The organism is Photobacterium sp. HL06, from assembly GCF_059552575.1.
The window spans coordinates 515,702-573,372 of record NZ_CM183914.1; the positions used below are offsets into that span (position 1 = coordinate 515,702).

Below are 57,671 nucleotides of genomic sequence, written 5' to 3' on the forward strand. Positions count from 1 at the left end.
ATCAAAGCCCATGTCTGAGTGCACATAGCCGATTTCACGTACGGTTTGACGGGTAATTTCTTCGATATCAACCCAGGCAGAAGTGGTGATTTCACCGCCTACCATCACCATACCGGTTTTTACGTAAGTCTCACACGCAACACGTGCTTTTGGGTCTTGTTCCAGGATCGCATCCAAGACTGCGTCAGAAATCTGATCGGCAATTTTATCTGGATGACCTTCTGATACTGACTCAGAAGTAAACAGGTGCTTTGACATGCGTACACTCACTCTTATATGGATATAGGTTAATAACAAGGAGCTCTGAGATAAAGGTTTACATAAACAAAACGCATATGGATATACGTTTGAATGTATAGAGCTACCTCCGTCTAGACGTCTATAATACCCGCAACAGGTTTAAAATCAACACCGTGAATTATAAGGTGATAGATGAACCGCAAAAGCAATCGTTTACCTTTCAGGGTGTTAACATCGATTTGTGACGTTTTCGATTGGCCAGCTTATTGAAATAGGACTCATTTTCTTCAGGAAAACGTTTGCAGTCCGGGGCCAGACTTTGCGACAATACCCGCCCGCCGATTCCTGGTTAATTTACCGTACTTATAGATTGGTAAATAACCACAATACAACAGTCTACGAATTTCTGGAGCAGACATGTCTTCACGTAAAGAACTTGCCAATGCAATCCGTGCCCTGAGCATGGACGGTGTTCAACAAGCTAACTCTGGCCACCCTGGTGCACCTATGGGGATGGCAGATATCGCTGAAGTGCTGTGGCGTGGCCACATGAACCACAACCCACAAAACCCGCAGTGGGCTGATCGCGACCGTTTTATCCTGTCTAACGGCCACGGTTCAATGCTTATTTATTCTCTGCTTCACCTTACAGGTTATGACCTGTCTATTGACGATCTGAAGAATTTCCGTCAGCTACATTCAAAAACACCGGGCCACCCAGAGTATGGCTATGCGCCGGGCGTGGAAACAACAACCGGTCCACTAGGCCAGGGCATCACTAACGGTGTGGGCATGGCGATGGCTGAAAAAGCGCTTGCTGCCCAGTTCAACCGTGAAGGCCACGACATCGTTGACCACAACACTTATGTGTTTATGGGCGACGGCTGTCTGATGGAAGGTATCTCTCACGAAGCTTGTTCACTGGCTGGCACATTGGGCCTGGGCAAGCTAATTGCGTTCTGGGATGACAACGGTATTTCTATCGACGGTGAAGTTGAAGGCTGGTTCTCTGACGATACGCCTAAGCGTTTTGAATCATACGGCTGGCATGTTATTCCTGCTGTTGATGGCCACGATGCTGACGCTATCAACGCAGCAATCGAAGCGGCAAAAGCAGAAACAGGCAAACCAACCCTGATTTGTACTAAGACTGTTATCGGCTTTGGCTCTCCAAACAAAGCGGGTACGCATGACTGTCACGGTGCGCCATTGGGTGCTGAAGAGATTGCTGCAACTAAGGCTGCACTTGGCTGGGAACACGGTCCTTTCGACATCCCTGCGGATATCGCGGCGGAGTGGGATGCAAAAGAAGCGGGTGTAGCAAAAGAATCTGCATGGGATGAGAAATTCGCAGCATACGCAGCGGCTTACCCAGAACTTGCGGCAGAATTCAAGCGTCGTGTAAATGGCGAACTGCCTGCACAGTGGGAAGAGAAAGCAAACGCAATCATTGCTGATCTTCAAGCAAACCCTGCCAACATCGCATCACGTAAAGCATCACAAAACGCCCTAGAAGCGTTTGGTGCAATGCTTCCTGAGATCATGGGCGGCTCTGCTGACCTTGCGCCTTCTAACCTGACCATGTGGTCTGGTTCTAAGTCGCTAACCGCTGAAGACTTCGCGGGTAACTACATCCATTACGGTGTACGTGAATTCGGTATGACGGCGATCATGAACGGTATCGCCCTTCATGGTGGTTTTGTTCCTTACGGCGCGACATTCCTAATGTTCATGGAATACGCACGTAACGCAATGCGTATGGCGGCACTGATGAAAGTGCAGAACATCCAGGTCTATACCCACGACTCAATCGGCCTGGGCGAAGATGGTCCTACCCACCAGCCAGTAGAGCAAATCGCTTCACTACGTCTGACACCAAACATGAGCACATGGCGCCCATGTGACCAGGTTGAATCAGCAGTGGCTTGGAAATTCGCGATCGAGCGTAAAGACGGCCCGACATCGCTAATCTTCTCTCGCCAGAACTTAGCTCAGCAAGCGCGTAGCGAAGCACAGGTTGCTGATATCGCCAAGGGTGGTTACATCCTGAAAGATTGCGAAGGCAAGCCAGAGCTTATCCTTATCGCAACAGGTTCTGAAGTTGAACTGGCTACAGAAGCTCACGCGCAGCTAACGGCTGACGGCCGTAAGGTTCGCGTTGTTTCTATGCCTGCGACAGACGTATTCGACAAGCAAGATGCTGCCTACCGTGAAGCGGTACTGCCATCAGACGTTACTGCACGTATTGCTGTTGAAGCAGGTATTGCCGATTTCTGGTACAAGTACGTTGGCTTCGGCGGCCGTATCATCGGCATGACCACCTTCGGTGAATCTGCTCCGGCAGGCGAGCTATTCAAGATGTTCGGCTTCACTGTTGAAAATGTGGTTGAGACGGCAAAAGAGCTATTAGCTTAATTCTCGGAGTGAGTGTCTTAAGACGCATTTATCGCGGACTTAAGTGATTTATTTCGAAGAATGAAAAAAAGGCCTCCTTGGAGGCCTTTTTTGTGTCAAAAACGAGCAAAAAGTTCTTCATAAAAACCTTTTTTAGTGGTTTTTTGACGGTGATTTTGCTTTTATCGCTATGATATTGTTGCGTTTTTCACTGTTGTGGTGATAGGTGTCACAATTAGGGTGATTCTGAGCTTAGCTTGGTATACACTAACGCGGCTTAATAAATATGTAGCACGGATATGACACTTAAAGTCGCAATTAATGGATTTGGCCGCATCGGACGTAGTGTGCTTCGCGCACTGTATGAAAGCGGCAAACATCACCAGATCAAAGTCGTGGCAGTCAATGAACTGGCTGAGCCTGAAGCAATGGCTCACCTGTTGCAGTATGACACTAGCCATGGACGCTTTCATAAGCCTGTCACCCATGACCAGGAGCACCTGTTTATTGCCCATGAAAATGGGGAACAGGACAGCATCCGAATTTTGCATCAACCCGAAATACACCTGTTACCGTGGCAAGATCTCGATGTCGATATTGTGCTTGACTGTACCGGTTTCTATGGCTCTCGGGCTGACGGCGAGGCACACATTAAAGCGGGTGCCCGCAAAGTGTTATTTTCCCATCCGGCCGATAATGATATCGACAATACCATCATCTATGGTGTGAACCATGACACGCTCAAGCCAGAGCACCGCATTGTGTCCAATGGTTCCTGTACCACCAACTGTATTGTCCCGGTCATTAAGGTATTGGATGATACCTTCGGCATTGAATCCGGCACCATCACCACGATTCACTCAGCCATGAATGACCAGCAGGTCATCGATGCCTACCACTCTGATTTACGCCGTACCCGCGCAGCCAGTCAGTCAATTATTCCGGTCGATACTAAACTTCATCTTGGTATTGGTCGTATTTTTCCGAAATTTTCTGACAAATTTGAAGCGATCTCTGTGCGCGTGCCGACAATTAACGTCACTGCGATGGATTTAAGTGTCACAGTTAAAACAAATGTGAAAGTTAATGACGTAAATCAATCACTGGCAGAGGCATCTCGTTGTACATTAACTAACATAGTTGATTACACCGAAGCACCACTTGTATCGATTGACTTCAATCACGATCCCCATAGCGCGATTGTCGATGGCACCCAGACCCGTGTCAGTAACCAACACTTAATCAAGCTGTTGGTGTGGTGTGATAACGAATGGGGATTTGCTAACCGGATGCTAGACACCGCGTTGGCCATGCACACAATCAGTGCAGAAAAAGAGTAGGAATTATAGGGCTTGGCAGTGACGCCGGGCCGACAAAAACTTTGATTTTAAATTAATTAATGTTGAGAGGACAAACCATGTCTGTAATCAAGATGACTGACCTGGAACTAGCAGGTAAACGCGTATTTATCCGTGCTGACCTAAACGTACCAGTAAAAGACGGTAAAGTAACATCAGATGCACGTATCCTTGCATCTCTTCCTACTATCAAGCTTTGCCTAGAAGCTGGCGCGAAAGTAATGGTTACTTCTCACCTGGGTCGTCCGACTGAAGGCGAATATGCAGAAGAGTTCTCTCTAGCTCCTGTAGTTAACTACCTAAACGACGCACTAGATTGCGACGTTAAGCTAGCGAAAGATTACCTAGATGGCCTAGAGCTAAACGCAGGTGAGCTAGTTGTTCTTGAAAACGTTCGCTTCAACAAAGGTGAGAAGAAGAACGAAGAAGCACTTTCTAAGCAATACGCAGCACTATGTGACATTTTCGTGATGGACGCATTCGGTACTGCTCACCGTGCTCAGGCTTCAACTCACGGTGTAGGTACTCATGCTCCTGTAGCATGTGCTGGTCCTCTTCTTGCTGCTGAACTAGAAGCACTAGGCAAAGCAATGGACAACCCAGCTCGTCCTCTAGTGGCTATCGTTGGTGGTTCTAAAGTTTCGACTAAACTGACTGTTCTTGAGTCTCTATCTAAAATCGCTGACCAACTTGTTGTTGGTGGTGGTATCGCTAATACTTTCATTGCAGCTGAAGGCCACAATGTAGGTAAGTCTCTATACGAAGCAGACTTAGTTGAAACTGCTCAGAAGCTAATGAAAGAGTGTTCAATCCCAGTTGCTACTGATGTTGCATGTGCTAAAGCATTCGACGAAAACGCAGAAGCTGAAATCAAGAATGTTGCTGACGTTCAAGATGATGACATGATCTTCGACCTTGGCCCAGATTCAACTGCTGCTCTTGCTGAAATCATCGGCAACGCAAAAACAATTCTTTGGAATGGTCCAGTTGGCGTATTTGAATTCAAGAACTTTGAAGCAGGTACAGCAGGCATTTCTAAAGCAATTGCAGAATCTGAAGGTTTCTCTGTTGCTGGTGGCGGTGACACGCTAGCAGCTATCGACAAGTTCGGTATCAAAGCTGACGTTTCTTACATCTCTACTGGTGGCGGCGCGTTCCTTGAGTTCGTTGAAGGTAAAGTACTACCTGCCGTTGCTATGCTTGAAGAGCGTGCAAAAGCATAATTAATTTGGGGCGGGAGCGCTGCTCTCGCCGATAAATGTTTGTGAATTAGATCAAGTTTTTATAGAATGCTTGTCCAGTAGCAAACGTTTGCAAAGATTTATATTTAATACAGACAACAAGGTAAATAGGACTATTGTTATGTCTAAGATCTTCGATTTTGTAAAACCTGGTGTTATTTCTGGCGATGACGTACAGAAAGTATTTGAAGTAGCAAAAGAAAACAACTTTGCTCTTCCTGCGGTAAACGTAGTAAACACTGACTCAATCAACGGTGTTCTTGAAGCAGCAGCTAAAGTTAAAGCTCCAGTTGTTGTTCAGTTCTCTAACGGTGGTGCTGGTTTCTTCGCTGGTAAAGGCGTTAAACTTGAAGGTCAAGGTGCACAAATCCTTGGTGCTGTAGCTGGTGCGAAATACGTTCACGCTGTTGCTGAATCTTACGGTGTTCCAGTTATTCTTCACACTGACCACGCTGCTAAGAAACTGCTTCCTTGGATCGACGGTCTACTAGACGCTGGTGAAGCATTCTTCGCTGAAACTGGTAAGCCTCTATTCTCTTCTCACATGATCGACCTTTCTGAAGAGTCTCTAGAAGAGAACATCGAAATCTCTGGCAAGTACCTAGAGCGTATGGCTAAGATGGGTATGACGCTAGAAATCGAACTAGGTTGTACTGGTGGTGAAGAAGACGGCGTTGATAACTCTGATATGGACGCATCTGAGCTTTACACTTCTCCTGAAGATGTTGCTTACGCATACGAGAAACTAATGGCTATTAGCCCACGTTTCACTATCGCTGCGTCTTTCGGTAACGTACACGGTGTTTACCAAGCAGGTAACGTTGTACTGACTCCAACTATCCTACGTGACTCTCAGGCATACTGTGCAGAGAAGTTCGGTATCGCACCTAACGCTCTAAACTTCGTATTCCACGGCGGTTCAGGTTCTTCAGAAGCTGAAATCCAAGAGTCTATCGGCTACGGTGTTATCAAAATGAACATCGATACTGATACACAGTGGGCAACTTGGGACGGTATCCGTACTTACGAAGCTGCAAACCGCGAATTCCTACAAGGTCAAATCGGTAACCCAACTGGCGAAGCTGCGCCAAACAAGAAGTACTACGATCCACGCGTATGGCTACGTGCAGGTCAAGCTTCTATGGTTACTCGTCTTGAGAAGGCATTTGCTGACCTTAACGCAATCGACGTACTGTAATTATTACGTTTATCGCTTAAGCAACAATGAATTTAAGAAGCCCGCATTAGCGGGCTTTTTTTCGTTCTGATAAACGAATATTTACTATTTTCGAGTTCTGGCTGCCATTTTATAATTTCCTTATTCGCACAATTTACTGATAATAGGCGCCGTCAAAATGTCGCCGCTATTGGGCGGGTGCATATCATGCATCTTGGCCTTGATCCGGTTGCGAGTAATACCAGCTAGTGAATGAGAGAGATAAAATGAGCGAAAGCGTAGCAGAGACAGTGGTTGAAACCATTACTGATAATGAACTGACCAATAGCGTGCTCAGTGCGGGAACCTGGGTCGCTGATAATCAAGAGTTATTGATTCAATATGGGGTGAATGTTTTTTCTGCCCTGATGATCCTGTTTATCGGTAATCTTATCGTTAAGGGCATCGCCAATGGCGTGGCAAAAGTTCTGCGCAAGAAAGATATGGATGCCGCCGTGGTGGAGTTTCTGCATTCGTTGGTGCGCTACCTGCTATTTGTTATCGTACTGATTGCGGCGTTAGGACGTATCGGTGTTCAAACGGCCTCTGTGGTTGCGGTGATCGGTGCCGCCGGCCTTGCTGTCGGTCTCGCCCTGCAAGGCTCACTGTCGAACTTTGCTGCTGGTGTATTGATTGTTGCTTTCCGTCCGTTCAAATCGGGCGATTATGTCGAGATCGGCGGGGTTGCCGGCTCGGTTGAATCAATTCAGGTGTTCTCAACGGTGCTGTGTACGCCGGATAATAAGATGGTTGTGGTGCCTAATGCCTCGGTGATCGGTGGCCCAATTACTAACTATTCCCGTCACGCGACCCGCCGGATCGACTATGTGATTGGCGTGTCTTATGATGCAGATTTGAAGAAAACCAAAGAAGTGCTAACCCGGGTGGTCAATGCCGACTTACGGGTGCTGAAAGATCCTGAGCCAACCATTGGTGTGGTTGCACTGGCAGACTCTTCTGTAAACTTTGTGGTTCGTCCATGGGTGAATACGGAAGACTACTGGGGCGTATACTTTGATCTGCTGCAGGCAATTAAAGAAGAGCTGGATAAAGAAAATATCGGTATTCCATACCCGCAAATGGACGTGCATTTGAATAAGCTGGAAGGCTAATTCCTGCGAGCCGATCATTCTTAATGAAAATAAAAATGGAGCCTGAGGGCTCCATCTTTATGGCTTAATTAGGAAAGTAAATAGCACGTGGGTGATAGTCCTTCCCGTTACCCCTATCTGTTTTTAGGCGATGTGCGCTTGCTGTTGCTGCACTGAAGGCAGCTTAATCTGCAGATTTGGCAGTAACGCTAACAGTGTATCCAGTTTGTTGCTGGCAAAGGCAAACGTCATGGTTGGTTTGCCAGGGGTGTACATCAACTCGTCAAACGAATAGAGCACGGGGTCGATCAGCATAGTCACTTCTTCTGGTAAACCAAACGGACAGACTGCGCCAGGCTCACAGCCGATGGCAGCCATCATTTCATCATTACTGCAAATTGATACGCGTTTACCGACCAAGGATTTCACTAACTTGCTGTCGAGTCGGCTGTCGCGATGGGTCAATAACAAACAATGACCGCCTCCTTTGAGTTTCATGAATAAACTCTTGGTTGGTGCTGCTGTTATACCGAGTTCGCTACTGATGCGCTGATCGGTTTCGAAATCCAGTATAGGCTCATGCTGCCATTGTTGATAACCGACACCGGCCTCGTTGAATAGGGCAAGGTTTTTGAGGTAAATAGCTTCTACTTGATCAGGCAACATATTGAGTCCATAGTCCTTTTGCGAGATGGCTAGCGATGAAGAACATCATAGCGGCAACGACAAGATCAATACCGCGTTTCACCTTAGGTTTTGATAATGTCGGCCCCAACTTAGCCGCACCTATGGATAGGGTATAGAACCAAACGAATGACGCCATAATAGTGCCGATGGCAAAAGCAATCCGGTCATGGCCTTCGAACTGGCCGCCGATGGATCCCAGAATCACCACCGTATCTAAATACATATGGGGGTTGAGCACGGTAACGGCCATGGCACCGAGGATCACGGCCCGGCGGCCGCGAGCGAGTACCTGCTTAGACTTTTCTTCTTGTTTAGTGGCACGCAGGGCACTGCTCAGCGATAAAGAGCCATAGAAAAGCAAAAACAGTACCCCACCGACGGTGACGCTAGTCAGCAAGGCCTCATTGCTTGAAAGCAAGGCCCCACCACCGAAGATCCCAAGGCTAATAAATAGGGTATCGAGCATACTACAGATAGTCGCGGTGGTTAGGTGGTGATTACGTTTAATGCCTTGATTCAGCACATAGGCGTTTTGCGCACCGATTGGAATTATCATGCTAGCCCCTAAGCCAAACCCTTGTAATAGCGCCCAAATACTCATTGTTACAGCTTTCCTTGTTCGTTTTGAATTATCAGTGGTTAAGTAATGGCGCAAGCTTACTCTTGGGAGTAGGATTAAGTACAACTAATAAAATTTATCCATTATAAGTTTCTCTTATGATATTAAGGAGCGGTTATGCGGGGGCTGGATTATCGTTGGATAGAAGCATTGGATGCGGTGATTTCACAGCGTGGTTTTGAGCGGGCTGCTGAGCACTTGTGTATTACCCAGTCGGCGGTTTCACAGCGGATCAAGCAGTTAGAAAAGTTGATGGCCCAGCCAATGCTGGTTCGTGAACAGCCGCCCAGGCCGACGCCAGCAGGGCAGAAAATGCTTGGGCTCTATCGCCGGGTTCGTTTGTTAGAACAAGAGCTGTTACCGGAGATCACCCCGGATGACTTTAGCCAGCCGTTATCAGTGTCATTGGCGACTAATGCCGACAGCTTGGCAACCTGGTTATTGCCGGCTCTGAGCCCGCTACTAAAGTCCCGCCGGATTGAGCTGAATCTATTGGTAGAGGATGAGGCTCGTACGCTGGACAAACTACGAAGTGGCGAAGTCGTGGGAGCGATCAGTATGGACGCAAATCCTATGCCTGGGTGCGTAGCGGATTATCTCGGCCGGGTCGATTTTCTTTGTGTGGCCAGCCCGGACTTTGCCAATAAATATTTTGCGGCTGGGGTAACGCGTGACAGTTTGCTAGCGGCACCGGGAGTAGCATTTGACCAACATGATGATATGCATGAGCTCTTTGTCCAGCAGCACTTTAATTTGCCCCTAGGTAGTGTGATGAAGCACACCGTTCGATCGTCCGAGGCCTTTGTTCGGATCGCCGTGGAGGGGATTGCTTACTGCCTGATCCCTCGGGTGCAAATTCAAGATGAGTTGGCTAGTGGCCAGTTGGTCAATGTGACGCCGGAGATTTTTCTGACCCGTCGAATGTATTGGCATCACTGGGCATTGGAAAGTGGCGTGCTGACAGAGCTATCGCAACAGTTAACCTCATATGCCCGTAATCTGCTGCCGCAATAGTGAAAGGGGAAAGCGCCTTGTTTACGAGTGCTGATAAAAAACAAAATAAAACAATGTACAAAATATTTTGTTTTTAGGGATAATTTGCCAAACCTTGTTGTCGAAACAGAACAGCAGACAAATTAGACGGTATAACCAACTAGGATAGCCTTATGAAAAAGCAACTATTAGCGGTGGTATTAGGATTTAGCTCATTGGGGGTTGCAGGAGCCGCAGCGGCCGATGTGACCGTGCCTCACCTTGAAACGATCGGTAGTGGCGAGGTAACGGCGCAACCTGATATGGCCGAATTCTCGGTTGCTGTCGAAGAAACCCGCGCTACGGCAAAAGAGGCAAAACAAGCGGTTGATAAATCGGTGACCGCTTTTGTTGAGCGTTTGCAGGCCAAGGGAGTCGAGCGCAGCGATATTCAGAGTGCCAATATCAGCTTGCAGCCACAATATCATTACCCGAAGGATAAGAAACCAGAGCTGACGGGCTATCGTGCCAGCCGTCATATCACGGTGACAGTGAGGGAGCTGGATCAACTAAATACCTATCTCGATAATGCACTGGGTGACGGTATCAACCGGATCAACAATATCCAGCTTAAGGTCAGCAATGAGACTGAATATCTTGAGCTGGCGCGCCAGGCTGCAATTAAGGATGCGATGGACAAAGCGGAATCACTGGCTAAAGGCTTTGGTGAAAAGATTGATGGGGTATGGCGTATCACCTATCAGGTGAGCCATCCACGGCCGGTTATGATGAGGATGGCGATGGATGCAGCTCCTGAAACAGCTGCTACCTACCAGGATGCTCAGATCACGATTCGGGATCGGGTTGAGGTAGTGTTTAAGCTTGAGGAATAGATCCTAGAACCTGGAGACTAGTTCCTTGAAAAAGCGGGAAAAGCAAAATCTTGACTGAGTATTTGTGAGGATTTTGAATCCTGCAGGAACCAGGAACCAGGAACCAGGAACCAGGAACCAGGAACCAGGAACCAGGAACCAGGAACCAGGAACCAGGAACCAGGAACCAGGAACCAGGAACTAAAAAGGAGAGCCAATGCTCTCCTTTCTCGTATCTCGAAACTAGGATCTCGATTCTGTTGTTTGTTATTAGTGCAAGATCCGCGCGCGGATCGTACCGTCGATAGCTTTCAGTTTCGTAATCGCTTCTTCGGCACGTTCTGTTTCCACATCAATAACCACATAACCGATTTCAGGGCCTGTTTGCAGGTACTGAGCGGCGATGTTGATGCCTTCTTCGGCAAAAATGGTAGTGATCTGGTTTAAGATCCCCGGGCGGTTTTCGTGAATGTGCAACAGGCGCGAGCAGTCACGGTGCTCCGGCAGCGAGACTTCCGGGAAACCAACGGCAGACAGGGTCGAGCCGTTATCTGAATACTTCGCCAGCTTACCCGCAACTTCAACCCCAATGTTTTCCTGGGCTTCCTGGGTCGAGCCGCCGATGTGTGGTGTCAGCAGGACATTGTCGAATTTCGCCAGCGGTGACTCGAACGGGTCGTTGTTGGTTTTTGGCTCGGTAGGGAAAACATCGATAGCCGCACCAGCAATGTGCTTGCTTTCCAGGGCGCTGCATAGCGAATCAATCTCGACGACCGTACCACGGGCGGCATTGATAAAGATCGCGCCAGGTTTCATGCGGGCAAATTCTTCTGCGCCCATCATGTCCTGGGTCTCTGGTGTTTCCGGTACGTGCAGGCTGATCACGTCACACTTGTTCAGTAGCTCGGTCATTGAACGAACCTGGGTTGCATTACCCAGTGAGAGTTTGTTCTCGATATCGTAGAAATAGACTTTCATACCAAGGTTTTCAGCCAGAATACCTAGCTGGGTACCGATATGGCCATAGCCGATGATCCCCAGGCGTTTGCCTCGGGCCTCAAAAGAGTGATCGGCTGATTTGAACCATTCACCACGGTGAGCTTTGGCGTTCTTTTCTGGGATACCACGAAGCAGCAGCAGGATTTCACCTAAGACTAGCTCGGCAACACTTCGGGTATTGGAGAATGGGGCGTTAAAGACTGGAATACCACGCTTGGTGGCGGCATCCAGGCTAACCTGGTTGGTTCCGATACAGAAGCAACCCACGGCAATCAGTTTCTTCGCGGCACTGAAGACTTCTTCAGTCAGCTGGGTACGGGAGCGGATACCAACAAAGTGGGCATCTTTGATCGCTTCCAGCAGTTCATCACCAGCCAGAGAACCTTTGTGGTACTCGATATTGGTATAGCCAGCGTGCTGTAAAACTTCAATTGAAGAAGGGTGAACACCTTCTAACAATAGAATTTTAATCTTTTCTTTATCCAGTGAAACTTTAGCCATTGGGTTCTCATCCTTAAAAACATGAGTCTGGGCATTCAGGCGGGAAACCAACATTTCAGGCAGGAAAGAGTAAGCAAGGTTATTTTCCTGCATGCTGGCGGCCTGGCGTTAACTCAAACGATTGCTACATGCTGATATTAAAGTATCAAAAAATAACCAGTATGGGTAAGAATATTACAGTAAAGATAAGAAAAAACGGCATAAATTATGCCGTTTTGTAATCAAATAACATAAGTCAGACTTGCCTTTTGGCTAACTGGCTTATTTTTCGAACTTTTTCACGCCTTCAGGAGAACCCATCAGCAAAACGTCAGCACCACGGTGGGCAAACAGACCGACCGTGACTACGCCAGGAAGCGCATTGATTTGCTCTTCCAGCTCTTTTGGGTTGGTAATTTCCATGTTGTGTACGTCGAGGATGATGTTGCCGTTATCGGTAATTACCCCTTCGCGATAAACCGGATCACCACCTAGTTTTACCAGCTCACGGCCAATGAACGAGCGTGCCATCGGGATCACTTCGACTGGTAGTGGGAACTGTCCCAGTACGTCTACCTGCTTGGTGTCATCAACGATACAGATAAATTGTTTCGCAATAGCCGCTACGATCTTTTCACGGGTCAGTGCCGCACCGCCGCCTTTGATCATGTCGTATTCGCCGTTGATCTCATCGGCACCATCAACATAGATATCCAGGCTAGAGACTTCGTTTGCATCCAGTACCGGAATGCCGATTTTTTCCAGGCGTTCGGTCGAAGCAACTGAGCTCGAGACTGCACCTTGGATTTCTTCTTTACGGGTTTCTAGAGCATCGATGAAGTGATTAACGGTTGAGCCTGTGCCTACACCCACAATGCTGCCTTTCTTTACGTAGTCCAGAGCAGCCCAGCCAGCAGCTTTCTTCATTTCATCTTGTGTCATGCCTTTCTCCTAGTGATGACGTTGCGCGAAGCGCTGATTATAGCTAACTGGGCTTCATGCGTCAGGCCTATTCTTTGACTAAGATCTCTGTTCTCAAAAGCAGAAAATATAACTCTATTAATAACATAGAGTTAGCAAGGTCAGCTGTGGCACGTAAAAACCAAACGTTTGCGTAAGAAAGCTGAAATGTGCTGGAAAAGGCACCAGTATTATTTAGATTGGTATTTTTACCAGGAAAAATGGTAAGACGGAGTAAGGATTTCCGGTAGAGGGACATCCCAAGCTTCAAAGGGGAGATTATTGACCTGTTGGCAGTCATGGGCCAATCCTAATGGGCGTGGGCCTTCTCTTTCATGGTGCCAGCGATTGAGTGTGCGGTCATAATAGCCGCCCCCCATTCCCAGGCGTTGGCCGGTATTGTCAAAAGCGACCATCGGGGTGCAGATCAGATCCAGCTCGTTGACGGGCTTGACCAAGCGAATATCCAACACTGGCTCTTGGATTTGGTATTTGTTTAGCGTCATACGTGTTTCTGGGGTGTAGTGCAGAAACAGCAGGTGGCCCTTGCTGAAAGGATGCAGGACGGGCAGATAGACGGCTTTGCCGTGTTGCCACAACCAGTCGATGAGTGGCTGGGTATCGATTTCACCATCATTGGATAAATACAAGGCAATATGGTGGGCATCAATGACACTCTGTAACTGCTGGAACCGTACAAGGAGCTCTTGTGCGTCATGCTGCTGTTGCTCAGGGCTAAGGGCTCGTCGGCGCAGACGGACGTGTTGGCGAATATGCTGGCGTGGAGAAGATGGCTGAACAGGTAGTCTCATAGGTCATCCAATGACTGAGGTTGTTCGGGTTTATAAAAGAAGCAAGTAACTAGTAGACAAGTTCCTTGAATCTCGGTGTCTCGATTCTTGCAGAAGGTATGCCCCAAGGTGCCGTTGCGAATAGTGGCCCTTGAACCAGAGTTCAAGGTGGATCAGCAACATTAACCGTAGGCTTCTCAGTACGGGCTGAGCATGCTCAATAGCTAATAAAAGCCAATCCTGGTTTATTACTTATCGGCTCGGGGACGTTAATTCACTGACGTACACCCCAGGGTCAATTCATTATCAACGCTTTGGTTGATTTTGCAATGCTTTATCCAAACTTTCTGCTAGTTCATTGATTCGATTGGATAAATTTGAATCATTGCCTTGCTGTTCTTTACGTTCGCCATGCAGCTCGTTACAAATATTCAGACCTGTAAACATGAGCAGCTGCTCGGCGTTGCTGATGTTAGTACGTTCAGACAAGTCCTGCAGACGCTGGTCAAAATCTCTTGCCGCTTCACGCAGTGCATCTTCCTGACCTGTCGGGCAGTTTACCCGTAAGGTACGGCCCAATACTTGAATTTCAACTGCCTGAGTACTCATAAACTTCTAATCTGCTCCGTGCCAGATAGCTAATATGGCATTCCGCTTGCGATACGCGATAGGTGGCTAAATATAGAAAAAGCCTTTTCAACATGCAAGCTTGCTTATCACGCTTTGCCGCAAATGGTCACTGACTAACCAGATCTTAACCAACTTTCTATAAACATAGGCCTAGCGAGTAAAATAAAATTATCGCAACCACCATGGTACGGCGAATACATTGAATTGTTATCAGGTTATTAGCCTGTTCTAAGCCTAAGTGTTAGCATAACACAATTAAGATTGGCACCAATGAGATTAAGGTGAAAAGCCCATGAGCGAAGTTAAATTACCTGCATATGATGTTGTTGAAGCAGCATTGAAAGATCACGGTTTAGCGGTGACGCCATCTGAGCTTCACGGCTTGCTGAGTGGGATGATCTGCGGTGGTATGGCGGTAGACGATGAGAGCTGGGTTGGTCCGGTCAGTGACTACGCTAATGAGGGCGCACCTTTAACTGATGGTGCAAAAGCTGCAGTGCGAACGGTCTTTGACGCCGCCTCTGCCGAGCTGGGCGAACTGGCAAAAACCTTATTTACCTCCACGGCTGCGGAGCTGGCAAATTGCGAGTTCAGTGTTTCTTTGCTTCTGCCTGCCCAAGACGCAGAGTTAATGCTGCGCGCCGAGGCATTGAGCGAATGGACAACGAACTTTATCTCTGGGTTGGGGCTGATGGGGCTAGAGAAAGCCAAGCTATCACCTGACGTGACTGAGGCCGTCTCGGTACTGGAAGAGATCTCCCAGTTAGGCATCGACGAAGATGAGGATATGTCAGAGCAAGCTCAGCTGTTCGACAATGTCGTTGCCTATGTGCCGGAGTGTGTTCTGACCTGTTTGGTTGAATTAAGCCAACGCCCAGGTGCCGTTGAAGAGCCAAATATTCCTGGGATTGGCCAGGATGAGAAGCCAACACTGCATTAATTACTTACGCGAAGGGACTGGATGTGAAGCAGTATGATGTGGTCATTGCTGGTGGGGCAATGGCAGGTGCGACACTGGCTATTGCACTTAATAAACTCAGCAATAGCCAGCTGAAAATTGCGGTCGTTGAAGCAGTTGCCCCTAAATTGGATCAACACCCGGGTTATGATGCCCGTAGTATCGCCCTGTCGTTAGGCTCAGCCAACATACTGAAGGATATTGGTATTTGGCCACCGCTGGCGGAGGTTGCTACCCCGATCTCGCATATACATGTCTCTGATCAGGGGCATGCCGGTATCGTACATGTCGATGCTGATGAACAGGCCGTTGATGCGCTGGGTTATGTGATCGAGCTTGCAGATGCAGGGGCATTATTGCATAAGCAGCTTAATGAGCTTGAGCAGGTTGAGCTGCTCTGTCCGGCTGCTATTACCGATATCAAGCGGAGTCAGGAAGCGGTGACCCTAACCTTGGACCAAGGCGATGCCATCACTGGCAAGTTGCTGGTAACGGCCGATGGCGCCTTGTCGGGTTGTTGCGACATGTTGGGTATTGGCCGCAGTGAATATGACTTTGCACAGGTTGCAGTTATTGCCAATATCACTACAGCCGAAGCGCACCAGGGCCGTGCATTTGAACGTTTTACCCCCTATGGTCCCGTTGCGTTGCTGCCGATGTCGGAAGGGCGCAGTTCGTTGGTATGGTGTATCCGCCCGGAAGATCAGCGCAAGGTGATGGACTGGAATGATGAACATTTTCTGGCCGAGCTGCAGAAGGCATTTGGTTGGCGGTTGGGGGCGTTGGTGAAAACTGGCGCTCGATGCGCTTATCCGTTACTGCTGCGCCAAGCTCAGCGTTTAACCTCCCATCGGGTGGCAGTCGTAGGCAATGCTGCGCAAACCCTGCACCCCATTGCGGGTCAGGGATTTAATCTCGGCTTGCGTGATGTGATGACCTTGGCAGAGGAGGTAACCCGGGGACTGGATCTCGGTGAAGAGCCGGGCAGTACGAACACCTTGAGCCGTTACCGCCAGCGCCGCACACCGGATCGTGAGGCTACCATCAATATGACGGCTGGCCTGGTCAGCTTATTTGCCAACAGCAGTTTTCCACTGGTAGCTGGCAGAAATAGTGGCCTAATGGCAATGAGCCTATGTGATACATTAAAAGCACCGCTGGTACGGCGGGCAATGGGACAGGTAGAAAGATAAAATACCAAATCCATTAATTATCTGATTAATTCAGCGAGAGTTAAAATGCTTTTAGACAAGGAGATAAATTGAAAATCTAGTGGCTCTAAATTGAAATTTATTAACGTAGTATAAAAGTATTTTAAACTCGCCCGAAGGGAACACCACAGGAAGCCAATTTCTGTGTCTAGCGATTTCAAAAGAGAACCACTCTTCTATCAATCGCTATCCTTGAACTAGGTTCCCTGTGGTGTTCTGAATGGTTAGATAATTTATGGAATTGGTATAATGATGCAAAGTGTAGATGTTGCCATTATTGGTGGCGGGATGGTTGGCTTGACGTTGGCCGCTGCGCTCGCTGATACCGAGTTGCGAGTGGCGGTAATTGAAGGCCGGTTACCGGAGCAAGAGCTTGCCCCATTACCGGATTTACGAGTTTCTGCCTTAAGCCGAGCCAGTGAACGTATTCTGCACCGCGTTGGAGCCTGGCCGGGTATTGAATCGCGTCGCCTGAGCCCGTATAGCAAAATGGAGGTCTGGGAGCAGGACAGTTTTGCTAATATTGAATTTGATGCCGGGCGCCTGGCTCAGCCAAACCTGGGCCACATTGTCGAAAACCGGGTGATCCAACTGGCCCTGCTAGAGCGGGTACAGCAGTTGCCGAATGTGACGTTGCTGGCGCCTGAGCGCTGTCAGAATATCGCCTTTGGTGAAAGTGAAGCCTGGTTGAGCCTAGAGTCGGGCAAGAGCCTGACTGCCAAGCTGGTCGTCGGGGCCGATGGGGCTAATTCTTGGCTACGCCAGCAGCTTGATATTCCGTTGACCCACTGGGACTACGGCCACAGTGCTATCGTTGCCAATATCCGTTGCTCGGAAGCGCATGAAAAGACGGCTCGCCAGATCTTCCGCCCGCAGGGGCCGTTAGCCTTTTTGCCTTTGCCTGATAGTGATTTATGCTCGATTGTCTGGTCAGTCGCACCGCAGGAAGCCGAGCAGCTTTGTGCCCTACCTGATGATGAGTTTAATAAGTCGCTGACGGCCGCGTTTGATCACCGGCTAGGATTGTGCCGGGTTGAAGGAGATCGTCAGGCATTTCCGTTAAAAATGCGTTATGCCCGTGATTTTGTTCGTGAGCGGGTTGCGCTGGTCGGTGATGCTGCCCATACCATCCATCCCTTGGCGGGGCAGGGGGTTAACCTGGGCTTGCTTGATGCTGCGAGCCTGGCGCAGGAATTGAAAGCACTGTGGCAGCAAGAGCAGGATATTGGTAAGAAAGTGAACCTACGTCAGTATGAACGCTGGCGTAAGGCCGAGGCCGCTAAAATGATCACTGCGATGCAGGCTTTCCGCGATCTGTTTGACGGTAGCAGTCCGGCGAAAAAATTGGTGCGAGATATCGGAATGTTTATTGCCGATAAAGCCCCGGGGGTGAAAGATGAATTTATGCGTCGGGCATTGGGATTATCCGGTGAGTTACCGGATTTAGCCAAACACTAATTAAGTGTTAGCTCTTGCACCTTTAGAGGTAAAAACCGTCTCGCTTGAGGCGGTTTTTTTGTTTGTCGCTAATTCATAGGGATTTTTTTGATCACTTTTTGTTTTTTTTCTCCTACAGTAAATAACAGGAATTTTGAACACGAATTAGACATTGATGGCAGCCATGTCCGTTGAGGAGCTGTACCTGTGTTTTAACTTATCTGCTTTCATCGCATTGGGTTAAGGGCGATAGGCAGGCTTTCATAAGGAAGTTTCACCATGAGTTATATTCCCTCTGAGTTGAAGTTTACCAATACCCACGAATGGGTGCGTCCGGAAGGCGATGGTGTCTATACCGTAGGCCTTACCGATCATGCCCAGTCTATGCTGGGTGATATGGTTTTTGTTGATTTACCTGAATTGGATGCAGCCACCGAGGCGGGTGAAGATTGTGCGGTCGCCGAATCAGTAAAAGCGGCGTCTGATATCTATGCGCCGATGACCGGTTTTGTGATTGCTATCAATGAAGAGTTAGAAGCCTCGCCTGAGTTGGTCAATAGCGATCCTTATGGTGACGGGTGGCTATTTCAGATCAAGGTTGAAGATGAAAGTGAATTTGCTGATCTGCTGGATGCGGACAACTACCTGGATTTGGTCGATGAATCTGAATAGTGGATGACTTACTGCTATAAAGCCCACGAGGTGGGCTTTTATCGAAGCGGGCAAACATTTTTATTCACTATAACGAGCACTCTTTTAGACGCTTGATCTCCTGGTTTATCTCGCTAACAGTCTGAAAATGTCGCTGCTGGGCTTTTACTGGCACAAGCAACATTCCATTGTTGAATTCATAGCCTCCTCGGCCATCAATATAGATCCTTCCACTAAATAAACGGCTTACGTGCTTTGCTATCATTTTTGGCACGTAGCGTTTGAACATGCGCATATTAAAGCCAACCTTGTATGGGTTCGTTCCTAACGACAGAAATTATAAAATAGCCGCTTTGAAAGTTTTGTGACTTTTACAGCATAATAATAATGTTAAATTAAACTGGGCGATGTATTTTTTTGTGCTACTACATTTTATTTAGAGGAATATTCTGTTTGTTTTTGTTGTGAAATAATGATGTGGTATTGAAAACTATTTCGAATATGACAATTTTGGCTAATTATTGTTTGTATATTATGGCTTTATCGGTATTTCTACATATGCATCGAGAGGTGTAGCTAGGGGCTAAAATTTACTCTCAATCCGTGTTTCATGGCCAAGAAACTTTTTGTATGCCGTTACTGTAGTGTTTTGTGCTAAATAACGAGGCTGGTCTGAGTTGTTTCAATTTCCATTCTCTTTTCTGTTTTGGATCAAAGTTTAGTTTTTGGCATATGCCAATATCTCAGTTATTGGCATATGCTAGAAAAGAGGATGTGATGCCCAGACCTAAAATACACCGCAGGATTGGTTGCCGTCCGGCACATAGCTGTTTTAAGCCTAATGGCGTGCCGATGGCGCAGCTAGAAAGTATTGCATTGGCACCTGATGAGCTGGAAGCGATCCGGCTGGTTGATCTGAACGGTCTTCATCAACAGGCGGCAGCCCTTGAGCTAGGTGTCTCCCGGCAAACCCTCGGTAATATCATCGCCAGAGCGAGACACAAAGTTGCCCAGGCCCTGGTTAAAGGGATGGCCATTGAGCTGAAGCCGACCTCGCAACTTTCTTCCACAGCACAGCCAGTCGGTACCGACCCTCAAACCCATGAACAGGAGCATTAGAATGTCGCTAGCAATTGCAATTACGCCACGGAATGAAGTGGCAGGTCACTTTGGTAAAGCTGCTGCTTTTTTGGTATTTGATGCTCAGGGGCAACTTATTACCCAATTGGAAAACAGCGGTAGCCGTGAAATTGGCTGCAAGCATAAGAAACGCCTTCAGCGCCAGCTAAGCGAGCTGGGCGTTAGCGAAATTGTCCTTGGTAATGTTGGGCAGCGATCTTTAGCCAGGTTGTTGAATGCTGGGTTTACGGTTAGCCGGGTAGCGCCGCGGAGTTGTGTTGCTTCGGTACTGGATGGGGACGTTGCGAGAGAAACGTTGAGTTCGCCAGAGCAAGGCCGACCGTGCAAGCGTGATAAAGGTGATTGCGGGTGTGGTTGTGGCAGCAAAAATAAAGTGGTGCCCGCTAAAATTGGTACTTCGGTGAATACAAAACTGTCATTGACAGGTCTGACTAAAGTAGGAGGACTAAAGCTATGATATTTGTGTTCACTATGATGATCTTTTTGCTGGTGATACTGGCAATGGCTGTTGGTTGGATTGTCAAAAAAAAGACCATTAATGGTAGTTGTGGTGGCCTTGCTGGTGTTGGGGTCGAAAAAGAGTGTAATTGCGAGCAACCGTGCGATAGCCATAAGCTCTATCAAATCCAGGAGCCAGGAAAACAGTGAGGAAAGCAGGGGGAGAGCCCTGCTTTGTCTACTATGGCAGCTGCTGGTGGCGTAGTGTTTCGACTCGCTCGGTAACCGTCTGGCGGACTATGTGCCGCAACCATTCAATTCTAGGGTGGTTACCATTTCTGCGCAGCCACAACATATTGATATCAAAATCAGGAATATCAACCGGTGGAGGGCACTGGGTCAGGTTGTCGTGAAAGATCTCAACCCGGGCCATCAGTGTAGAGACCACACACAGTAAATTCCGGCCTGTCAGCAGGTGGCGAATGGTCATGAAATTACTCGAGCCGACGGCAATATGGCGGTTGAAGCCTTGCTGCTGGAGCTGGGTATCAACCGCGCTGGCTAGTTTACCATCGGGGGTTACCAAAGCCTGCGGGGTCGCGATATAGCGCGCAAGATCGACGGGAACCCCTAGCCCGGTTGCCTGGCTGTCGAACAGGCAAACATGGTCTTCGGTATAAAGATATTGGCTATCTAATTCTCGAGGCAGTGCTTTCATTGAGCCAATCACCAGATTGATTTTTTGCTCCTCAATGGCTGATTGGTAATTGTTGCGGTCTACATTGCAGAAACTGAGTTGGCAGTGCGGAGCTTGCTTGGTAATGGCATCGAACAAGGCCGGGGCAAAAAGCAGCTCGGCGTAATCGGTCAGCCCGATCTTGAAGCTTCCCCGGTACTCTTGCGGGGTGAAATCGCGGGGCTGGAGGATCTCGGTAGTGACTAGGTGCAGGATGTTGTCGATCACCGGAGCCAGCTCAATGGCTTTGTCGGTGGCGATCATCTGGTGTCCCTGGCGTTCAAACAGCGGATCGTTGAGTAGCGCTCGAAGCCGAGATAGGTTGTGGCTCATCGCAGATTGGCCGAGAGACAGTTTAGTTGCAGCCTTGGTCACACTCCGGGTTTCCATCAGGGCTGAAAATGCAATCAGCAAATTGAGATCGACACCTCGCCAGTTGATATTTTTCACTGTTTCGCCCTTTTCTGTATTCAGCGGCAGATATCGGCAAACATCGGATCGCAAAGTAGCAGCAGATCTTCGGTTTCTAATTCGATGCCCGCCATACGATCACCGCTGCTAATATTGACCCGATGGTGCTTTTTGATACTGTGATCAAAAATTACAGGCAGAGGCCGCTTAAGCCCAACCGGCGCCACGGTGCCGATCATCAGTCCGGTGACTTTTTCGACATCACTGGCATCGGCGCAGGTCATCCGGCGGCAGCCAAATATTGTGCGGACTTTTTTAGGATCAACCTGAGCGGGCCCCGGCACACAGGCCAGAACATGGAACCCGCCCATATCCCGCAGTAGGATCGACTTGACCATTTGCTCAGGGTTGACGCCACGCTCTTGCGCAGCTTCATCAATAGTCTTGGCCGGTTTGGTGTGGGGAAGGAGCCGGTAGTCGACCCCTTCTTGTTCCAAATAGAAAGTGACAGGTGTTTGCATTGCTTATTGATCATCTTCCAGCGAGTAAGGCAGTGGCAGTTTGTGCCAGATAGCATCCTGATCGGCAAGGCGGAACTGGCTGTCTTCATCAAGATCATTGGGTAGGCCCACAAGGGCAATAGCTTGGTTTTCGGCAAACTGGTAGGCCGCAATGACAGTGCCACCTTTACGCCAGCTCTCGCCAATACTGCGCTCCAGGGTATCTCCCGCTTGCGGGCAGTGCTCTGCCTCGCCACTGACAATGTACATTGCTCGCTTGTTAATCCCGCGGTATTTGGCTCGTGCGACCGTTTCCTGTCCGGTGTAGCAGCCTTTTTTGAAGCTAATGGCATCGACAGCCTGCAGGTTCATCGCCTGGGGAATGAATGCCAGCTCAGTTGCGGCATCGACACGAGGGATGGCACCTTGAATATCGTAGAGGTCCCACAGTGTGCTGTCGGAAAGTACGGCTTCTGACGCTAGCTTGGCGGCAATGACTTCGGCCTGATCTGCTGTAACGGCAATCAGCCAGCGCTGCTCATCGATTTTGACTGCGGTACCGTCGTCGATGGCACGGACATCACCTTCACCGCCAAATTCTCGCTCAATGATCTCTGTTGCTTTGTTGCCGGTCAGGCCGAGCAGAACATCGTTGCTTGACTCGATATCGACCTTGGAAAAAATGGCGTATTTTTTCAGCTCAGGCAGCTGGGTCGCCATGATGCTCTGGCGTTGCATGAAGCCATAACCATCGCGGTGATGGAATAAGCGAAAAACAGTACGCATTTTACCCTTGGCATCGCAATGTGCGCCCAAGGTTGATTGATCTGCTGCCAGGGTAACGACGTCGCAGGTAACCTGACCTTGTAGGTATGATTTTTTATCTTCGCCGATCAGGGTGATCAGGCCCCAGTCAGCGAGGTCGACCAATGCCAGGTCTGGCAGGTTGTCTTGTGCAGTTAACGCAATTTTTTTGAAATTCAGGACGTTTGACCAGGTGCTCATAAGATTTCCATGATGTGCTGGTAACTTGCCGGGGTGTGTGTCCTTCACAACCTGGTAGTTGTCAGAACTGTGGCGGCCAGTTACTCCGATTGGGTGAATATCTTTCTTACTGCTATGTTAAAACGCTGGCTGGCATTTGTCAGCATATATACCCAAGCCACTTCAAGATGCTTGGGTATACACCTGATTAGCCTGGCAGGTTATTTGCGATCATAGGTCTCATCTTAGTGCTTTGCTTGTTCCTGCGCATAGTCGGCATAGGCGTGGGCTGCTAGTATTAGGCAAATTGTGTAAACGACCATATTGAACGTTGAGGTTGTATATGTTGAGTGCCGAGGAAAAAGCACGCGTAAAGTGGGCATGCCGTCGTGGTATGTTAGAATTGGATGTGATCATTATGCCATTCTTCGAAGAGTGTTTTGATGAATTACCCGAGCAGGAGCAGCGGGATTTTATTTCATTGCTGACTTGCGATGATCCGGATCTGTTCACTTGGGTTATGCAGCACGGTCGCAGCGAAAACCCGGCCCATGCGGCGATGGTGGACAAAATTGTCGCCCACAACAACAGCAAACTTCGCTGATCTTGAGATAAAACCTTCCCGACTTTCTGCTGCCGCACTGTCTTTCTTCTATATCAGTGCGGCCAGCTTGTTAGTGCTAGCCTGGCTTCGCGCCGTTCTTCCCCTTCCTGTTATTCTGATTTGCCTGGAAATGGTGTGGCATGAATGGCTACAGCTGCGTATTTACTGTCAATCACAGCAGGGAAGGCTGGTGGTCAAAGCTTCCGGCGAGATACACTGGCAGCACAGGCAATGGGTGATTGAGAGGGTTAAAATTCGCACCCGCTTGTTGCTTTTGCTGCGTATTCGTCATCTCGGCCAGCAACGTTGGCTGCTGATATGCCATGATGCCTGTGACGAGTCGGCATATCGCTCGTTGTCTTTGCTATGCCATAGTCCCCCCACATATACATCCAGCGAATAATCACAAAGTGATTGATTTTTGTGGTTGATTTGATCGCAATCTATTTAATTTTTAGTGTTTTATTTTAATATTGCACCTGGTTTCTCTTCAGCATAATCTCTCGTCCCTTAAAGATGTTGCCTCTCAGGCCGATAAAGATAATCGTCACAGCACTGTTGAAGAACAGTTTATGCCCATGCCTAGGGTACGAAATCAGGCAAGGATGTATTAGAAATGAAAATTAAACATAAGTTATTAGGGCTTACCGCCCTTGCTGTAGCCGCTCTGTTGGTAGTACTGGGAATGACCTGGAAAGCCAATGAGCGAGTCTTGAAGATTAACGACTCGAGCGCGGCGGTGAGTCAGTTAGAAGTCACCTTGCTTAACCTGCGTCGTAACGAGAAAGATTTCCTGATGCGGATGGATACGAAGTATCAAGGAAAGTTTCAGGATAATTACGACCGCTTTCAATCCCAGTTGGCGATACTAAAACGTGATCTCGATGAATTATCGCTGACAATTCCGAGCCTGGAAGTGCTACCTGCAGCGATGCAGAGCTACCAAGAGGGAATGGTGGCGCTGATTCAGGGCTACCAGCAACTAGGATTGATATCCTCAGATGGTATGTACCGTGAATTCTTCGAGTACTCAGAACAGTTAGTGAATGCAGCCAATGAGCAGCAGCGAGATATCTTAGCCGCATATAGTATAGAGGAAGCCGCCAAACTCTTACTGGTGATGGGCGATGAAGCGTATTTAACGGAATACCGGGTGGCCTCTACTCAGTACAGGCAGCAGCTTGAGTCTTCTTTCGGTCCGGTATTTATTCGGTTCGAGGATATTACTGAGCAGGTCATTAAGCAACTACAAACCATTGGTTTAAGCCACAACCAAGGGTTGCGCGGTGAAATTCGCAACCAGTCTCACCAGGTTGAAAAAGTGTTTGCTGAGGTCGTGCAGCAGCTTGAGGCCAAGGTTACCTCAGAGCGCAGTCAAATCGGCCAGTTAACTATTGCAGCGGTGATTGTGGTAATAATCGTGCTGATTAGTCTTTCATGGTTTATCAGCATGTCGATACAGCGCCGGGTGCAGGGGTTGAGCCAGTTGATGGCCACTATCGCCGCGAGTAATGACCTTACCCAAACCGCAGATGAAAATGGCAACGATGAGCTTGCTGAAATGGCGCTTAACTTTAACGGCTTGCTGGCAAGCCTGCGCGATTTGGTCGGTAATGTTCAGGGATCGGTTACCGAGCTGGGTGCCGCGTCTGAGCAGCTTCAGCGCCGTAGCCAGGATTCAGAAGAGGCGATGGGGCAGCAACAGGCGGAAACAGACTCGGTTGCGACAGCGATTACTGAGATGGGAGTGACTATTCGCGAGATCGCCTCGAATACCGAAAGTGCGGCAGCCAATGCCGACCGAAGCTATAACGGAGCCCAGCAAGGGCTGACTGAGGTCAGCGCGACGAAGGCGCGTATCCGCACCCTGTCTGAGGACTTGTCTAAGACCAGTGAGGAAGTGGCGAGCTTGTCGAGCCTGTCAGAAAATATCGGTTCGGTACTGGATGTGATCAAGGCAATTGCCGAGCAGACTAACTTGCTGGCACTTAATGCCGCAATTGAAGCAGCACGTGCCGGCGAGCAGGGCCGGGGTTTTGCGGTGGTTGCAGATGAAGTTCGCTCATTGGCTTTGCGAACTCGCCAGTCGACGGAAGAAATTACCACGATCATTGCTTCGCTGCAGGAGCAGACGGATCAGGTTGTGGTCCATATCGGGCGCTGCCGGGAGCAGGGGGATCTGAGTGTGACCCAGGCTGACAGTGCCGAAGTGAAGATTAGCCAGATCATGGCAGACATGCAGCTGATCATGGATACCAGTACCCAGATTGCGGCTGCGGTTGAACAGCAGAGCCTGGTCTCTGACGAGATCGGCCAGAATGTGACCTCGATCCGCGATATTACCAACCTGAACTCGTCGGTGGCACATGAAAATGCCCAGGCGGCTAATGCCGTCGCAAACCAGGCGACGTCACTGGATGAGGCGATTGCGGAGTTTAAAGTTTAAAGGCTTCGCCTTGGAAACGAGTGACGCTTCGCTCCGTGAAGCGGGGAAGAGCGGCCCTGTGGTTATGAGGCCCTAGGAAGAGCAGGTCCTTGGTGCTGGGAAAGCTTGGTATATAGAAGCTATTTCGTAACACTGCCTGCAGGACCATAGGACCATAGGACCATAGGACCATAGGACCATAGGACCATAGGACCATAGGACCATAGGACCATAGGACCATAGGACCATAGGATCAAAACAAAAAAAGCGAGAGGTTTGCACCTTTCGCTTTTTTATATATCGAAACACTTACGTGGTTGTCGATAACCTTTTCTAGTTTCTGTATCAACACGGCTGATCAGGCGTTAGAACCGTTGGCTTGGATTCTTCCGACTGCTCAGGGAAATCAAGGTTATAATGCAGGCCAAGGCTCTCTTTTCGCTCCATGGCGCAGCGGACCATCAGCTCAGCAACCTGTAGTAGGTTACGCAGTTCAAGCAGGTTGTTTGACACCCTGAAGTTGCTGTAGTACTCGTGAATTTCTTCATTGAGCAGCTGAATACGGCGCATCGCACGCTCTAGGCGCTTGGTGGTGCGAACGATACCGACATAGTCCCACATGAACAGGCGAAGCTCATGCCAGTTGTGCTGGATCACGACTTCTTCATCTGAGCAGCTGACCTGGCTTTCATCCCAGTTAGGCAAGCTATCAGGCAGGGTGACTTGATCCAGTTTTTGCTCGATACTTTCAGCGGCAGCCCAGGCATAGACCACGCACTCCAGCAGGGAGTTAGAGGCCATCCTGTTGGCACCGTGCAGGCCGGTATAGCTGACTTCGCCGATGGCATATAGGCCATCCAAGTCAGTGCGCCCTTCCTTGTCTACGATGACTCCGCCACAGGTATAGTGGGCTGCAGGCACTATAGGGATAGGCTCTTTGGTGATATCGATGCCAAAGCCCAGCAGTTTCTCGTAGATCGTCGGGAAGTGTTTTTGCACGAAATCAGCCGGCTTGTGGCTGATATCCAGGTACATGCAGTCGGCACCCAGACGTTTCATTTCAAAGTCAATCGCGCGGGCGACGACATCACGCGGCGCCAGTTCGGCACGCTCGTCGAAATCGGCCATAAAGCGGCTGCCGTCAGGGCGGCGCAGGTAAGCGCCTTCACCACGCAGGGCTTCGGTTAATAGAAAGTTCCGGGCTTCAGGGTGAAATAAACAGGTTGGGTGGAACTGGTTAAACTCCAGGTTGGCAACCCGGCAGCCGGCCCGCCAGGCCATGGCAATACCGTCTCCTGAAGAAACATCGGGGTTTGAGGTGTACTGGTATACTTTTGAGGCGCCGCCAGTGGCCAGTACCACAAACTTGGCTCGGACGGTTTCAACCACCTCATTGTTACGGTTCCAGATGTAAGCACCCAGTACCCGATTCGGTTCATCGCTATTGCCTAATTTCTGATTGGTGATCAGATCTAGGGCGTTATGGCGCTCCAGTACCTCGATATTCGGATGGTTGTGAACATTATCTTGCAGCGAATTTTGTACCGCCATACCGGTGGCATCTGCGGCATGAAGGATCCGGCGGTGACTATGGCCACCCTCGCGGGTCAGGTGGTAGCGAGGGGCTTCATCGCTGTCACTTTCCTCGCGATCAAACGGTACCCCGCCGTCAATAAGCCACTGGACACAATGCTTGGCATTTTCAGCAATGAAGCGAACGACGTCTTCATCACATAAATGTGCCCCGGCAATCTGGGTGTCCTGAACATGGGAATCAACACTGTCAGACTCATCAAAGACGGCAGCGATACCGCCTTGAGCATAGTAGGTAGCGCCTTCGCTGCGCGGCCCCTTGCTCAGAACCATTACTTTCCCTAGTGGTGCCAATCGCAGCGCCAGTGATAACCCGGCAGCCCCGCTACCAATGACTAATACATCGCAAAGATGTTCACGGTTTTCGTTCATATCGATTTCATATCCCTGTGGCAATCATTCTATGTTACCAAATTCCATCTCATTTGTTCATTTTTGACTGTTGGTTAACAACTTATCGCTTTGACGCGGTATAATACTCAGTTATGGCAATTGTTATACTGCTTCATTGCGGGAAATAAATCGCGCACTATTAGTGAGAAATAATTTCTTTTGAACGGGGAACTTCGCCTTTATTCCCGAGTCTTACATAGTGCTCATGCTCATATTTTTCATACAACCCTGTTTTGACTGGGCTTTAAGCTGTTGTAGCACGGTGTACTGCTGCCTAAACCATTAGGAGAGAGGCGCTAATGTTGGCTGTTGACAGGTTAGTACGAAATCACGAGTGCAAGACGGATATAGGAGTACACGCTCGAATGAGCGAGCAGCAAACTGATCAGGTATTAATAGAGCGGGTACAGCGTGGTGATAAGCAGGCATTTAACCTGCTAGTGGTTAAATATCAAAATAAGGTATGTAGCCTGGTTGCCCGTTATGTCAGCAACTCCGGTGACGTACCGGACGTTGCGCAGGAAGCGTTTATAAAAGCTTATCGTGCTTTGCCGACATTTCGCGGTGAAAGTGCGTTTTATACATGGCTGTACCGAATTGCCGTGAATACGGCAAAGAACTATCTGGTAGCTCAGGGGCGTCGCCCACCGGCGTCTGATGTCGATGCTGAAGAGGCTGAATACTACGAAAGTGGAAATGCCTTGAAAGAAATATCGAACCCTGAGAACCAAATGTTGTCTGATGAATTAAAGCGGGTAGTCTTCAGTACCATTGAAGCGTTGCCAGATGATCTCAAAACCGCAATTACCTTGCGCGAACTGGAAGGTTTGAGCTACGAAGAGATTGCGGAAGTCATGGGATGTCCGGTTGGTACGGTAAGATCGCGTATTTTCCGTGCACGAGAGGCGGTTGAAAAACGTATTCGTCCTCTAATGCAGCGATAAATGTTAAGCCTAACGGTGAAAAAGATGGCTGATAAACAAAAAATTTCGGCATTATTAGATGGTGAAGAGCTGGATCAGAGCATTATCAATGCATTGGCAGTTGATGATGACAGCCAGCAAACCTGGCAGAACTTCAACCTGATCGGTGATGTGATGCGAGGGGAAGCTCCACAGAACAAGGATTGGGATATTGCTGCAAGTGTTGCGCTGGCTTTAGAAGATGAGCCTGCTCATTCCGGGTTAATTGAGACCGTTGCCAAGCCTGCCCCTGTGGTGCAGTTGACAACGGCCCGTGAAACCGTGGAGGCGCAACCAACGCCGCAGCAGGCTAAACGCATGATGCCAGCATGGCTGACCCAGTTTGGCCAGGTGGCTGTTGCTGCTTCTGTGTCATTAGCCGTGATTGTGGGTGTTCAGCAGTACAATGGTGGCGACGAAGGTCTCGTTGCTACGTCTGCAGAATCACAGATGCCGGTACTACAGACAATTCCTTTTGCCGGTACGGCCGAACCTGTTAGTCTGACCCGGGATTCTGTGCGCAATAACAGTCACGCTGCACCGAGTGAAGCGCAAGTAATGGAGCAGCGCCGCCGTATTAACGCGATGCTTCAAGACTATGAATTACAGCTGCGTTTAAATGCCGAAGATGGCAGTATTGATAAAACGTTGCTAGAAACAAACTGATCTTGGCGGATAAATGAGAAAGATTCTGGTCGGTGTTGTAACACTGGTCAGCCTGATGATGCCATTGCAAGCCTCTGCTGAAGATTCGGTATCTTCGGCAGAGGCTTTGTTACATCAAATGGACGAGGCTAGCCGTGAGCTCAGTTATGAGCTGTCGTACATACTCATTAAGAAAAACAGTATAGAACCGTTGCGCTATCGCCATACTCTTGAAGATGGTGAGACGTATGCACACCTTGTTTACTTGAGCGGACCGCCGCGTGAGGTGATCCAGCGTGGCAGCGAAGTCAGTTACTTTGAGCCGGGGCTCGATCCGTTCACTATTAACAGCAATAAGATGGTTGCCCCCCTGCCACCGATTATGAAATCGGATATCAATGAATTGGCACAGTACTATGATTTCATTCCAATGGGGCGCGCCCGTGAAGCCGGCGTGGCCTGTGATGTCGTACGTATTGCGCCAAAAGATGGAGCACGCTATTCCTATTTGTTGTGGGTTGACACCCGGAGCAAGCTAGTGATGCGGGCAGACTTGCTGGATCGTGACGGGGAGCCGCTCGAGCAGTACCGGGCTGTTTCCTATGTCGTGAACCCGAAAGTCGGGGATGTGCTGAAAAGTCTGAAATCCGTTGAGTTGCCCGCTGTTGTTAAACTGCCACCTCAGCCACAGGCTGAGCTGGGCTGGCAGGTCAACTGGCTGCCTCAGGGCTTTGAGTCAGTCTCCCGTAACCGTCACCGCCTGATGATGACGGAGCGTCCGGTTGAAAGCAAAATGTATAGCGATGGTCTGTTTAGCTTCTCTATTTATGTATCGACCGCTGATAGCTTTACCGTCCGGGAACAATTGGTGCGCCAGGGGCGTCGCACACTGCATAGCTATTTGCTTAATGACAAAGAAGTGACTGTGGTGGGAGATATTCCGCCGGCAACCGCCCGCCGTGTGGCTGAATCTGTGGCGTTTGTCGCAGGTAAGACAAGTTCCGCGGGAGAGAGCAGACCATGATGCGCTCATTGGCAACGGTTGTTGCTGTTGATCCCGGTGTCATTACGGTCAGCTGCCAGCAGCAAACCAGCTGTGGCCACTGTGCCTCCCGTGATAGCTGTGGAACCGGTATTGTCAGCAAGGCGATTCCGGGCCGCAGTCACCAGGTAAAAATAGTCACGGGTACCAAAGTTTCCGTCGGTGAAGTCGTTGAAATTGGTTTACCAGAACAAAGTATGCTGCACTCTGCCGTGCTGGTTTATGTGCTACCTTTGCTATTCTTAATCTTGGGAGCAGTATTTGGACAGTGGTGGTTTGTCGATTTGGCTGGTAGCGGTGAGCTAGGGGTTATCCTTACAGCCGTGATCAGCGCAGCCATCGGTTTGTTGCTTGCACGCAGGTTTGCCAAGCGGTTGGAGGGCAATTCAGCCTACAAACCAGACCTGATTCGGGTGCTAGGCAACCCTATATCGGGTGATAGCGCAATAAATGCCGCATCGAAAGATAGCGACTAGCCGTGAAATTCGGTAGAATCTGTCAACTTGATCTGTAGATCCCATTCATTTTTAATCACGAGTTAGTCACGCCAATTCATGAAGCACATTCGTAACTTTTCGATTATTGCACATATCGACCATGGTAAGTCGACCTTATCCGACCGCTTGATCCAAGTCTGTGGTGGCCTTTCCGATCGTGAAATGGCTGCGCAGGTTCTGGATTCCATGGATCTTGAACGCGAACGCGGTATTACTATCAAAGCCCAGAGTGTGACACTCGACTATACGGCTAAAGATGGTGAAACCTACCAGTTAAACTTTATCGACACCCCAGGACACGTTGACTTCTCATACGAAGTTTCCCGTTCTTTGGCTGCCTGTGAAGGCGCCTTATTGGTTGTTGATGCCGGTCAGGGCGTAGAAGCTCAGACTTTGGCGAACTGTTACACCGCCATGGAAATGGATCTGGAAGTGGTGCCGATTTTGAATAAAATCGACCTGCCAGCTGCTGATCCAGACCGTGTAGCAGAAGAAATTGAAGAAATTGTCGGTATCGACGCGCTAGAAGCGACCCGTTGTTCAGCAAAAACTGGCTTGGGTGTCGAGGATGTTCTAGAAAACATTGTTTCTGCGATCCCAGCTCCGGAAGGAGATCCAGAGGCGCCGCTACAAGCATTGATCATTGATTCATGGTTCGATAATTATTTAGGTATTGTTTCTTTGGTTCGAGTTAAGAATGGCTCGTTGAAGAAAAATGCAAAAATTAAAATGATGAGCACCGGTCAAGTTTGGAACATTGACCGTCTTGGTATCTTTACACCGAAGCAAATCGATACAACTGAGCTTAATACGGGCGAAGTAGGTTGGGTTGTTTGTGGTATCAAAGACATCTTGGGTGCGCCTGTGGGTGATACAATCACACTGTCGAAAGATGGCTGTGAAGAAGCATTACCTGGCTTTCAGAAAGTCAAACCTCAGGTTTACGCAGGTTTATTCCCTGTTTCTTCTGACGACTATGAAAACTTCCGTGATGCTTTAGGTAAATTAAGCCTGAACGATGCTTCATTGTTTTATGAGCCAGAAAGTTCTTCTGCGCTTGGTTTTGGTTTCCGCTGTGGTTTCCTTGGCATGCTGCACATGGAAATTATCCAGGAACGCCTGGAACGTGAATACAATCTTGCACTGATCACCACGGCACCAACGGTGGTCTACCAGGTAGAAACGACACGTGGCGAGCAAATCTATGTTGATAGCCCGTCGAAGCTACCTGCGGTTAATGATATTGAAGAGATTGGTGAGCCAATTGCACGTTGTAATATCTTGGTGCCGTCTGAGTACCTTGGTAACGTGATCACGCTATGTATCGAAAAACGTGGTGTGCAGGTTGATATGGTATATCACGGTAACCAAGTTGCCCTGACATACGATATTCCGATGTCTGAAGTGGTCTTGGACTTCTTCGATCGTTTGAAATCGACATCGCGTGGTTACGCATCGCTAGATTACAACTTCCAGCGTTACGAACCATCCAACATGGTACGTGTTGATGTGATGATCAATGGCGAGCGTGTGGATGCACTGGCTATCATTACCCACAAAGACAATGCAAATAGTCGTGGCCGTGATTTAGTCGACAAGATGAAGGAATTCATTCCTCGTCAGATGTTTGATATCGCAATTCAAGCGGCGATTGGCGGCATGATCATTGCGCGAGCGACAGTGAAACAGTTACGCAAAAACGTAATCGCAAAATGTTATGGCGGCGATATCAGCCGTAAGAAGAAATTGCTGCAGAAGCAGAAAGAAGGTAAGAAGCGTATGAAGCAGATCGGTAACGTCGAGCTGCCTCAGGAAGCCTTCTTGGCGATTCTGCACGTAGGTAAAGATAAGTAACTACTTTACTCATTGCCTTGCCTCAGAGATCATTGCGATGGCCGGAGGCACTTCCGGTATTCTGAAGCAAGTGTCAATGAGCAGTGCAGCAAGATTTTCTTGCTGCACTGTTACATTTATTAGGGATTAAAATGGCAAATACTTTTTCGCTAATTCTGGTACTGGCGACGCTGGTCACCGGGATCATTTGGGCGCTGGATAAATTTATCTGGGCACCGAAACGTCAATTAAAAATTGAAGCGGCTGCCGCAAATGCTGGCGATCAAGTCGATGCTAAAACCCTACAAGCCGTAGCACCGCAACCGAGCTGGGTGGAATCAGCCAGCTCAATGTTTCCGGTGATCGCGCTAATTATGGTATTTCGCTCATTTATTTATGAGCCGTTCCAGATCCCATCCGGTTCAATGATGCCGACACTGCTCGTTGGTGACTTCATCCTGGTTGAGAAATATGCTTACGGCCTGCGTGATCCAGTTTTCCGTCACAAGCTGATTGAGACTGGTGAGGTAGATCGTGGTGATATTGTGGTATTTAAGTTTCCGCCTCAGCCACAAATTGACTACATCAAACGTGTTGTGGGTATGCCGGGCGATACGGTTCGCTATAGCGCCCACAAGCAGCTTTGTGTTGCCCCTAAAGGCGCTGCCGAGTGTACGCCTGTGCCGCTGGAAAATATGACTGACAGCGAATTCAGCCAGGGTATGACGCGTTTTGTTCAATTTAACGAAAAACTGGGTGAGCAAGAGCATCAGATTTTAGTGCATCCACTGAAGCGAGACCACACGCTAAAGTATTATCCGCGTCCGGGGATCAGCGAGTGGGTTGTACCTGAAGGCCAGTATTTCGTGATGGGTGATAACCGCGACAACAGTGCAGATAGCCGTTATTGGGGCTTTGTGCCTGAAGCCAACCTAGTTGGTAAGGCGGTCGGGATCTGGATCAGCTTTGAGTTTGAACGAGGTGCTGATAGTGCACTTCCATCTTGGATTCCTACCGGTGTGCGTTTCAGCCGCATCGGTGGCATAAACTGATCGGGATAAAATGACATCTCCTGCAAATAGACTTCAGCGTAAGCTGGGTTACCAATTTACAAATATTGATTTAATGACCTTGGCACTGACACACCGTAGTGCCAATGGTACCCATAACGAACGCCTGGAATTTCTCGGCGATTCGATTTTGAGTTTTGTTATCGCCGATGAGCTATATCACCGTTTCCCTAGTGTGGATGAAGGTGATATGAGCCGTATGCGTGCCACCTTGGTGCGCGGTAAGACATTGGCCGAGCTAGGGCGTGAATTTGACCTTGGCGACCACTTGCTGCTTGGCCCGGGTGAGCTCAAGAGTGGCGGCTTCCGCCGTGATTCGATCCTGGCTGACTGTGTAGAAGCGATCATCGGTGCTATTTACCTAGATAGTGATATCGAAGTGGTCCGTAAGATCGTGCTGGACTGGTATCAGTCTCGTCTAAATACGATCCAGCCGGGTATCAACCAGAAAGATCCGAAAACACGTCTTCAAGAGTGTCTGCAGGGGCGTCGTTTACCGCTTCCAGCATATACTGTAACTAAGGTACACGGTGAAGCTCATAACCAAGAGTTCACGGTACAGTGTGAAGTGACAGGACTGGATAAGCCTGTTATCGGTAAAGGCGGCAGTCGGCGCAAGGCAGAGCAGGCAGCAGCAGAAATTGCGCTTAAGCAGTTGGAATCATGACAGATAAACAACATTGTGGCTTTATAGCCATTGTCGGCCGACCAAACGTTGGTAAATCAACTTTGCTCAACCGTTTGGTTGGACAGAAGTTATCGATCACTTCACGTAAACCGCAGACTACTCGTCACCGTATTATGGGTGTTGATACCCGTGATGGTTATCAAGCAGTGTTCATTGATACCCCGGGCCTTCACATTGAAGAAAAACGGACGATTAACCGCCTAATGAACCGTGCAGCCAGCAGCTCGCTGACTGATGTTGAATTGGTCCTGTTCCTGGTCGACGGTACGATGTGGACCGCTGATGATGAAATGGTACTGAACAAGCTGATTAAAAGCGAGTTGCCGACAGTACTGCTTCTGAACAAAGTCGATAACGTAAAAGACAAGCACGAACTGTTCCCGCATCTAGAAGAACTGTCTAAGAAGATGGACTTTGTCGATGTGGTACCAATTTCAGCGAAAAGTGGCACCAACGTTGATGCGGTGGAAAAAATTGTTCGCGAGCATTTACCTGAAGGTGAATACTATTTCCCTGAAGAGTATGTGACGGATCGTTCACAGCGCTTTATGGCGTCGGAAATTATTCGTGAGAAGCTGATGCGCTTCCTCGGTGAAGAGCTGCCCTATTCGGTGACGGTAGAAATTGAGCGTTTTGATTTCAACCCGCGTACCAACGGCTTTGATATCAACGGATTAATTCTGGTCGAGCGTAAAGGCCAGAAGAAAATGGTGATCGGTAAAAATGGCGAAAAAATGAAAGTCATTGGCCGTGAAGCCCGTATTGATATGGAAGAGCTGTTCGAGCGCAAGGTGTACCTAGAGCTTTGGGTTAAAGTGAAATCGGGCTGGGCAGATGACGAACGTGCACTGCGAAGCCTGGGTTATATTGACGACCTGTAAGGGACACCATGGAGGGGCTACAGCGCTGTTTTGTCCTTCATACTCGTCCCTATAGTGAGACGAGCCTGATCCTCGATGTATTCAGCGAAGACTCAGGCCGTATCACTATCTTATCGAAAGGAGCGCGGCGAAAGCGCTCCAATCTCAAAGGCGCTTTGCAGCCTTTTACCCCGCTATTTATGAAATGGTCAGGCCGAGGTTCGATGCCGGTGTTGACTCATGCCGAACCGATCAGCATTGGCCTGCCGATGCGAAGCTATATTCTGTATTCCGCGCTGTACGTCAACGAAGTGTTGGCACGGGTACTGGAAAATAGCACGCCTTATCCAACGCTGTTTCTGGATTACTTGAATGTGCTGCGAGAGCTGGCACAAGCGGAGAACCCAGAGCCAGCATTGCGACGCTTTGAGTTGGCACTGCTGCACCACCTAGGCTATGGCATTGATTTTCTTCATTGCGCCGGTAGCGGCCTACCTGTCGAAGATTCCATGACTTACAACTACCGTGAGCAACGGGGCTTTACGGCCTCAATGGTCAAAGGGCAACTGTCGTTTACCGGTAGCCAGCTAAAAGCCATTGCAGCGAGACATTTTGAAACCCCGGATCAACTTCGGGCAGCAAAACGCTTTACACGTATAGCCTTAAAACCGTATCTTGGCGGAAAACCACTAAAAAGCAGGGAATTGTTTATCCCTAGAGGAAGGAGTACCGGAAAATGAACAACATCTTACTCGGCGTGAATATCGATCATATTGCAACATTGCGTAACGCCCGAGGTACTCGATACCCTGATCCGGTTCATGCCGCAGAAGTAGCAGAGCGTGCCGGTGCTGACGGCATCACTATTCACCTGCGTGAAGACCGCCGTCACATCAACGACCGTGATGTTCGTATTCTGCGTGAAACAATCCAGACCCGTATGAACCTGGAAATGGCCGTAACCGATGAGATGGTCAAGATTGCGCTGGAAACCCAGCCTGAATTTGTCTGCCTGGTACCGGAAAAGCGTGAAGAACTAACAACGGAAGGTGGCCTGGATGTGGCTGGCCAGCTTGAAAAAATTAAAGCAGCGACAGCAACACTGACAGATGCTGGCATTAAAGTATCGCTGTTTATTGATGCTGATCGCGAGCAAATTGACGCGGCTGTTGCCTGCGGTGCTCCTTATATCGAACTGCACACCGGCCATTATGCCGATGCAAAGACCGAAGAAGAGCAGCAGGACGAGCTGAAGAGAATTGCCGCCGCAGCAAGCTATGCCGACGATCAGGGCATCAAGGTCAATGCCGGTCACGGCCTGACTTACCACAACGTCAAGCCAATTGCAGCGCTGCCTGAGCTATATGAGCTGAACATTGGCCACTCGATCATTGGCCGTGCAGCCTTTGACGGCCTGCAAAAAGCGGTTGCTGATATGAAGGCCGAAATGCAGGATGCGCGCCGCTAATGGCAATCCTTGGTCTTGGCACTGACATTGCTGATATCGAGCGGGTAGAGAAGGTCTATGCCCGCTCTGGCGATGCGTTTGCCGAGCGGGTATTGTCACCCTCTGAGTTGGCTGTTTTTCATAGCCTGAAGCTCAAAGGGCGCTATCTGGCTAAGCGTTTTGCCGTCAAGGAAGCGGCCTCCAAGGCATTGGGTACAGGTATTGCCTGCGGGGTGACGTTTCATGACTTTAGTGTCAGCAATGATGAGTTGGGCAAGCCAATTCTAAAACTGTCTGGCAAGGCGTCGGAACTCGCACAGGCAATGGGTGCCAACCATGTCCACCTCACGATTGCCGACGAGAAGAAGTATGCGGTCGCGACGGTGATCCTAGAAAGCTAGGCATACGCCTAGCTTTCTAGGAAACGTATAGAGGCTTAGCCTCTGAAGCGTGTGACGCTGCGCTCCGTGAGGCGAAAAAGCGAGAGTTTGTTGACTCTCGCTTTTTTGTTTTTACCGTTTGCGACGCTTCACGCTTCACGCTTCACGCTTCACGCTTCACGCTTCACGCTTCCGCTCTTAATGCCGATACGCCTTTGACGCCTTTACCACATTGTTCATTTCGTCAATCAGCTCATACAGCTCTGGTTCGATATCTTCTGCCGTTGCGTCAGCCTTCAGCGCTGTCTCAATCGTATAGCATAGATTCTTCAGGCGAGGGACACCGCTGTAGGCACAGCTGCCATGCAACTTGTGGATAGGTGGCCATAGCTCAATGTCTTTGCCATCCAAAGCTTCGTTGACCAGCATTTCCACTTCCGGCATATAGTCGAGCAGCATTTGCAGCATGTCTTTGGCCAGCTCTTCCTTGCCAGCCGCTTGCTTGAGGGCCAGATCCCAATCCCAGCTGGTATTGATATTGACTGTCGGTGTGGTGGTTTCCTGCTCAATAATTGACTCCGAAGCGGCAAGCGGATTCGTGTCGGCATCGTGAGGAAGCGTCCATTTCGCTAGAATTTGCTGCAAGATGTGTTCTTCAATAGGTTTGGTCAGGTAGTCATCCATGCCTGCATTGATCAGGCGCTCCCGCTCACCGGCCATGGCATGGGCAGTAACGGCAATCACGGGTGTACTGTGGTTGAGCTCGGTGTTATGGATTGCCTGGCAGGCGGTGACGCCATCCATTTCTGGCATCTGGATATCCATGAAGATCAGATCAAACCCTTTCTGGTGGGCATATTCCACTGCTTTGCGGCCGCCCGTCGCTGTGATCACTGTCTCGACGCGTTCGCTAAGCAGGGCAGAAATCAGTTTCAGGTTGGCAGGATTGTCATCGACCGCCATTACGGTAAGCGGCAGGATGCTTTGGCTTGGCTCTGGTAATAATTGCGGCGCAGGCTCAGAGAGCATGTCGGGTTCGCTGATTAAGGTTTCCAGTAGCTTGCGGTGAGCCAGCGGTTTTGGCAGGCAGGCGGATACTCCGGCGTTGACCAGGCGCTCAGACAATGCCAGCTCGGTTGTTGGCAAGCAAACCATCACTTTGTCGGTGAGCTGTTCTGCCTTGAACACCATATCCAGCAGGCTCGCAATCGGAGGCTGCTCACCCGGCGTCAGGTTGAGCAGCGCAAAATGGTGGTGCTCGGCATCTTCCGGCATTGTCGAGCGGTAAGTGACATGGACGCCAGCCCTAATTAACCGTTGCTGGACTACGGAGGCAGCCTGCATGTTTGGCTCGATCAGCAGTAGCTTCTTGCCGTTCAGTGATGAGGTATCAATGGGCTGGGACACTGGCAGATCGGTTTTGGTCAGACGTAGGCTGAACCAGAATGTTGAGCCCTGGTGAAGGCGGCTGGTCAGGCTGATTTCACCGCCCATTTGGGTGACCAGCTTCTGGGTGATCACCAACCCCAGCCCGGTACCGCCATAACGGCGGGAAATACTGGCATCCGCCTGGCTGAAGGCTTGGAATAGCTGCGCTTGCTGGCGCTCAGAGATGCCGATACCGGTATCACGTACCATAAATTGCAGCTCGACGCTTTCGTCCTTATCGGTTTTCAGCTCTACCGAGACATCAATATTGCCGCGCTCGGTAAATTTCACCGCATTACCAATCAGGTTGGTCAGCACTTGCTGGATGCGCAGCGGATCGCCGATCAGCCCGGTTGGGATCCGGTTGTCAATTTTCAGTGTTAGTTCAAGGCCTTTTTCATGGGCACTTGTTGCCAGCAGTTTCATGACCTCATCCAATGACTCGGTAAAGTCGAACGGGATGTTTTCCAGCAATAGCTTACCGGCTTCCAGTTTTGAGAAATCGAGAATGTCATTAATGATTGTCAGCAGGTTGTTGGCCGACTTCTCAATTGTTTGCAGGTAATCCTGCTGGCTGGTACTGAGGCGGGTTTTCAGCATTTGCCGGGTAAAGCCAATCACCCCGTTCAATGGGGTACGTAGCTCGTGCGACATATTGGCCAGGAACTCTGACTTCACGCGCGCGGCTTCCTGGGCCCGCTTCTTGGCGATATCTAGCTCGACGTTCTGGATCTCCAGCTGCTCTAAGGTTTCACGCAGATCAGAGGTTGCTTGGTCGATACTTTGTTGCATTTCGATGTGGTATTCCGACAACGAGATGGCCATGGCATTGATACCGTTTTTCAGGGTATCGAGCTCACCAAGCAGCTGGCCCTCAATGCGGATATCGAGGTGGCCCCGGCGGATCCGGTCGACCACGCTAACCATATGCGAAATTGGGCGGGTGACATCTTTCATCAGCCGGTAGGCAAACAGGGAAGAGAGTGTCAGGCCAAGCAAGAGCACCATCAGGGCGGTGAATACTTCTTGGTATTGCTGCAGACGCAAGGCACTCAAATCCAGTTCCAGCGCAATGTAGCCCAATGCCTTGGCCTGGTATCCCGGTACCGATATGGAACTGAACTGGCCTTCACTTAAAATCGGGGCGCGAAGAATGAGGGAGTTTTCGTTGAGCCGGGTATCGAGTAGCATCGGGATCGGTTGTTCATCCGGATACATCAATGCTTCAAAATTACGGTGGAAGTTCGAGGTGACAAACAGTTGGTTGCTGGCATCAAAGACGGCGATACTTCGGACTATCTGTGAGTGCTTGCGGTGGGCGTAGCTGATCAGACGGCGAACGGCTTCGCGGTTTTTGTCTGTCATCCCATATTCGGTTGAAATCGCAAGGGGTTCGATGATGCTGGCACCGGTCGAAATCAGCTGATGTTCGAGGTCCCGATAACGGCTCATAGTAAAAAATGCGCTTAATAGCAGGCCAATAATCAGCGTCGGTGCTAATGTCAGGGTGAAGACCCTGGCACGAAGTCCATATTTGGTCATGGTTCTCTTAATTACAAGAATGCGATTCTGTGGGAGAATTGTCGTCCATCTGTGGCCGTTAGCTTAATGAAACTATGGCTATTCGACAATCAACTAATACCAAACTGCCGATAACATCACTCAGTTTGGTTTATCTGTTCCGTGAGTCAAAACACTATGGCACGCTTTTTTAAGCCTCAAAAACGAAAATTAACCGATACCAAGCATAAAGAAATCGTCATCAGCCGCCTGGATCACCTTGGCGCCGGTATTGGTCATATCAACAGAAAACCTGTCTTTGTCGACGGCCTGCTGCCGGGCGAAAAGGCGCTGGTTCAGCTGACCGAAGACAAGAAGCAGTACGCGCGTGCCAAAGTGATTAAGCGTCTTACTGATAGCCAGGCACGTATTAAACCGCATTGTCCGATCTATGACCAGTGTGGCGGCTGTAACTTACAACATTTATCCCATTCCGGACAGGTTGAGGCTAAGCAGCAGGTGTTGAGCGAACTGATGAGCAAGTTTGCAGCGACGGAAACACAGCAGGACTTTACCCAGGCTGAGCCGATTGTTGCGAGTGAGCTACATTACCGCCGCTGCTCCCGGTTCAGTATTAATCCGGGAGGCGGAAAGCTGCAGTTTGGCTTTCGCAAGAAGCAAAGCAAGGAGATTGTTGATGTTGAGCAGTGCCCGGTGCTGGCACAATTATTAAATGAACTTTTACCTCCGCTTCGTAGTCTGTTAATTCAGCTTAAGGGACAGAAGCATCTGGGCCATGTGGAGCTGGTGGAAGCGGATAATGGCCGGGTGGTGTTGATCCGTCACCTACAGCCGTTTAATGACAAAGATATGACCTTGCTGCGTCAGTTTGCCGAACAATACGATGTTATTCTGTATTTAGCCCCAACATCTGATTCAATCGATAGAATTTCAGGTCAGGCTCCGTATTATGAGCTAGATGGTCAGAAGCTGTATTTTTCTCCGAAAGACTTTATTCAGGTCAATCGGGAGGTAAACAAACAGATGGTCCAGCAGGCTCTGGATTGGCTGGAAGTCGAGCCGCAGGATCGGGTGTTGGATTTGTTTTGTGGGTTGGGTAACTTTAGCCTGCCGCTGGCAAAACGAGCAAACACGCTGGTCGGTGTTGAAGGTGTCGATGAGATGGTGCATCGTGCTACCGATAACGCGATGATAAATAAGCAAAATAATGCTGCATTTTACCAGGCAAACCTAGAGCAGGATGTGACTACGATGGTGTGGGCACAAGAGCACTTTAATAAGGTTTTGCTCGATCCGGCGCGTGCTGGTGCTGCCGGTGTCATGCAGCATGTGGTTAATTTGAACCCGGAAAGGGTCGTTTATGTTTCATGCAACCCTGCTACGTTGGCAAGAGATAGCCAGGTATTGCTGAAGCAAGGTTATCAGTTGGAACGCTTGGGGATGTTGGATATGTTCCCGCATACCGGGCACCTAGAGTCTATGGCCCTGTTTACCAAAAAGAGTATGGGCAGCAAAAAATAGTGTTTATTCAACATTAACTGAGAAAAAACAGGATAGAGAAATGGTCGCAGTTCGCGGTGCGCATTTGAAGGAAAATGATACATTTGAGCTTTCATCTTGGGTTGAGAGTTTGCAACAGGACGCCAAAGTGGCGAAACGCATTACGCAAACCTACCAGCGATGTATCGAGTTAACGACAGAGGAAGAGTCAGCGCCGTTACTGCTATGGCGCGGCCGCGAAATGGTGGAGATCCTGGTGACCCTGAGTATGGACCGAGATACTCTGGTTGCCGCTCTGCTATTCCCGTTGGTTGAGGCCGGCGTCTATGATCACGAACTGCTGAAGGAAGATTACAGCAATACGATTTTTCAGATGGTGACTGGCGTTGGCCAGATGGCTGCCATCGGTCAGCTGAATGCAACCACTGAGGGGGCAGCGCAGTCGGCCCAGGTTGATAATATCCGCCGTATGCTGTTGTCGATGGTCGATGATTTCCGCTGCGTGGTGATCAAATTGGCTGAACGTATCTGTAACCTGCGTGAAGTGAAGGACGAGCCGGATGAGGTACGCCGCGCGGCGGCAAAAGAGTGTGCCAATATTTATGCCCCGCTAGCCAACCGCCTTGGGATCGGCCAGCTAAAGTGGGAAATTGAAGATTACGCATTTCGCTATAACCACCCCAATACCTATAAGCAAATTGCCAAACAGTTGTCTGAGCGCCGAATTGACCGTGAGCAATATATCGATCATTTTGTGACAGACTTAGATGAGTCCATGAAAGCGTCACACATCAAAGCTGAAGTTCATGGCCGCCCTAAGCATATCTATAGTATCTGGCGCAAGATGCAGAAAAAGAGCTTGGCCTTCGATGAACTGTTTGATGTGCGTGCGGTACGTATCATTGCTGATCAATTGCAAGATTGTTATGCCGCTCTGGGGGTGGTGCATACCAAGTACCGCCATCTGCCCAAAGAATTTGATGACTATGTAGCGAATCCTAAACCTAACGGTTACCAGTCTATCCATACCGTAGTGCTGGGCCCGGAAGGCCGGACGATTGAAATTCAGATCCGTACCAAGCAGATGCATGAAGAGTCGGAGCTGGGTGTTGCGGCACACTGGAAGTACAAGGAAGGCTCGTCAGGAGGCGCGAAATCGTCGTATGACGAGAAAATAAATTGGCTGCGCAAGCTACTGGCGTGGCAGGAAGAGATGTCAGACTCAGGCGAAATGCTCGACGAGCTACGTAGCCAGGTGTTTGATGACAGGGTTTACGCCTTCACGCCAAAAGGGGACGTGGTTGATTTGCCATTGAATGCGACGCCGCTGGACTTTGCTTACCATATCCATTCAGAGGTCGGCCACCGTTGTATCGGGGCCAAGGTTGAAGGACGTATTGTTCCTTTTACCTACCATCTGCAAATGGGTGAGCAGGTTGAAATCATTACCCAGAAGGAGCCAAACCCGTCGCGTGACTGGCTTAATCCAAACCTGGGTTTTGTGACCTCTAGCCGCGCGCGGGCCAAAGTACATGCCTGGTTCCGCAAGCAGGACCGCGACAAGAATATCGCTGGCGGCCGTGAGATCCTCGAAATAGAGCTAACCAAGATAGGTGCGACACTGAAAGATGCCGAAGCCTATGCCCTGAAGCGTTTTAACGTCAACTCGGCTGATGAGCTGTATGCCGGGGTGGGTAGTGGCGATTTACGAATTAATCAGGTCATTAACCATATTAATGCGTTAGTTAATAAGCCTACGGCGGAAGAAGAAGATCAGCAGCTGCTGGAAAAGCTGGCAGAGGCGAGCAATAAAGCCGAGAGTAAAAAGCCGCAACGTGATGCGGTAGTTGTTGAAGGTGTCGATAACCTGATGACTCACCTTGCACGCTGTTGCCAGCCCATTCCAGGTGATGAAATTATTGGCTTTGTTACACAAGGCCGGGGTATTTCGGTGCACCGTAGTGATTGTGAGCAGCTTGAAGAGCTGCGTCATCATGCCCCAGAGCGAATGATCCACACCGTTTGGGGCGGTGGGTTTGTCGGTAATTACAACATAACAATGCGTGTAACGGCGTCAGAACGAAATGGCTTGATCAAAGATTTGACCAATACGCTGGCAAACGAAAAAGTCAAAGTTGCGGGCATGAAGAGCCGCATCGACTTCAAGAAACAGATGTCGATCATGGACTTTGATTTGGAGTTGACGGATCTTGAAGTATTGAGCCGGGTGCTTAAGCGGGTAGAGCAGGTGAAGGATGTCGCAGAGGCTAAGCGCCTGTACTAGGCTTTGAGAAGCGAGAAGCGAGAAGCGAGAAGCGAGAAGCGAGAAGCGAGAAGCGAGAAGCGAGAAGCGAGAAGCGGGTGGCATAATGCCGCCCGTTTTTTTAACAGAATGAAAGAACACAAGAATGACAACTATGAGTGATAAACAGCAAACATCGATCGAGCAGCTAGTTGAGATCATGGCGACATTGCGGGATCCGGACAAAGGTTGCCCGTGGGATCTCAAGCAGAGCTTTGCCTCTATCGTGCCGCATACCATTGAAGAGGCGTATGAGGTAGCTGATGCGATTGAGCTGCAGGACTGGAATGACGTGCGTGAAGAGCTCGGGGATTTGTTGTTTCAGGTGATCTTCTACAGCCAGCTGGGTAAAGAGCAGGGATTGTTTGAGTTTGATGATGTGGTTGCCGGAATAAATGAAAAGCTGATCCGCCGTCATCCCCATGTCTTCGGTGAGACTGAGTTTGCTGATGATGCGGCAATCAATGCCAACTGGGAGGCAGAGAAAGCCAAAGAACGTGAAGCGAAAGGGGAAGATACCAGTATCTTGGCGAATATCCCCAAAGCCCAGCCAGCACTCACCCGTGCCGATAAAATTCAGAAGCGTTGCGCCAAGCACGGTTTCGACTGGAATACGGTCGGCCCGGTGGTTGAAAAAGTGAAAGAAGAAATTGACGAGGTGATGGAAGAAGTCATCCAAGTGTCACCTGATCAAAGTAAGATCGAAGAAGAAGTGGGTGACTTGTTATTTGCTGTCGTCAATTTGAGCCGCCATCTGAATGTGAAGCCAGAATCGGCCTTGCAGCGGGCCAATAAAAAATTCGAGCGCCGATTTCGCGAAGTTGAAAAAAGTGTGCTAGAACAAGGGAAGCGCTTTGACGATTGTTCGCTGGAAATGCTCGATAGCGAGTGGGACAAGGTAAAACAACGAGAGCGATAGTCGGTGCCAAACCCACCAGTCAGGGCAGGATATCGGCATCCAAAGCGGCATAATAGTCATGCTGTTGGGTATATTTGATTTGAAACAAAAAAAATCGATCAATGCTGTGATAGTTTTCACGTTGTGGCGATAAAGTGTGTCTGGTATACTAATTTCCCGTCCAGAAACACTTTAATCCTCTACACCAATCTTCCAGGTTAAACATGACAACGAATTACATTTTTGTTACGGGCGGGGTCGTATCCTCACTAGGTAAAGGTATTGCTGCAGCATCTCTGGCGGCTATTCTAGAAGCACGTGGTCTAAAAGTGACCATGATGAAACTAGACCCTTACATCAACGTTGATCCAGGCACAATGAGCCCGATTCAGCACGGCGAGGTATTCGTTACGGAAGACGGTGCAGAGACCGATCTTGACTTAGGCCACTACGAGCGTTTCATCCGTACCAAGATGACTAAACGCAATAACTTTACTGCTGGCCGTGTCTATGCGGACGTATTGCGTAAAGAACGTCGTGGTGACTACCTAGGTGCAACGATTCAGGTTATCCCACACATCACGAACGCTATTAAAGAGCGTGTGATTGCTGGTGCAGAAGGCCATGATGTGGCTATCGTGGAAGTGGGCGGCACAGTCGGTGATATCGAATCACTACCGTTCATGGAAGCAATCCGTCAGCTAGCAGTAGAACTCGGTCGCGAGCGTGCAATGTTTATGCACCTGACTCTGGTTCCTTACCTGGCGGCGGCTGGTGAAGTGAAAACTAAGCCAACTCAGCATTCTGTAAAAGAACTACTTTCTATCGGTATTCAGCCAGACATCCTAGTATGTCGTTCTGACCGTAACATTCCTGCTAATGAGCGTGCGAAGATCGCGCTATTCTGTAACGTACAGGAAAAAGCAGTAATCTCAATGAAAGATGTAGATTCCATCTACAAAATTCCACAGCTTATTAAAGCCCAGGGTCTTGATGATCTTGTTTGTCAGCGTTTTGGTATTACAGCACCAGAAGCGAACCTGACTGAGTGGGAACAGGTAATCTACGAAGAAGCCAACCCAACAGCCGAAGTAACCATCGGTATGGTCGGTAAATACATCGAACTACCGGATGCTTACAAGTCAGTGAACGAAGCCTTGAAGCACGCTGGCCTGAAAAACCGTCTGTCAGTGAAAATCAAGTATGTTGATTCTCAAGACGTTGAGTCTAAAGGTGCAGAAGCACTACAAGGCCTAGACGCAATCTTAGTTCCTGGTGGCTTTGGTGGACGTGGTGTTGAAGGTAAGATCCTGACAGCACAATATGCACGTGAAAACAAAATTCCATATCTAGGTATCTGCCTGGGTATGCAGGTGGCATTGATCGAATTTGCACGTAATGTTGCAGGTCTGAAAGATGCGCATTCAACGGAATTTAACGCTGAAACGAAAAACCCAGTGGTTGGTCTAATTACTGAGTGGGTTGACGGCGAAGGTAAAGTTGAAGAGCGTACTGAAAACTCAGATCTTGGCGGTACTATGCGTCTTGGTTCTCAACTATGTCACTTACAAGACGGTTCTAAAGCGCGTGCGCTTTACGGTAACGCAACTATTCATGAGCGTCACCGTCACCGCTACGAAGTTAACAACAACCTGCTGCCGAAACTAGAGAAAGCGGGTCTGAAGATTTCTGGTCTATCTGCAGACAAGAAGCTGGTGGAGATTATTGAGATCCCGAACCACCCATGGTTCGTGGCTGCTCAGTTCCACCCTGAGTTCACCTCAACGCCTCGCGATGGTCACCCATTGTTTGAAGGCTTTGTAAAAGCGGCTGGCGAAAACCAGCGCGGTGAACTGAATAAGTAAGGATTACGGATAGCTGTAGCGGTTATGGCTACAGCTATTTTTTTAGCTTTTAAATTGAAGATAAAGCAAGAGGAAACACAATGTCTAAGATCGTTAAAGTTCTAGGTCGTGAAATCATCGATTCACGTGGTAACCCAACTGTTGAAGCTGAAGTTCACCTAGAAGGCGGTTTCGTAGGTATGGCTGCTGCTCCATCTGGCGCATCAACTGGTTCTCGTGAAGCTCTTGAGCTACGTGACGGCGACAAGTCTCGTTTCCTAGGTAAAGGCGTTCTTAAAGCTGTTGAAGCTGTGAACGGTGCTATCGCTGAAGCGCTTGTTGGTAAAGACGCTAAAGACCAAGCTGCTGTTGATCAGGTAATGCTTGATCTAGACGGTACTGAAAACAAATCTAACTTCGGCGCGAATGCTATCCTAGCTGTTTCTCTAGCGAATGCTAAAGCAGCAGCTGCAGCTAAAGGCATGCCTCTTTACGAGCACATTGCTGAGCTAAACGGCACAGCTGGCGTATTCTCTATGCCTCTACCAATGATGAACATCATCAACGGTGGTGAGCACGCTGATAACAACGTTGACATCCAAGAGTTCATGATCCAGCCAGTTGGCGCGAAAACTCTTAAAGAAGGCCTACGTATCGGCGCTGAAGTATTCCACAACCTAGCTAAAGTTCTTAAGGCGAAAGGCCTAAGCACTGCCGTTGGTGATGAAGGTGGTTTCGCTCCTAACCTAGAATCAAACGCTGCTGCACTAGCTGCAATCAAAGAAGCGGTTGAAGCTGCAGGTTACGTACTAGGTAAAGACGTTACTCTAGCAATGGACTGTGCTGCATCTGAGTTCTACGACAAAGAAGCTGGCAACTACAACATGAAAGGCGAAGGCAAAATCTTCACTTCTGAAGAGTTTAACTTCTACCTACAAGACCTTGCTAACCAGTACCCTATCGTTTCTATCGAAGATGGTCTTGACGAATCAGATTGGGCTGGCTTCAAGCACCAGACTGAGCTAATGGGCGACAAGCTTCAGCTAGTTGGTGACGATCTGTTCGTTACAAACACTAAGATCCTTGCTGAAGGTATCGAGAAAGGCGTAGCTAACTCTATCCTTATCAAGTTCAACCAGATCGGTTCTCTAACTGAAACTCTAGCTGCAATCAAAATGGCTAAAGACGCTGGTTACACGGCTGTTATCTCTCACCGTTCAGGTGAAACTGAAGATGCAACTATCGCTGATCTAGCGGTAGGTACAGCTGCAGGCCAAATCAAGACTGGTTCTATGAGCCGTTCTGACCGTGTTGCTAAGTACAACCAGCTAATTCGTATCGAAGAAGCACTAGGTGAGAAAGCACCTTACAACGGTCTTAAAGAAGTTAAAGGCCAAGCTTAATTATTAGCTTACCTTTAGGGTGAACTTATCACCCTGAATTATTGAACCGCCTCTTCGTGAGGCGGTTTTTTTATGTCCGAATAAATAATGAGTTTGGTATTAGGCGCTAGTCACACCTTGCGCTTTATGGGATTATTAGCGTATACCAAACTGAACAATTATCTGGCCTATCAGCGAGCTTGAAAAGGTTCAGATACAAGGCGCTTGATTGTAGGTGTATTCATATCCACCAAAATCGAGCAACACAGTATTGAGCCTTTGCAACTCGCCCTTCGGGAGCGTGACAGCCGCTCGATATCAGCCCCAAATTACTTTGATGTAGAACCACTATATCTTCATCAATTTGGATTGCTCTCAATCGGCTGGCATCGCTCTGATTGGATCAGATAATTATTCTGTTTGGTATAACTGCAATTTCATTAACTAAAAGCGTTATTTTGTTTGGCATAATTGAGTGCTTTTAGTTAGGCAAATTGTCCGGAAATTGAACTAATTATATGAAATACGGGGAGTTGCATGCGCTTGTTAACTGTCTCGCTGCTGGCGGTACTGTGTTGGCTTCAGTATGATTTCTGGCTTGGTAAAAACGGCATGATGGATTATTTGGCGGCAAAAGGTAATGTGGCCATTCAGCAACAGGCCAATGCAGAGCTTGTACAGCGGAACCAGCAAATGTATGCCGAAATCCATGATCTGCACCAAGGTCAGGAAGCGGTTGAAGAGCGTGCGCGCAACGAGCTCGGGATGATAAAACCGGGAGAAACCTTCTTTCGTATTGTCGGTGACTAAGGCCAACATTGCCTGTGCTCTTGTGCATAGGCATAGGCATAGGCACTTGCAATTGGTATCACTTTAACTCTGAACGAAAAACACCTTACTCATGACCGATAAGATCACCGCAGTTGTACCTGCTGCTGGAGTCGGTAGCCGAATGGCGGCAGACCGTCCGAAGCAATATCTGCAGATTGCAGGAAAGACAATTTTAGAACACACCATCGATCGGCTGTTTTGCCACCCGGCGGTACAGCGGGTGATTATTGCGATCAGCAATACCGACCCTTATTTCTCGGCTTTGCCATTGGCCGCTGATCCGCGAATTACCGTTGTCGACGGCGGGGCTGAGCGAGCTGATTCTGTTTTTGCCGGCCTGGCTGCCATTGACGATGACAATAGCTGGGTGCTTGTGCATGATGCTGCGCGCCCTTGTTTGCAGCTACTTGACCTGGAGCGGCTGATCACAACAGCGACCCAGAGTAAATGTGGAGCGATTTTAGCTGCGCCGGTACGAGATACCATGAAACGCGGCAATGGTCGGCAGGGTATTGCTGAAACGGTGGATCGCAGTGACCTTTGGCATGCTTTGACGCCACAGATGTTCAGAGTGAAGCAACTACGCGATTCGCTTCAGCATGCCCTTGAACAAGGTGCAGTGATCACCGATGAGGCGTCTGCCCTTGAGTTTTGTGGTTTTGTACCTCAACTTGTGCAAGGACGGGCTGATAACCTGAAAGTCACCCAGCCTGAAGACTTGGCTCTGGCCGAATTTTATCTACAACAACTAATAAAGGATTAGCCATGATGCGAATTGGGCACGGTTTTGATGTACACAAATTTGGTGGTGAAGGGCCGGTGATCATTGGTGGCGTGGTTATTCCCTATGAACAGGGGCTGATTGCACACTCTGATGGGGATGTGGCTTTGCATGCTGTATGCGATGCGCTGCTTGGGGCTATCGGTGCCGGTGATATCGGCCGCCATTTCCCGGATACCGACGCAGAATGGAAAGGGGCTGATAGCCGTTTTCTGCTGCGGGATGTCTATAGTAAAGTGAAGGACAAGGGTTATCGCTTGGGTAACCTGGATGTCACTATTATTGCTCAGGCACCAAAAATGGCACCACACATTGATGCGATGTGCCAGGCGATTGCCGATGATCTGGAAACAGATGTTGATAATATTAATGTAAAGGCGACAACTTCAGAACGATTGGGTTTTACCGGACGTAAGGAAGGTATTGCTTGTGAGGCTGTGGTCCTGATCAGCAAACAATAAATTTTTTCCTGCCGCCACTTTCTCATCTTGAATTGCGGCAGGTTTCGCAGCGAGTTGTTGCTGCCAACAAACGGTGTATATATGTCTAACGTAATGGACAATTTTAACTGGTTATACGGTAAACCTGCTTGCCAGGGACGAATCAAAGTCCTGCCTGAACATTTTGTCGTAAAAGAAAATTTAGGCTTTGATTTCGCCGGTACCGGTGAACATTTCATGGTGAAAATCCGCAAGACGGGTGAAAACACCAAATATGTTGTGAATGAACTGGCAAAAGCGTGCGGGGTTAAATCTCGCGACGTTAGCTGGGCGGGCCTGAAAGACCGCCATGCTGTTACCGAACAATGGTTAAGTGTTCATCTGCCAGGCAAGCCTGATCCTGATTTAGCACAATTCGTCGCTGATCACCCTGGGGTAGAAGTACTGGAAACCGCCCGTCATGATAAAAAGCTAAGACCGGGCGATCTTGCCGGTAACTGGTTCCAGCTGCGCCTGACGGAATTAGACCAGCCACAAGATGTGCTTACCCGTTTAGAGCAAGTTAAGCAGCAGGGTGTCCCAAATTATTTCGGCGAACAGCGTTTTGGCCATAATGGGAACAATGTGGTGAAAGCACGCAGCTGGGGCAACGATGAATTCCGCGTGCGTGACAAGAGCAAGCGCAGCTTCTATTTATCTGCGGCACGTTCTTGGTTGTTTAACCTGGTGCTCTCAAACCGTATTGAGCAAGGTAAAGTACAGACACTGCTCGCGGGTGATAGCTTGCAGCATAACGGCGAAGAGCAGAGCTTCATTGCAGAAGCTGTGACGGCTGAGCTACAAGAGCAAGTCGACAATGGCCAGATTGCTATCACCGCGCCGATGATGGGTGATAACGCGCTGCCGACAACCGCCGATGCTGAAGTCTTTGAGATGGCTATTGTTGAGCAGGAGCCTTTGCTGCTAAAACTGATCCGCGACAACCGGATGCGCCATGAGCGCCGCTCGTTATTGTTGAAGCCCCAGCAGATGGTGTGGCAGCAGGAAGAGAGTGATCTGGTTGTGTCATTTGCGCTGCCAGCGGGCTGTTTTGCTACAGCGGTTGTGCGTGAACTAATGATTGAGCGTGAGCTAGAGGATGGCGACCATGCGAATTCTGATCAGTAATGATGACGGCATTTTTGCCGAGGGGATCAATACGCTGGCTGTGGCATTGGAAGAGCTTGGCGAAGTGACGGTAGTGGCTCCGGATCGTAACCGTTCCGGAGCATCGAATTCCCTCACTTTAGATAACCCATTACGAATTCGCGAGGAAGGCGAAGGCCGGGTCTCGGTAGAAGGAACGCCGACAGACTGTGTTCACTTTGCGCTCAATGAATGGCTGGATTATCGTCCAGATATTGTTGTCGCGGGTATTAACCATGGTGCAAACCTGGGTGATGACGTGCTGTATTCCGGAACGGTTGCGGCGGCAACAGAAGGGCATTTCCTCGGCGTGCCGGCGATTGCCGTGTCATTGGTCGGCTCGAAGCATTTCGCGACTGCGGCCCTGGTGGTCAAAGATATTGTCGAAAAACTCGCAAAGCAGCCGCTGCCTAACAATAAGATATTGAATATCAATGTACCGGATGTGCCGCTTTCTAAGTTAGGTGACTGGCAGGTGACTCGCCTAGGTGCCCGTCACCGAGCCGAAGAAATGGAAAAAGCCGTCGATCCGCGTGGTAAGGCGATATACTGGCTGGGCCCTCCCGGCGCTTGCCAGGATGCAGGGCCGGGTACTGACTTTTATGCGATAGAGCACAATCATGTATCAATCACACCTTTGCAGGTTGATTTAACGGCGCATGATGCGATTAATGGCATTGAACAATGGCTAAAACAAGTGGAGACAAATTAAGGATGCGCTATGTGGAAGAACGGCATAGCCTGCTGACATTTTTGCACCAGCTGGGTATCCGTAACGATAAAGTATTGCAGGCGATGTCGGCAGTACCCAGAGAGCTGTTCATTGATGAGGCTTTATCCCACCAAGCCTATGACAATAATGCGTTGCCAATTGGCTGTGGTCAGACGATCTCACAGCCTTACATTGTGGCCGAAATGACCGAGCTACTAGAGCTGAAACCTCACTCTCGGGTGCTGGAAATTGGTACGGGCTCCGGTTACCAGACTGCCATCTTGGCGCATATGGTCGAGCATGTCTTTTCTGTCGAGCGTATTAAAGCACTGCAGTGGCAGGCAAAGCGACGTTTCAAACAGCTTGATCTGCATAACATTTCCACTAAGCATGGCGATGGATGGAAGGGATGGGCTAGCAAGGGCCCATTTGATGCCATTATTGTGACTGCCGCGGCGGATATCATTCCGCTAGAGCTGTTGGCCCAGCTGGCTGACGGTGGTCGCTTGATCATCCCGGTGGGTGAAGAGTACCAAGTGCTGAAGCAGATTGTGCGAGATGGTGAGCAGTACCTGTCTAAGGACATCGAAGCGGTCCGCTTTGTTCCCTTGGTCGCAGGTGAGCTGGCGTAGATTCTGATGGGTGTGGTGGCGAAGAAATTGATCCGGCGAACCACGGCAGCGGCAGTTGCCTGCCTGCTGCTGTCTGCCTGCAGCAGCCACACACCGGCTCCTGTTGCTAGCCTTGGTAAAGATTATAACAGTGTGGAGCGCGGTAGCTTCCACGGCAGTTATTATCAGGTGGAAAAAGGGGATACCCTGTATTTCATTTCCTACATTACAGGGCGGGAAGTGAAAGATATCATTGCCAGTAACAAGCTTTCTCCCCCCTATACAATTTATCCAGGGCAGAAGTTACAGCTTTGGAAACCGAAATATGTCGCCCCTTCATACGGTAAGGCCGGGACAGTCCCTGTTGTTAAAACCCCAGTAAAAACAGCAAGCAAGGCTCCTGAGCCAAAACCCAAGCCAAAGCCGGTTGTAAAACCCAAGCCAAAGCCAAAGCCGACTGAACAAAAAACAGCCAATAAAAATGTTGATCAAGGTCGCACAAAAGAGTACTCTCAAAATTCCAAAAGTAACAAAGCTGTTACAAATAAAACAAGCAACAGTAACAAAGTGGCCAGTTGGTCATGGCCGACGAAAGGTCGGGTTATTGCCAACTTCTCCAGTGCCGATAATGGTAACAAAGGTATAGATATTGCTGGGAAAAGGGGGCAGGCTGTTCAGGCTTCAGCTGGAGGAATTGTAGTGTATGCAGGCAACGCCCTGCGTGGCTATGGAAACCTTGTGATCATTAAGCATAGCGATGACTATCTTAGCGCTTATGCGCACAATGATAAGGTATTGGTCAAAGAACAACAGGCGGTAAAAGCGGGGCAGAAGATTGCTTCAATGGGAAGCTCCGGCAGCAACAGTGTTCGCCTGCATTTTGAGATCCGTTACAAAGGCAAGTCAGTTAATCCGTTGAGGTACTTGCCGAAATAGACAACATGGCATAGTGAAGTTGTAATGTCTTGCTAACTCGCCATCTGGGAGGCGCTATGAGTAGAAGCAATACTGCTACAAATATCGAGAACTTTGATTTTGAAGATGATGTGGAATTAGCTTCGGAAGAAATCGAGACTAAAGCCGCAGCAACTGAAACCACGAGTGATGAAGTCGATATTTCGCACTATGGGTCAACACAAAAAGCCCTAGATGCGACACAGCTTTACCTTGGCGAGATCGGCTTTTCTCCGCTCCTTACGGCGGAAGAGGAAGTTCTGTATGCCCGCCGGGCGCTGCGAGGTGACGAAGTTGCCCGCAAGCGAATGATCGAAAGTAACTTGAGATTGGTTGTGAAGATCTCTCGTCGTTACAGCAACCGTGGCTTAGCTTTGCTGGATCTGGTTGAAGAAGGCAACCTGGGCTTGATCCGTGCGGTCGAAAAATTCGATCCTGAGCGCGGCTTCCGTTTCTCTACCTATGCAACCTGGTGGATCCGTCAGACGATTGAACGGGCCATCATGAACCAAACCCGCACCATCCGGTTACCCATCCATGTCGTAAAAGAGCTGAATGTTTATCTTCGTACTGCCCGTGAGTTAGCCCAGAAGCTAGATCACGAACCGACAGCGGAAGATATTGCCCTGAAGCTAGATAAATCTGTCGACGATGTAAACCGTATGCTGCGCCTGAATGAACGTGTCGGTTCGGTGGATAACCCGATTGGCGGTGATTCAGAAAAAGCCCTGTTAGATATTATTCCTGACGAGAAGGGAGGCGGTCCGGAGACGTCGACCCAGGATGATGATATCAAAACATCGATAGTGACTTGGTTGCAGGAGCTGAACCCGAAACAGCGTGAAGTGCTGGCTCGTCGATTTGGTTTGTTGGGCTACGAAGCCTCAACCCTTGAAGATGTTGGCCGTGAGATTGGCCTGACCCGTGAACGTGTCCGCCAGATCCAGGTAGAAGGCCTACGCCGCCTACGCGACATGCTGACACACCAAGGCTTGAACATCGAATCGTTGTTTAACCAAGACTTGTAAACAAATCGGCAATAAGCTGATATCAATACCTCTTTCACAGAGGCAAGAAACAAAAAAGGACGCAATAGCGTCCTTTTTTAATCCCACTCTTATACTAATCTCGCTTCTCGCTTCTCGCTTCTCGCTTCTCGCTTCTCGCTTCTCGCTTCTCGCTTCTCGCTTCTCGCTTCTCGCTTCTCGCTTCTCGCTTCTCGCTTCTCGCTTCTCGCTTCTCGCTTCTCGCTTCTCGCTTCTCGCTTCTCGCTTCTCGCTTCTCGCTTCTCGCTTCTCGCTTCTCGCTTCTCGCTTCTCGCTTCTCGCTTCTCGCTTCTCGCTTCTCGCTTCTCGCTTCTCGCTTCTCGCTTCTCGCTATAGCAATGCTTTCAAACGATACAGTTCATCCAATGCCTGGCGCGGCGTTAGATTGTCTGGGTTCAGGCCTGCCAGCGCTTCTTCGATTTCACTCGGTTCGGGCAGCAGGGTGAGCTGGTGCTCTTCCTTAGGTGCGGCAGATGGCGACTTAACAGCCTGTTGGTGGCCACTGGCTTCTAGCTGCTGAAGCTTGATCTTGGCGCGTTTGATGACCGATTTAGGTACCCCCGCCAGGCTTGCAACAGCCAGACCATAGGATTTACTGGCTGCGCCTTCCTGCACCGCATGCATAAAGGCGATTTCATCACCATGCTCGACCGCATCTAAATGAACATTGGCCAGCCCTTGCATCATCGACGGCAGCTCTGTCAGCTCAAAATAATGGGTGGCAAATAGGGTCATGGCTGCAATCTTTTCTGCCAGCCACTCGGCACTGGCCCAAGCAAGGGACAGGCCGTCATAAGTACTGGTACCACGGCCAATTTCATCCATCAGTACCAGGCTGTTTTGGGTTGCGTTGTGCAGGATATTGGCTGTTTCGGTCATTTCCACCATGAAGGTCGAGCGGCCGGAGGCCAGATCATCCGAGGCACCAATACGGGTGAAAATACGATCTAGCGGACCAATTTTTACCGACTCTGCCGGTACAAACGAACCAACATGGGCCATCAGGGCAATAAGCGCAGTCTGGCGCATATAGGTCGATTTACCCCCCATGTTAGGGCCGGTAATGATCAGCATTCGGCGCTCACTGTGCAGGGAAATGGGATTGGCGATAAAGGGTTCGCTCAGTACCTGCTCGACAACAGGGTGGCGGCCGGCATTGATTTCAATCCCCGTTTCGCTGGTGATCTCTGGGCGACAGTAGTTCAGCGTGTCGGCGCGTTCGGCCAGGTTGGCCAGTACGTCTAGCTCAGACAGGGCATTGGCAGCATTTTGCAGCTTCTCCAAGTGAGGAAGCAGCAGATCAAACAGCTCTTCCCACAGCTTTTTCTCCAGCCCCAAGGCCTTGGATTTGGAGTTCAGTACCTTGTCCTCATGCTCTTTGAGCTCAGGAATGATGTAGCGCTCGGCATTTTTCAGGGTCTGGCGGCGGACATAATGGCTGGGAACCAGGTGGCTCTGACCACGGCTGACCTGGATGAAGAAACCGTGTACCTGATTGAAGCCCACTTTTAGGCTATCGATATCATGGTGCTCACGCTCACGGGCTTCGAGCTCATCTAAGTATTTCGATGCCCCATCTGCCAGGTCACGCCATTCATCCAGTTCGGCATTATAGCCTGGTGCCAGTACTCCGCCATCACGGATCACCACGGGTGGGTTTTCAATAATGGCACGTTCTAGCAGTTCGCAAAGCTCATCCATTGGGGCGGCTAATTGTGCCAGTACGCCGATACGTGGCTGTTTGATCTCGGCCAGTAGCTCAGCCAGCTCCGGCAGGTGCTGCATGGCTGTGCGCATGCGGGCGAGATCTCGAGGGCGTGCAGAGCGTAGCGCTAGTCGTGCCAGAATACGCTCCATATCGCCCATATGGCGTAGTACACCTGCCACGTCGGTAAAGAAGCCGGTATCTTTAAAGGCAGAAATCGCATCAAGACGGTGGTTAAGCTGTTGCGGATCGCGGATCGGCTGGTGTAGCCAACGTTTTAGCAGGCGGCTGCCCATCGGGGTTGCTGTTTGATCCAGTACTGATGCCAGGGTGTTATCAAATCCACCGGCAAGGTTTTGGGTCAGCTCAAGGTTACGGCGGGTGGCGGCATCCAGGATCACGGCGTGATCTTTGTTGTCCTGGGTGATCGCGCGGATATGCGGTAGCGCCGTGCGCTGAGTATCCTTGACATATTGCATCAGGCAGCCTGCCGCACACAGGCCGCGCTCTGCTGTTTCCACCCCAAAGCCGACCAGGTCGCGGGTGCCAAATTGCATCGTCAGCTGCTGGCGGGCAGTGTCTAAATCAAATTCCCAGACTGGGCGGCGGCGGGTACCGTTGAGCGATTGCAACAAGCCCGGCAGGGCAAAATCTTCCGGATACAGCAGCTCGGCAGGGCTGGTGCGTTGCAGTTCGGCCTGCATGGCTTCTTCGGTTTCCGGCTCTGTGAGCATGAAACGGCCAGAGGTAATATCCAGTGTCGCGTAACCGAATCCGTTGCTGTTTTGGTAAATGGCAGCAATAAGGTTATCACGGCGCTCATTGAGCAGTGCTTCATCGCTGACGGTACCCGGCGTCACAATACGGACAACCTGACGTTCAACTGGCCCTTTGCTGGTGGCCGGATCGCCGATCTGCTCACAGATGGCAACCGAAACACCTTGCTGGACCAGCTTGGCCAGGTAGCCTTCAACGGCATGGTAGGGAACGCCGGCCATCGGGATTGGCTGGCCGTTTGAGGAGCCGCGCTTGGTCAGGGAAATATCCAGCAGCTGAGAGGCCTGTTTAGCATCATC

55 protein-coding genes and 1 other RNA gene (2 of these 56 running past the window's edge) are annotated in these 57,671 nt (G+C 49.5%); 41 read left to right on the forward strand and 15 right to left on the reverse strand.

Translation table 11 applies throughout. From position 1 onward, the window contains the following. Window positions 1–258, reverse strand: the beginning of a protein-coding gene (gene metK, locus AC51G0_RS02545; protein WP_496300548.1) for a methionine adenosyltransferase. Its footprint begins 897 nt before the window's first position; the window shows 258 of its 1,155 coding nt (coding positions 1–258); its start codon is at window positions 256–258; its stop codon lies off the left edge, out of view. A 399-nt stretch (window positions 259–657) separates the two neighbouring features. Here metK and tkt point away from each other — a divergent pair, with 399 nt between their 5' ends. From tkt to mscS, 5 genes are all read left to right on the forward strand, one after another. Beyond that, entirely contained in the window at window positions 658–2,655 is a 1,998-nt protein-coding gene (gene tkt, locus AC51G0_RS02550; protein WP_496300549.1) for a transketolase, read from the forward strand. Window positions 2,656–2,933: 278 nt separating this feature from the next. Next, window positions 2,934–3,974, forward strand: coding sequence for an erythrose-4-phosphate dehydrogenase (gene epd, locus AC51G0_RS02555; RefSeq protein ID WP_496300550.1), 1,041 nt, complete (start codon window positions 2,934–2,936; stop codon window positions 3,972–3,974). A 77-nt stretch (window positions 3,975–4,051) separates the two neighbouring features. Beyond that, complete coding sequence (locus tag AC51G0_RS02560) at window positions 4,052–5,215, forward strand: phosphoglycerate kinase (RefSeq protein ID WP_496300551.1); 1,164 nt, start codon at window positions 4,052–4,054, stop codon at window positions 5,213–5,215. Window positions 5,216–5,354: 139 nt separating this feature from the next. Further along, window positions 5,355–6,431, forward strand: a complete 1,077-nt coding sequence (gene fbaA / locus AC51G0_RS02565) for a class II fructose-bisphosphate aldolase (protein ID WP_496300552.1) — start codon at window positions 5,355–5,357, stop codon at window positions 6,429–6,431. Between the two features lie 245 nt (window positions 6,432–6,676). Continuing rightward, window positions 6,677–7,561 (forward strand): small-conductance mechanosensitive channel MscS, encoded by an 885-nt coding sequence (gene mscS, locus AC51G0_RS02570; RefSeq protein WP_496300553.1) that lies wholly within the window; start codon window positions 6,677–6,679, stop codon window positions 7,559–7,561. A gap of 123 nt (window positions 7,562–7,684) precedes the next feature. On the opposite strand, the gene AC51G0_RS02575 is transcribed toward mscS, so the two are convergent. Continuing rightward, window positions 7,685–8,206 carry a YbaK/EbsC family protein gene (locus AC51G0_RS02575; RefSeq protein WP_496300554.1) on the reverse strand — a complete coding sequence of 174 codons (522 nt, stop codon included), beginning with the start codon at window positions 8,204–8,206 and terminating at the stop codon, window positions 7,685–7,687. Then, window positions 8,196–8,828 (reverse strand): LysE/ArgO family amino acid transporter, encoded by a 633-nt coding sequence (locus tag AC51G0_RS02580; protein WP_496300555.1) that lies wholly within the window; start codon window positions 8,826–8,828, stop codon window positions 8,196–8,198. Before AC51G0_RS02580 ends, AC51G0_RS02575 begins: the two co-directional genes overlap by 11 nt. A gap of 135 nt (window positions 8,829–8,963) precedes the next feature. Between AC51G0_RS02580 and AC51G0_RS02585 the strand changes: the two genes are divergently transcribed. Together AC51G0_RS02585 and AC51G0_RS02590 are read left to right on the forward strand one after the other, a co-directional pair. Beyond that, window positions 8,964–9,860 carry a LysR family transcriptional regulator ArgP gene (locus tag AC51G0_RS02585; protein ID WP_496300556.1) on the forward strand — a complete coding sequence of 299 codons (897 nt, stop codon included), beginning with the start codon at window positions 8,964–8,966 and terminating at the stop codon, window positions 9,858–9,860. A gap of 152 nt (window positions 9,861–10,012) precedes the next feature. Next, entirely contained in the window at window positions 10,013–10,711 is a 699-nt protein-coding gene (locus AC51G0_RS02590) for an oxidative stress defense protein (RefSeq protein ID WP_496300557.1), read from the forward strand. 249 nt (window positions 10,712–10,960) lie between these two features. Here AC51G0_RS02590 and serA read toward each other — a convergent pair whose 3' ends face one another. From serA to zapA, 5 genes are all read right to left on the reverse strand, one after another. Further along, on the reverse strand, window positions 10,961–12,190 hold the full coding sequence (gene serA, locus AC51G0_RS02595; RefSeq protein WP_496301850.1) for a phosphoglycerate dehydrogenase: 1,230 nt from the start codon (window positions 12,188–12,190) through the stop codon (window positions 10,961–10,963). Between the two features lie 261 nt (window positions 12,191–12,451). After that, window positions 12,452–13,111, reverse strand: coding sequence for a ribose-5-phosphate isomerase RpiA (rpiA, locus tag AC51G0_RS02600; RefSeq protein WP_496300559.1), 660 nt, complete (start codon window positions 13,109–13,111; stop codon window positions 12,452–12,454). A 227-nt stretch (window positions 13,112–13,338) separates the two neighbouring features. After that, window positions 13,339–13,941, reverse strand: a complete 603-nt coding sequence (locus AC51G0_RS02605) for a 5-formyltetrahydrofolate cyclo-ligase (protein ID WP_496300560.1) — start codon at window positions 13,939–13,941, stop codon at window positions 13,339–13,341. Between the two features lie 96 nt (window positions 13,942–14,037). Then, window positions 14,038–14,219, reverse strand: a non-coding RNA gene (ssrS, locus tag AC51G0_RS02610) — 6S RNA. A 7-nt stretch (window positions 14,220–14,226) separates the two neighbouring features. Further along, on the reverse strand, window positions 14,227–14,529 hold the full coding sequence (zapA, locus tag AC51G0_RS02615) for a cell division protein ZapA (protein ID WP_496300561.1): 303 nt from the start codon (window positions 14,527–14,529) through the stop codon (window positions 14,227–14,229). Between the two features lie 313 nt (window positions 14,530–14,842). Here zapA and AC51G0_RS02620 point away from each other — a divergent pair, with 313 nt between their 5' ends. The 4 genes from AC51G0_RS02620 (at window position 14,843) to gcvH (ending at window position 18,828) form a co-directional block, all read left to right on the forward strand. Next, the gene (locus AC51G0_RS02620; RefSeq protein WP_496300562.1) at window positions 14,843–15,490 is read left to right on the forward strand and encodes a UPF0149 family protein; all 648 of its coding nucleotides are present in this window, start codon (window positions 14,843–14,845) and stop codon (window positions 15,488–15,490) included. Window positions 15,491–15,513: 23 nt separating this feature from the next. Then, window positions 15,514–16,701 (forward strand): 2-octaprenyl-6-methoxyphenyl hydroxylase, encoded by a 1,188-nt coding sequence (ubiH, locus tag AC51G0_RS02625; RefSeq protein ID WP_496300563.1) that lies wholly within the window; start codon window positions 15,514–15,516, stop codon window positions 16,699–16,701. A 267-nt stretch (window positions 16,702–16,968) separates the two neighbouring features. Further along, window positions 16,969–18,177, forward strand: coding sequence for an FAD-dependent 2-octaprenylphenol hydroxylase (locus tag AC51G0_RS02630; protein WP_496300564.1), 1,209 nt, complete (start codon window positions 16,969–16,971; stop codon window positions 18,175–18,177). Window positions 18,178–18,435: 258 nt separating this feature from the next. Next, on the forward strand, window positions 18,436–18,828 hold the full coding sequence (gene gcvH / locus AC51G0_RS02635) for a glycine cleavage system protein GcvH (protein WP_496300565.1): 393 nt from the start codon (window positions 18,436–18,438) through the stop codon (window positions 18,826–18,828). 67 nt (window positions 18,829–18,895) lie between these two features. Here the strand turns inward: gcvH and AC51G0_RS02640 are convergent, their stop codons facing one another. After that, on the reverse strand, window positions 18,896–19,102 hold the full coding sequence (locus AC51G0_RS02640) for a DUF1107 domain-containing protein (RefSeq protein WP_496300566.1): 207 nt from the start codon (window positions 19,100–19,102) through the stop codon (window positions 18,896–18,898). 482 nt (window positions 19,103–19,584) lie between these two features. On the opposite strand from AC51G0_RS02640, the gene AC51G0_RS02645 reads away from it, so the two are divergent. From AC51G0_RS02645 to nqrM, 3 genes are read left to right on the forward strand one after another with little or no spacing between them, the layout of a single operon-like run. After that, window positions 19,585–19,926, forward strand: a complete 342-nt coding sequence (locus tag AC51G0_RS02645) for a DUF134 domain-containing protein (RefSeq protein WP_496300567.1) — start codon at window positions 19,585–19,587, stop codon at window positions 19,924–19,926. 1 nt (window position 19,927) lies between these two features. After that, complete coding sequence (locus tag AC51G0_RS02650) at window positions 19,928–20,404, forward strand: NifB/NifX family molybdenum-iron cluster-binding protein (RefSeq protein ID WP_496300568.1); 477 nt, start codon at window positions 19,928–19,930, stop codon at window positions 20,402–20,404. Next, a complete protein-coding gene (gene nqrM, locus AC51G0_RS02655) occupies window positions 20,401–20,595 on the forward strand; it encodes a (Na+)-NQR maturation NqrM (RefSeq protein ID WP_496300569.1) in 195 nt (64 codons plus the stop codon). Before AC51G0_RS02650 ends, nqrM begins: the two co-directional genes overlap by 4 nt. Window positions 20,596–20,626: 31 nt before the next feature. On the opposite strand, the gene AC51G0_RS02660 is transcribed toward nqrM, so the two are convergent. From AC51G0_RS02660 to ygfZ, 3 genes are read right to left on the reverse strand one after another with little or no spacing between them, the layout of a single operon-like run. Beyond that, complete coding sequence (locus AC51G0_RS02660) at window positions 20,627–21,571, reverse strand: LysR substrate-binding domain-containing protein (protein ID WP_496300570.1); 945 nt, start codon at window positions 21,569–21,571, stop codon at window positions 20,627–20,629. 20 nt (window positions 21,572–21,591) lie between these two features. Beyond that, window positions 21,592–22,053, reverse strand: a complete 462-nt coding sequence (locus AC51G0_RS02665; RefSeq protein ID WP_496300571.1) for an aminoacyl-tRNA deacylase — start codon at window positions 22,051–22,053, stop codon at window positions 21,592–21,594. 3 nt (window positions 22,054–22,056) lie between these two features. Further along, window positions 22,057–23,037 carry a tRNA-modifying protein YgfZ gene (gene ygfZ / locus AC51G0_RS02670; protein ID WP_496300572.1) on the reverse strand — a complete coding sequence of 327 codons (981 nt, stop codon included), beginning with the start codon at window positions 23,035–23,037 and terminating at the stop codon, window positions 22,057–22,059. Window positions 23,038–23,359: 322 nt separating this feature from the next. Between ygfZ and AC51G0_RS02675 the strand changes: the two genes are divergently transcribed. The 3 genes from AC51G0_RS02675 (at window position 23,360) to AC51G0_RS02685 (ending at window position 26,066) form a co-directional block, all read left to right on the forward strand. Continuing rightward, complete coding sequence (locus tag AC51G0_RS02675) at window positions 23,360–23,620, forward strand: FAD assembly factor SdhE (RefSeq protein ID WP_496300573.1); 261 nt, start codon at window positions 23,360–23,362, stop codon at window positions 23,618–23,620. After that, a complete protein-coding gene (locus AC51G0_RS02680) occupies window positions 23,589–24,023 on the forward strand; it encodes a protein YgfX (protein WP_496300574.1) in 435 nt (144 codons plus the stop codon). The genes AC51G0_RS02675 and AC51G0_RS02680 overlap by 32 nt, the downstream gene beginning before the upstream one ends. 213 nt (window positions 24,024–24,236) lie before the next feature. Beyond that, window positions 24,237–26,066 (forward strand): methyl-accepting chemotaxis protein, encoded by a 1,830-nt coding sequence (locus tag AC51G0_RS02685; RefSeq protein WP_496300575.1) that lies wholly within the window; start codon window positions 24,237–24,239, stop codon window positions 26,064–26,066. A 324-nt stretch (window positions 26,067–26,390) separates the two neighbouring features. On the opposite strand, the gene nadB is transcribed toward AC51G0_RS02685, so the two are convergent. Then, window positions 26,391–28,010, reverse strand: coding sequence for an L-aspartate oxidase (nadB, locus tag AC51G0_RS02690; RefSeq protein WP_496300576.1), 1,620 nt, complete (start codon window positions 28,008–28,010; stop codon window positions 26,391–26,393). A gap of 386 nt (window positions 28,011–28,396) precedes the next feature. Between nadB and rpoE the strand changes: the two genes are divergently transcribed. The 11 genes from rpoE (at window position 28,397) to acpS (ending at window position 37,476) form a co-directional block, all read left to right on the forward strand. Continuing rightward, a complete protein-coding gene (gene rpoE, locus AC51G0_RS02695) occupies window positions 28,397–28,975 on the forward strand; it encodes an RNA polymerase sigma factor RpoE (protein ID WP_075763110.1) in 579 nt (192 codons plus the stop codon). A 24-nt stretch (window positions 28,976–28,999) separates the two neighbouring features. Next, the gene (locus AC51G0_RS02700; RefSeq protein WP_496300577.1) at window positions 29,000–29,659 is read left to right on the forward strand and encodes an RseA family anti-sigma factor; all 660 of its coding nucleotides are present in this window, start codon (window positions 29,000–29,002) and stop codon (window positions 29,657–29,659) included. A 13-nt stretch (window positions 29,660–29,672) separates the two neighbouring features. Further along, window positions 29,673–30,662 carry a sigma-E factor regulatory protein RseB gene (gene rseB, locus AC51G0_RS02705; protein WP_496300578.1) on the forward strand — a complete coding sequence of 330 codons (990 nt, stop codon included), beginning with the start codon at window positions 29,673–29,675 and terminating at the stop codon, window positions 30,660–30,662. Further along, a complete protein-coding gene (locus AC51G0_RS02710; RefSeq protein ID WP_496300579.1) occupies window positions 30,659–31,156 on the forward strand; it encodes a SoxR reducing system RseC family protein in 498 nt (165 codons plus the stop codon). Before rseB ends, AC51G0_RS02710 begins: the two co-directional genes overlap by 4 nt. A gap of 78 nt (window positions 31,157–31,234) precedes the next feature. Beyond that, on the forward strand, window positions 31,235–33,031 hold the full coding sequence (lepA, locus tag AC51G0_RS02715) for a translation elongation factor 4 (RefSeq protein ID WP_496300580.1): 1,797 nt from the start codon (window positions 31,235–31,237) through the stop codon (window positions 33,029–33,031). Between the two features lie 131 nt (window positions 33,032–33,162). Beyond that, window positions 33,163–34,062: a signal peptidase I gene (lepB, locus tag AC51G0_RS02720; RefSeq protein WP_496300581.1), complete on the forward strand. Its 900-nt coding sequence runs from the start codon at window positions 33,163–33,165 to the stop codon at window positions 34,060–34,062. Between the two features lie 10 nt (window positions 34,063–34,072). Beyond that, on the forward strand, window positions 34,073–34,747 hold the full coding sequence (gene rnc / locus AC51G0_RS02725) for a ribonuclease III (RefSeq protein WP_496300582.1): 675 nt from the start codon (window positions 34,073–34,075) through the stop codon (window positions 34,745–34,747). Beyond that, complete coding sequence (gene era, locus AC51G0_RS02730; RefSeq protein ID WP_496300583.1) at window positions 34,744–35,649, forward strand: GTPase Era; 906 nt, start codon at window positions 34,744–34,746, stop codon at window positions 35,647–35,649. Before rnc ends, era begins: the two co-directional genes overlap by 4 nt. An 8-nt stretch (window positions 35,650–35,657) precedes the next feature. After that, window positions 35,658–36,368, forward strand: coding sequence for a DNA repair protein RecO (gene recO, locus AC51G0_RS02735; protein ID WP_496300584.1), 711 nt, complete (start codon window positions 35,658–35,660; stop codon window positions 36,366–36,368). Beyond that, a complete protein-coding gene (gene pdxJ, locus AC51G0_RS02740; RefSeq protein WP_496300585.1) occupies window positions 36,365–37,096 on the forward strand; it encodes a pyridoxine 5'-phosphate synthase in 732 nt (243 codons plus the stop codon). Before recO ends, pdxJ begins: the two co-directional genes overlap by 4 nt. Continuing rightward, the gene (acpS, locus tag AC51G0_RS02745; protein ID WP_496300586.1) at window positions 37,096–37,476 is read left to right on the forward strand and encodes a holo-ACP synthase; all 381 of its coding nucleotides are present in this window, start codon (window positions 37,096–37,098) and stop codon (window positions 37,474–37,476) included. Before pdxJ ends, acpS begins: the two co-directional genes overlap by 1 nt. Before the next feature lie 177 nt (window positions 37,477–37,653). Here acpS and barA read toward each other — a convergent pair whose 3' ends face one another. Further along, window positions 37,654–40,425: a two-component sensor histidine kinase BarA gene (gene barA / locus AC51G0_RS02750; RefSeq protein ID WP_496300587.1), complete on the reverse strand. Its 2,772-nt coding sequence runs from the start codon at window positions 40,423–40,425 to the stop codon at window positions 37,654–37,656. Between the two features lie 156 nt (window positions 40,426–40,581). On the opposite strand from barA, the gene rlmD reads away from it, so the two are divergent. The 13 genes from rlmD to rpoS all read left to right on the forward strand — a co-directional run bounded on the left by rlmD (window position 40,582) and on the right by rpoS (window position 54,872). Beyond that, complete coding sequence (rlmD, locus tag AC51G0_RS02755) at window positions 40,582–41,925, forward strand: 23S rRNA (uracil(1939)-C(5))-methyltransferase RlmD (protein WP_496300588.1); 1,344 nt, start codon at window positions 40,582–40,584, stop codon at window positions 41,923–41,925. A gap of 40 nt (window positions 41,926–41,965) precedes the next feature. Beyond that, a complete protein-coding gene (gene relA, locus AC51G0_RS02760; RefSeq protein ID WP_496300589.1) occupies window positions 41,966–44,188 on the forward strand; it encodes a GTP diphosphokinase in 2,223 nt (740 codons plus the stop codon). Window positions 44,189–44,321: 133 nt separating this feature from the next. Then, a complete protein-coding gene (gene mazG, locus AC51G0_RS02765; protein ID WP_496301851.1) occupies window positions 44,322–45,125 on the forward strand; it encodes a nucleoside triphosphate pyrophosphohydrolase in 804 nt (267 codons plus the stop codon). A 203-nt stretch (window positions 45,126–45,328) separates the two neighbouring features. Continuing rightward, the gene (pyrG, locus tag AC51G0_RS02770; protein WP_496300590.1) at window positions 45,329–46,969 is read left to right on the forward strand and encodes a CTP synthase; all 1,641 of its coding nucleotides are present in this window, start codon (window positions 45,329–45,331) and stop codon (window positions 46,967–46,969) included. An 80-nt stretch (window positions 46,970–47,049) separates the two neighbouring features. Then, window positions 47,050–48,351, forward strand: coding sequence for a phosphopyruvate hydratase (gene eno / locus AC51G0_RS02775; protein ID WP_496300591.1), 1,302 nt, complete (start codon window positions 47,050–47,052; stop codon window positions 48,349–48,351). A 516-nt stretch (window positions 48,352–48,867) separates the two neighbouring features. Next, window positions 48,868–49,140 carry a cell division protein FtsB gene (gene ftsB, locus AC51G0_RS02780; RefSeq protein WP_496300592.1) on the forward strand — a complete coding sequence of 91 codons (273 nt, stop codon included), beginning with the start codon at window positions 48,868–48,870 and terminating at the stop codon, window positions 49,138–49,140. Between the two features lie 91 nt (window positions 49,141–49,231). After that, on the forward strand, window positions 49,232–49,924 hold the full coding sequence (gene ispD, locus AC51G0_RS02785) for a 2-C-methyl-D-erythritol 4-phosphate cytidylyltransferase (protein ID WP_496300593.1): 693 nt from the start codon (window positions 49,232–49,234) through the stop codon (window positions 49,922–49,924). Window positions 49,925–49,929: 5 nt separating this feature from the next. Next, window positions 49,930–50,403 (forward strand): 2-C-methyl-D-erythritol 2,4-cyclodiphosphate synthase, encoded by a 474-nt coding sequence (gene ispF / locus AC51G0_RS02790; RefSeq protein ID WP_496301852.1) that lies wholly within the window; start codon window positions 49,930–49,932, stop codon window positions 50,401–50,403. A gap of 81 nt (window positions 50,404–50,484) precedes the next feature. After that, window positions 50,485–51,549, forward strand: a complete 1,065-nt coding sequence (gene truD, locus AC51G0_RS02795) for a tRNA pseudouridine(13) synthase TruD (RefSeq protein ID WP_496300594.1) — start codon at window positions 50,485–50,487, stop codon at window positions 51,547–51,549. Then, on the forward strand, window positions 51,530–52,279 hold the full coding sequence (surE, locus tag AC51G0_RS02800) for a 5'/3'-nucleotidase SurE (protein WP_496300595.1): 750 nt from the start codon (window positions 51,530–51,532) through the stop codon (window positions 52,277–52,279). Before truD ends, surE begins: the two co-directional genes overlap by 20 nt. Before the next feature lie 2 nt (window positions 52,280–52,281). Next, window positions 52,282–52,911: a protein-L-isoaspartate(D-aspartate) O-methyltransferase gene (locus tag AC51G0_RS02805; RefSeq protein ID WP_496301853.1), complete on the forward strand. Its 630-nt coding sequence runs from the start codon at window positions 52,282–52,284 to the stop codon at window positions 52,909–52,911. 6 nt (window positions 52,912–52,917) lie between these two features. Then, complete coding sequence (locus tag AC51G0_RS02810) at window positions 52,918–53,826, forward strand: peptidoglycan DD-metalloendopeptidase family protein (RefSeq protein WP_496300596.1); 909 nt, start codon at window positions 52,918–52,920, stop codon at window positions 53,824–53,826. 56 nt (window positions 53,827–53,882) lie between these two features. Beyond that, complete coding sequence (gene rpoS, locus AC51G0_RS02815; RefSeq protein WP_496300597.1) at window positions 53,883–54,872, forward strand: RNA polymerase sigma factor RpoS; 990 nt, start codon at window positions 53,883–53,885, stop codon at window positions 54,870–54,872. Window positions 54,873–55,220: 348 nt separating this feature from the next. On the opposite strand, the gene mutS is transcribed toward rpoS, so the two are convergent. Then, window positions 55,221–57,671: the 3' portion of a DNA mismatch repair protein MutS gene (mutS, locus tag AC51G0_RS02820; RefSeq protein WP_496301854.1), read on the reverse strand. Its footprint extends 87 nt past the window's final position; the window shows 2,451 of its 2,538 coding nt (coding positions 88–2,538); the start codon falls outside the window, past its right edge; its stop codon occupies window positions 55,221–55,223.

Coding starts and splice junctions, on each gene's coding strand:
- tkt (WP_496300549.1), top strand. CDS start 658: ATGTCTTCACGTAAAGAACTTGCCAATGCAATCCGTGCCCTGAGCATG.
- epd (WP_496300550.1), top strand. CDS start 2,934: ATGACACTTAAAGTCGCAATTAATGGATTTGGCCGCATCGGACGTAGT.
- AC51G0_RS02560 (WP_496300551.1), top strand. CDS start 4,052: ATGTCTGTAATCAAGATGACTGACCTGGAACTAGCAGGTAAACGCGTA.
- fbaA (WP_496300552.1), top strand. CDS start 5,355: ATGTCTAAGATCTTCGATTTTGTAAAACCTGGTGTTATTTCTGGCGAT.
- mscS (WP_496300553.1), top strand. CDS start 6,677: ATGAGCGAAAGCGTAGCAGAGACAGTGGTTGAAACCATTACTGATAAT.
- AC51G0_RS02575 (WP_496300554.1), bottom strand. CDS start 8,206: ATGTTGCCTGATCAAGTAGAAGCTATTTACCTCAAAAACCTTGCCCTA.
- AC51G0_RS02580 (WP_496300555.1), bottom strand. CDS start 8,828: ATGAGTATTTGGGCGCTATTACAAGGGTTTGGCTTAGGGGCTAGCATG.
- AC51G0_RS02585 (WP_496300556.1), top strand. CDS start 8,964: ATGCGGGGGCTGGATTATCGTTGGATAGAAGCATTGGATGCGGTGATT.
- AC51G0_RS02590 (WP_496300557.1), top strand. CDS start 10,013: ATGAAAAAGCAACTATTAGCGGTGGTATTAGGATTTAGCTCATTGGGG.
- serA (WP_496301850.1), bottom strand. CDS start 12,190: ATGGCTAAAGTTTCACTGGATAAAGAAAAGATTAAAATTCTATTGTTA.
- rpiA (WP_496300559.1), bottom strand. CDS start 13,111: ATGACACAAGATGAAATGAAGAAAGCTGCTGGCTGGGCTGCTCTGGAC.
- AC51G0_RS02605 (WP_496300560.1), bottom strand. CDS start 13,941: ATGAGACTACCTGTTCAGCCATCTTCTCCACGCCAGCATATTCGCCAA.
- zapA (WP_496300561.1), bottom strand. CDS start 14,529: ATGAGTACTCAGGCAGTTGAAATTCAAGTATTGGGCCGTACCTTACGG.
- AC51G0_RS02620 (WP_496300562.1), top strand. CDS start 14,843: ATGAGCGAAGTTAAATTACCTGCATATGATGTTGTTGAAGCAGCATTG.
- AC51G0_RS02630 (WP_496300564.1), top strand. CDS start 16,969: ATGATGCAAAGTGTAGATGTTGCCATTATTGGTGGCGGGATGGTTGGC.
- gcvH (WP_496300565.1), top strand. CDS start 18,436: ATGAGTTATATTCCCTCTGAGTTGAAGTTTACCAATACCCACGAATGG.
- AC51G0_RS02640 (WP_496300566.1), bottom strand. CDS start 19,102: ATGCGCATGTTCAAACGCTACGTGCCAAAAATGATAGCAAAGCACGTA.
- AC51G0_RS02645 (WP_496300567.1), top strand. CDS start 19,585: ATGCCCAGACCTAAAATACACCGCAGGATTGGTTGCCGTCCGGCACAT.
- AC51G0_RS02650 (WP_496300568.1), top strand. CDS start 19,928: ATGTCGCTAGCAATTGCAATTACGCCACGGAATGAAGTGGCAGGTCAC.
- nqrM (WP_496300569.1), top strand. CDS start 20,401: ATGATATTTGTGTTCACTATGATGATCTTTTTGCTGGTGATACTGGCA.
- AC51G0_RS02665 (WP_496300571.1), bottom strand. CDS start 22,053: ATGCAAACACCTGTCACTTTCTATTTGGAACAAGAAGGGGTCGACTAC.
- ygfZ (WP_496300572.1), bottom strand. CDS start 23,037: ATGAGCACCTGGTCAAACGTCCTGAATTTCAAAAAAATTGCGTTAACT.
- AC51G0_RS02675 (WP_496300573.1), top strand. CDS start 23,360: ATGTTGAGTGCCGAGGAAAAAGCACGCGTAAAGTGGGCATGCCGTCGT.
- AC51G0_RS02685 (WP_496300575.1), top strand. CDS start 24,237: ATGAAAATTAAACATAAGTTATTAGGGCTTACCGCCCTTGCTGTAGCC.
- nadB (WP_496300576.1), bottom strand. CDS start 28,010: ATGAACGAAAACCGTGAACATCTTTGCGATGTATTAGTCATTGGTAGC.
- rpoE (WP_075763110.1), top strand. CDS start 28,397: ATGAGCGAGCAGCAAACTGATCAGGTATTAATAGAGCGGGTACAGCGT.
- AC51G0_RS02700 (WP_496300577.1), top strand. CDS start 29,000: ATGGCTGATAAACAAAAAATTTCGGCATTATTAGATGGTGAAGAGCTG.
- rseB (WP_496300578.1), top strand. CDS start 29,673: ATGAGAAAGATTCTGGTCGGTGTTGTAACACTGGTCAGCCTGATGATG.
- AC51G0_RS02710 (WP_496300579.1), top strand. CDS start 30,659: ATGATGCGCTCATTGGCAACGGTTGTTGCTGTTGATCCCGGTGTCATT.
- lepA (WP_496300580.1), top strand. CDS start 31,235: ATGAAGCACATTCGTAACTTTTCGATTATTGCACATATCGACCATGGT.
- lepB (WP_496300581.1), top strand. CDS start 33,163: ATGGCAAATACTTTTTCGCTAATTCTGGTACTGGCGACGCTGGTCACC.
- rnc (WP_496300582.1), top strand. CDS start 34,073: ATGACATCTCCTGCAAATAGACTTCAGCGTAAGCTGGGTTACCAATTT.
- era (WP_496300583.1), top strand. CDS start 34,744: ATGACAGATAAACAACATTGTGGCTTTATAGCCATTGTCGGCCGACCA.
- recO (WP_496300584.1), top strand. CDS start 35,658: ATGGAGGGGCTACAGCGCTGTTTTGTCCTTCATACTCGTCCCTATAGT.
- pdxJ (WP_496300585.1), top strand. CDS start 36,365: ATGAACAACATCTTACTCGGCGTGAATATCGATCATATTGCAACATTG.
- acpS (WP_496300586.1), top strand. CDS start 37,096: ATGGCAATCCTTGGTCTTGGCACTGACATTGCTGATATCGAGCGGGTA.
- barA (WP_496300587.1), bottom strand. CDS start 40,425: ATGACCAAATATGGACTTCGTGCCAGGGTCTTCACCCTGACATTAGCA.
- rlmD (WP_496300588.1), top strand. CDS start 40,582: ATGGCACGCTTTTTTAAGCCTCAAAAACGAAAATTAACCGATACCAAG.
- relA (WP_496300589.1), top strand. CDS start 41,966: ATGGTCGCAGTTCGCGGTGCGCATTTGAAGGAAAATGATACATTTGAG.
- mazG (WP_496301851.1), top strand. CDS start 44,322: ATGAGTGATAAACAGCAAACATCGATCGAGCAGCTAGTTGAGATCATG.
- pyrG (WP_496300590.1), top strand. CDS start 45,329: ATGACAACGAATTACATTTTTGTTACGGGCGGGGTCGTATCCTCACTA.
- eno (WP_496300591.1), top strand. CDS start 47,050: ATGTCTAAGATCGTTAAAGTTCTAGGTCGTGAAATCATCGATTCACGT.
- ftsB (WP_496300592.1), top strand. CDS start 48,868: ATGCGCTTGTTAACTGTCTCGCTGCTGGCGGTACTGTGTTGGCTTCAG.
- ispD (WP_496300593.1), top strand. CDS start 49,232: ATGACCGATAAGATCACCGCAGTTGTACCTGCTGCTGGAGTCGGTAGC.
- ispF (WP_496301852.1), top strand. CDS start 49,930: ATGCGAATTGGGCACGGTTTTGATGTACACAAATTTGGTGGTGAAGGG.
- truD (WP_496300594.1), top strand. CDS start 50,485: ATGTCTAACGTAATGGACAATTTTAACTGGTTATACGGTAAACCTGCT.
- surE (WP_496300595.1), top strand. CDS start 51,530: ATGCGAATTCTGATCAGTAATGATGACGGCATTTTTGCCGAGGGGATC.
- AC51G0_RS02805 (WP_496301853.1), top strand. CDS start 52,282: ATGCGCTATGTGGAAGAACGGCATAGCCTGCTGACATTTTTGCACCAG.
- AC51G0_RS02810 (WP_496300596.1), top strand. CDS start 52,918: ATGGGTGTGGTGGCGAAGAAATTGATCCGGCGAACCACGGCAGCGGCA.
- rpoS (WP_496300597.1), top strand. CDS start 53,883: ATGAGTAGAAGCAATACTGCTACAAATATCGAGAACTTTGATTTTGAA.